At 36.2% G+C, this 57,671-nt stretch carries 49 protein-coding genes and 1 pseudogene (1 of these 50 cut by a window edge); 21 read left to right on the top strand and 29 right to left on the bottom strand.

Annotation, left to right across the window (positions count from 1 at the left end; translation table 11 throughout):
* A protein-coding gene (lepB, locus tag H3U49_RS03395) for a signal peptidase I (protein ID WP_046332697.1) crosses the window boundary here: on the top strand, positions 1–476 show its 3' portion. 181 nt of this gene lie to the left of the window's left edge; 476 of the gene's 657 nt are visible here — the last part of the coding sequence; its start codon lies beyond the left edge, outside the window; it ends in the stop codon at positions 474–476.
* A 48-nt stretch (positions 477–524) separates the two neighbouring features.
* Here lepB and H3U49_RS03390 read toward each other — a convergent pair whose 3' ends face one another.
* The 5 genes from H3U49_RS03390 to H3U49_RS03370 form a co-directional block, all read right to left on the bottom strand.
* Positions 525–1,313, bottom strand: a complete 789-nt coding sequence (locus tag H3U49_RS03390; protein ID WP_198179686.1) for a hypothetical protein — start codon at positions 1,311–1,313, stop codon at positions 525–527.
* Positions 1,314–1,323: 10 nt separating this feature from the next.
* Positions 1,324–1,848 carry a hypothetical protein gene (locus H3U49_RS03385; RefSeq protein WP_034981121.1) on the bottom strand — a complete coding sequence of 175 codons (525 nt, stop codon included), beginning with the start codon at positions 1,846–1,848 and terminating at the stop codon, positions 1,324–1,326.
* On the bottom strand, positions 1,838–2,473 hold the full coding sequence (locus tag H3U49_RS03380) for an ATP-binding cassette domain-containing protein (protein WP_034981118.1): 636 nt from the start codon (positions 2,471–2,473) through the stop codon (positions 1,838–1,840). Before H3U49_RS03380 ends, H3U49_RS03385 begins: the two co-directional genes overlap by 11 nt.
* Before the next feature lie 10 nt (positions 2,474–2,483).
* Positions 2,484–3,188, bottom strand: a complete 705-nt coding sequence (locus H3U49_RS03375) for a rhodopsin (RefSeq protein WP_198179684.1) — start codon at positions 3,186–3,188, stop codon at positions 2,484–2,486.
* A 161-nt stretch (positions 3,189–3,349) separates the two neighbouring features.
* Positions 3,350–3,952: a rhodopsin gene (locus H3U49_RS03370; protein ID WP_198179682.1), complete on the bottom strand. Its 603-nt coding sequence runs from the start codon at positions 3,950–3,952 to the stop codon at positions 3,350–3,352.
* Positions 3,953–4,315: 363 nt separating this feature from the next.
* Between H3U49_RS03370 and H3U49_RS03365 the strand changes: the two genes are divergently transcribed.
* The 3 genes from H3U49_RS03365 (at position 4,316) to H3U49_RS10015 (ending at position 5,356) form a co-directional block, all read left to right on the top strand.
* Positions 4,316–4,753, top strand: coding sequence for a GNAT family N-acetyltransferase (locus H3U49_RS03365; protein ID WP_198179681.1), 438 nt, complete (start codon positions 4,316–4,318; stop codon positions 4,751–4,753).
* 144 nt (positions 4,754–4,897) lie between these two features.
* Positions 4,898–5,188 carry a type II toxin-antitoxin system RelB/DinJ family antitoxin gene (locus H3U49_RS03360; protein WP_198180072.1) on the top strand — a complete coding sequence of 97 codons (291 nt, stop codon included), beginning with the start codon at positions 4,898–4,900 and terminating at the stop codon, positions 5,186–5,188.
* A gap of 69 nt (positions 5,189–5,257) precedes the next feature.
* Positions 5,258–5,356 (top strand): type II toxin-antitoxin system YoeB family toxin, encoded by a 99-nt coding sequence (locus H3U49_RS10015; protein WP_370567341.1) that lies wholly within the window; start codon positions 5,258–5,260, stop codon positions 5,354–5,356.
* A gap of 105 nt (positions 5,357–5,461) precedes the next feature.
* Here H3U49_RS10015 and H3U49_RS09930 read toward each other — a convergent pair whose 3' ends face one another.
* From H3U49_RS09930 to nagA, 4 genes are all read right to left on the bottom strand, one after another.
* The gene (locus H3U49_RS09930) at positions 5,462–5,587 is read right to left on the bottom strand and encodes a hypothetical protein (RefSeq protein ID WP_255524987.1); all 126 of its coding nucleotides are present in this window, start codon (positions 5,585–5,587) and stop codon (positions 5,462–5,464) included.
* Positions 5,588–5,872: 285 nt separating this feature from the next.
* Positions 5,873–6,838 carry an AEC family transporter gene (locus tag H3U49_RS03350; RefSeq protein WP_198179680.1) on the bottom strand — a complete coding sequence of 322 codons (966 nt, stop codon included), beginning with the start codon at positions 6,836–6,838 and terminating at the stop codon, positions 5,873–5,875.
* Between the two features lie 6 nt (positions 6,839–6,844).
* A complete protein-coding gene (locus tag H3U49_RS03345; RefSeq protein WP_198179679.1) occupies positions 6,845–8,488 on the bottom strand; it encodes a malolactic enzyme in 1,644 nt (547 codons plus the stop codon).
* A 214-nt stretch (positions 8,489–8,702) separates the two neighbouring features.
* Entirely contained in the window at positions 8,703–9,857 is a 1,155-nt protein-coding gene (nagA, locus tag H3U49_RS03340; protein WP_198179678.1) for an N-acetylglucosamine-6-phosphate deacetylase, read from the bottom strand.
* 156 nt (positions 9,858–10,013) lie between these two features.
* Here nagA and H3U49_RS03335 point away from each other — a divergent pair, with 156 nt between their 5' ends.
* The 3 genes from H3U49_RS03335 (at position 10,014) to H3U49_RS03325 (ending at position 13,914) form a co-directional block, all read left to right on the top strand.
* Positions 10,014–13,001 (top strand): TIM-barrel domain-containing protein, encoded by a 2,988-nt coding sequence (locus tag H3U49_RS03335; protein ID WP_198179677.1) that lies wholly within the window; start codon positions 10,014–10,016, stop codon positions 12,999–13,001.
* Positions 13,002–13,291: 290 nt separating this feature from the next.
* On the top strand, positions 13,292–13,552 hold the full coding sequence (locus tag H3U49_RS03330; RefSeq protein WP_198179675.1) for a hypothetical protein: 261 nt from the start codon (positions 13,292–13,294) through the stop codon (positions 13,550–13,552).
* 26 nt (positions 13,553–13,578) lie between these two features.
* Positions 13,579–13,914, top strand: coding sequence for a type II toxin-antitoxin system PemK/MazF family toxin (locus H3U49_RS03325; RefSeq protein ID WP_198180071.1), 336 nt, complete (start codon positions 13,579–13,581; stop codon positions 13,912–13,914).
* A gap of 707 nt (positions 13,915–14,621) precedes the next feature.
* Here H3U49_RS03325 and H3U49_RS03320 read toward each other — a convergent pair.
* From H3U49_RS03320 to H3U49_RS09875, 4 genes are read right to left on the bottom strand one after another with little or no spacing between them, the layout of a single operon-like run.
* Positions 14,622–15,449, bottom strand: a complete 828-nt coding sequence (locus tag H3U49_RS03320) for a Fic family protein (RefSeq protein ID WP_370567297.1) — start codon at positions 15,447–15,449, stop codon at positions 14,622–14,624.
* Between the two features lie 39 nt (positions 15,450–15,488).
* Positions 15,489–16,310, bottom strand: a complete 822-nt coding sequence (locus tag H3U49_RS03315) for a Fic family protein (protein WP_198179673.1) — start codon at positions 16,308–16,310, stop codon at positions 15,489–15,491.
* 41 nt (positions 16,311–16,351) lie between these two features.
* Positions 16,352–16,966: a Fic family protein gene (locus tag H3U49_RS03310; protein ID WP_198179671.1), complete on the bottom strand. Its 615-nt coding sequence runs from the start codon at positions 16,964–16,966 to the stop codon at positions 16,352–16,354.
* Positions 16,959–17,381, bottom strand: a complete 423-nt coding sequence (locus H3U49_RS09875) for a helix-turn-helix transcriptional regulator (RefSeq protein ID WP_232347618.1) — start codon at positions 17,379–17,381, stop codon at positions 16,959–16,961. Before H3U49_RS09875 ends, H3U49_RS03310 begins: the two co-directional genes overlap by 8 nt.
* A 361-nt stretch (positions 17,382–17,742) precedes the next feature.
* On the opposite strand from H3U49_RS09875, the gene H3U49_RS03300 reads away from it, so the two are divergent.
* Both H3U49_RS03300 and H3U49_RS03295 read left to right on the top strand, forming a co-directional pair.
* Positions 17,743–18,996 carry a Fic family protein gene (locus H3U49_RS03300; protein ID WP_198179669.1) on the top strand — a complete coding sequence of 418 codons (1,254 nt, stop codon included), beginning with the start codon at positions 17,743–17,745 and terminating at the stop codon, positions 18,994–18,996.
* A 258-nt stretch (positions 18,997–19,254) separates the two neighbouring features.
* Positions 19,255–19,644 (top strand): type II toxin-antitoxin system HicB family antitoxin, encoded by a 390-nt coding sequence (locus H3U49_RS03295; RefSeq protein ID WP_198179667.1) that lies wholly within the window; start codon positions 19,255–19,257, stop codon positions 19,642–19,644.
* Positions 19,645–19,850: 206 nt separating this feature from the next.
* Here H3U49_RS03295 and H3U49_RS03290 read toward each other — a convergent pair whose 3' ends face one another.
* The 7 genes from H3U49_RS03290 to H3U49_RS03260 all read right to left on the bottom strand — a co-directional run bounded on the left by H3U49_RS03290 (position 19,851) and on the right by H3U49_RS03260 (position 26,374).
* On the bottom strand, positions 19,851–20,174 hold the full coding sequence (locus H3U49_RS03290; protein ID WP_198179665.1) for a hypothetical protein: 324 nt from the start codon (positions 20,172–20,174) through the stop codon (positions 19,851–19,853).
* 195 nt (positions 20,175–20,369) lie between these two features.
* A complete protein-coding gene (locus H3U49_RS03285) occupies positions 20,370–20,852 on the bottom strand; it encodes a PTS glucose transporter subunit IIA (protein WP_198179663.1) in 483 nt (160 codons plus the stop codon).
* Between the two features lie 9 nt (positions 20,853–20,861).
* Positions 20,862–21,353 carry a hypothetical protein gene (locus tag H3U49_RS03280; protein WP_198179661.1) on the bottom strand — a complete coding sequence of 164 codons (492 nt, stop codon included), beginning with the start codon at positions 21,351–21,353 and terminating at the stop codon, positions 20,862–20,864.
* Positions 21,343–22,134: a MurR/RpiR family transcriptional regulator gene (locus H3U49_RS03275; RefSeq protein WP_198179659.1), complete on the bottom strand. Its 792-nt coding sequence runs from the start codon at positions 22,132–22,134 to the stop codon at positions 21,343–21,345. Before H3U49_RS03275 ends, H3U49_RS03280 begins: the two co-directional genes overlap by 11 nt.
* A gap of 79 nt (positions 22,135–22,213) precedes the next feature.
* Positions 22,214–23,848: an alpha-glucoside-specific PTS transporter subunit IIBC gene (locus H3U49_RS03270; RefSeq protein ID WP_198179657.1), complete on the bottom strand. Its 1,635-nt coding sequence runs from the start codon at positions 23,846–23,848 to the stop codon at positions 22,214–22,216.
* A 19-nt stretch (positions 23,849–23,867) separates the two neighbouring features.
* Positions 23,868–25,211, bottom strand: a complete 1,344-nt coding sequence (locus tag H3U49_RS03265) for a 6-phospho-alpha-glucosidase (protein ID WP_198179655.1) — start codon at positions 25,209–25,211, stop codon at positions 23,868–23,870.
* Between the two features lie 233 nt (positions 25,212–25,444).
* Positions 25,445–26,374, bottom strand: a complete 930-nt coding sequence (locus H3U49_RS03260) for a cytochrome C5 (protein WP_198179653.1) — start codon at positions 26,372–26,374, stop codon at positions 25,445–25,447.
* A 149-nt stretch (positions 26,375–26,523) separates the two neighbouring features.
* On the opposite strand from H3U49_RS03260, the gene H3U49_RS03255 reads away from it, so the two are divergent.
* The 3 genes from H3U49_RS03255 (at position 26,524) to H3U49_RS03250 (ending at position 28,471) form a co-directional block, all read left to right on the top strand.
* The gene (locus H3U49_RS03255; protein WP_198179651.1) at positions 26,524–27,762 is read left to right on the top strand and encodes an MFS transporter; all 1,239 of its coding nucleotides are present in this window, start codon (positions 26,524–26,526) and stop codon (positions 27,760–27,762) included.
* Positions 27,763–28,032: 270 nt separating this feature from the next.
* Positions 28,033–28,155, top strand: a complete 123-nt coding sequence (locus H3U49_RS09925; protein ID WP_255528829.1) for a hypothetical protein — start codon at positions 28,033–28,035, stop codon at positions 28,153–28,155.
* 10 nt (positions 28,156–28,165) lie between these two features.
* Positions 28,166–28,471: a type II toxin-antitoxin system PemK/MazF family toxin gene (locus H3U49_RS03250; RefSeq protein ID WP_198180068.1), complete on the top strand. Its 306-nt coding sequence runs from the start codon at positions 28,166–28,168 to the stop codon at positions 28,469–28,471.
* Between the two features lie 82 nt (positions 28,472–28,553).
* Here H3U49_RS03250 and H3U49_RS03245 read toward each other — a convergent pair whose 3' ends face one another.
* The gene (locus H3U49_RS03245; protein WP_198179649.1) at positions 28,554–29,798 is read right to left on the bottom strand and encodes an MFS transporter; all 1,245 of its coding nucleotides are present in this window, start codon (positions 29,796–29,798) and stop codon (positions 28,554–28,556) included.
* A 106-nt stretch (positions 29,799–29,904) separates the two neighbouring features.
* Between H3U49_RS03245 and H3U49_RS03240 the strand changes: the two genes are divergently transcribed.
* The gene (locus H3U49_RS03240; protein WP_198179647.1) at positions 29,905–30,759 is read left to right on the top strand and encodes a helix-turn-helix domain-containing protein; all 855 of its coding nucleotides are present in this window, start codon (positions 29,905–29,907) and stop codon (positions 30,757–30,759) included.
* A gap of 127 nt (positions 30,760–30,886) precedes the next feature.
* On the opposite strand, the gene H3U49_RS03235 is transcribed toward H3U49_RS03240, so the two are convergent.
* Positions 30,887–33,034: a PTS transporter subunit IIABC gene (locus H3U49_RS03235; RefSeq protein WP_198179645.1), complete on the bottom strand. Its 2,148-nt coding sequence runs from the start codon at positions 33,032–33,034 to the stop codon at positions 30,887–30,889.
* Positions 33,035–33,647: 613 nt separating this feature from the next.
* A complete protein-coding gene (locus tag H3U49_RS03230) occupies positions 33,648–34,550 on the bottom strand; it encodes a LysR family transcriptional regulator (RefSeq protein ID WP_198179643.1) in 903 nt (300 codons plus the stop codon).
* 105 nt (positions 34,551–34,655) lie between these two features.
* Between H3U49_RS03230 and H3U49_RS03225 the strand changes: the two genes are divergently transcribed.
* From H3U49_RS03225 to H3U49_RS03215, 3 genes are all read left to right on the top strand, one after another.
* The gene (locus H3U49_RS03225) at positions 34,656–35,897 is read left to right on the top strand and encodes an MFS transporter (protein ID WP_198179641.1); all 1,242 of its coding nucleotides are present in this window, start codon (positions 34,656–34,658) and stop codon (positions 35,895–35,897) included.
* A gap of 4 nt (positions 35,898–35,901) precedes the next feature.
* On the top strand, positions 35,902–37,341 hold the full coding sequence (locus H3U49_RS03220; protein ID WP_198179639.1) for an FAD-dependent oxidoreductase: 1,440 nt from the start codon (positions 35,902–35,904) through the stop codon (positions 37,339–37,341).
* A 311-nt stretch (positions 37,342–37,652) separates the two neighbouring features.
* The gene (locus H3U49_RS03215; RefSeq protein ID WP_198179637.1) at positions 37,653–38,261 is read left to right on the top strand and encodes a hypothetical protein; all 609 of its coding nucleotides are present in this window, start codon (positions 37,653–37,655) and stop codon (positions 38,259–38,261) included.
* A gap of 184 nt (positions 38,262–38,445) precedes the next feature.
* Here H3U49_RS03215 and H3U49_RS03210 read toward each other — a convergent pair whose 3' ends face one another.
* From H3U49_RS03210 to H3U49_RS03200, 4 genes are all read right to left on the bottom strand, one after another.
* Complete coding sequence (locus H3U49_RS03210) at positions 38,446–39,891, bottom strand: glycoside hydrolase family 1 protein (protein WP_198179635.1); 1,446 nt, start codon at positions 39,889–39,891, stop codon at positions 38,446–38,448.
* Positions 39,892–39,906: 15 nt separating this feature from the next.
* Entirely contained in the window at positions 39,907–41,880 is a 1,974-nt protein-coding gene (locus H3U49_RS03205) for a beta-glucoside-specific PTS transporter subunit IIABC (RefSeq protein ID WP_198179633.1), read from the bottom strand.
* A 145-nt stretch (positions 41,881–42,025) separates the two neighbouring features.
* On the bottom strand, positions 42,026–42,250 hold the full coding sequence (locus H3U49_RS09870; protein WP_232347619.1) for a PRD domain-containing protein: 225 nt from the start codon (positions 42,248–42,250) through the stop codon (positions 42,026–42,028).
* The gene (locus H3U49_RS03200; protein ID WP_370567298.1) at positions 42,199–42,897 is read right to left on the bottom strand and encodes a PRD domain-containing protein; all 699 of its coding nucleotides are present in this window, start codon (positions 42,895–42,897) and stop codon (positions 42,199–42,201) included. Before H3U49_RS03200 ends, H3U49_RS09870 begins: the two co-directional genes overlap by 52 nt.
* Positions 42,898–43,148: 251 nt before the next feature.
* Here H3U49_RS03200 and H3U49_RS03195 point away from each other — a divergent pair, with 251 nt between their 5' ends.
* From H3U49_RS03195 to H3U49_RS03185, 3 genes are all read left to right on the top strand, one after another.
* Positions 43,149–44,102, top strand: a complete 954-nt coding sequence (locus tag H3U49_RS03195) for a class A sortase (protein ID WP_198179631.1) — start codon at positions 43,149–43,151, stop codon at positions 44,100–44,102.
* A 265-nt stretch (positions 44,103–44,367) separates the two neighbouring features.
* Complete coding sequence (locus tag H3U49_RS03190) at positions 44,368–46,230, top strand: MucBP domain-containing protein (protein WP_198179629.1); 1,863 nt, start codon at positions 44,368–44,370, stop codon at positions 46,228–46,230.
* 523 nt (positions 46,231–46,753) lie between these two features.
* Entirely contained in the window at positions 46,754–50,482 is a 3,729-nt protein-coding gene (locus tag H3U49_RS03185) for a BspA family leucine-rich repeat surface protein (RefSeq protein WP_198179627.1), read from the top strand.
* A gap of 51 nt (positions 50,483–50,533) precedes the next feature.
* On the opposite strand, the pseudogene H3U49_RS09865 reads toward H3U49_RS03185, so the two are convergent.
* Positions 50,534–50,717 (bottom strand): annotated as a pseudogene (locus tag H3U49_RS09865) (IS3 family transposase); the annotation flags it as partial.
* Positions 50,666–50,797, bottom strand: a complete 132-nt coding sequence (locus tag H3U49_RS10010) for a hypothetical protein (protein ID WP_370567299.1) — start codon at positions 50,795–50,797, stop codon at positions 50,666–50,668. The pseudogene H3U49_RS09865 and the gene H3U49_RS10010, both read right to left, overlap by 52 nt.
* 150 nt (positions 50,798–50,947) lie before the next feature.
* Between H3U49_RS10010 and H3U49_RS03175 the strand changes: the two genes are divergently transcribed.
* Together H3U49_RS03175 and H3U49_RS03170 are read left to right on the top strand one after the other, a co-directional pair.
* On the top strand, positions 50,948–55,219 hold the full coding sequence (locus H3U49_RS03175; RefSeq protein WP_198179623.1) for a MucBP domain-containing protein: 4,272 nt from the start codon (positions 50,948–50,950) through the stop codon (positions 55,217–55,219).
* Between the two features lie 146 nt (positions 55,220–55,365).
* A partial coding sequence (locus H3U49_RS03170) for a BspA family leucine-rich repeat surface protein (RefSeq protein WP_198179621.1) occupies positions 55,366–57,671 on the top strand: 2,306 nt, incomplete at its 3' end.

Raw genomic sequence — 57,671 nt, 5'->3', positions numbered from 1 at the left:
GAGTTATAGCTAATCGCAATAGCAAATTGAAACGAAATGAAATTGTCATTTTAAAGGCTCCGGATGAACGTAATTCCTTTTATATAAAAAGAATTATAGGATTACCCGGTGAAACTGTTACTGGAAAAAATAATAAGATTTATGTTAATGGCAAAAAAATAAATCAAGACTATTTAAAACCTGGATTTAAGCTGACGGATAATGAAGACGGTTTTTATGGTACTAAATATTCTTATACTGCTGACTTTTCAATTCGTTCTTTAGCAAGAACAAAAGAATATAAAAGTATTTATTCCCCTTCTCAATTAAAAGAAATGAAAAATACTAACAAAGTTCCCAAAGGCTCGTATTTTGTAATGGGAGATCATAGGAGTGTTTCAAAAGATAGTCGTTATATAGGAGCAATCCCTAGAAGTAAAATTGAAGGTGTTGTTAAATATCGCTATTGGCCACTTAACAGAATCAAAGTATATTAAAAAGGATTAAGTCCAAATTTAGGACTTAATCCTTTTTACTTTCACCTTTTATAACTCTACTAATCGTTTTTCATCCAAATGAAACATAATCATACAGTAAAGTAATAATATTGCAGTCATAAATACCACCACATAGATGTTAGTCATAATTCCAGGGAGTTCACGTAAGAAATCAGCAGGTGAATAACTTATGAGATATGGCAAATGGATAGTTGCGTTCATTAATAATAAAACTATTTGCAAAACTAAACCTGTACACATGGCAGCAAACTTATTTTTAATCCACAAAGAAGTAACCATTGCGAATACAGCGAACAATCCACCCCAAAGAGAAGAAAATATAATTGACAAAATAGCGTGGACAAACGGATGGGAATAATAAAGGGAGACAAACAGCATAGTAAAATTCATAGAACCAATATTAATATTAAGTAAGTTATCGGGCTTAATATTAGGTAATATCATAAACCAAGATAAGAAGTTAAACAGTAAAGGAACAGCGATCACAATAAAACCTGTCATAAATGCGATTTCTAGGTATCCTAACAAGATTTGTTTAATGGACTTCTCCATCTTTAATTTATAAAAATAGCCGTTGGTAAAATCTTCTTTTAATAATGTACTGGCAGGTAAACTTGCTATTAAAGGTAACAAGATAAAAAATATAGTAGGTACAAAAGTAAATCCATCTATTGACATCCACATAGTATAAGGTGAGTTTGTCGCAAAAATATATTTAGACACAGAAACAGCACATTGTACAACGCTAATACTTAACCCTATTGCCAATGCTAAAAATAACCATAATTTATTCAAACGTGACCACAAAAATTTCATTTTATTCTCCCTATTCTAGCAGAAGCGAATATTTGACATAGTGCTTCTTAGTTGGTACCAAGAAACTGAAACGTAATTTTTGATTGCGCATGTCATATGAATAACGCGGAATGGTAAAAAATATTGTAAAAGGCTGCTTGCCGTGCGCTAATGCTTTATCAGGATTAATTCTGTGGTGACTTTTGTCATACAATTTTATTGAGGGATTGCTTATACCATAAGGATTATTTAGATACATATTTTCTATAAAATTAGGATTGTTTTTTTTCTCGCCATAGAATGGCTGGCCAGTTTGACGTATATTAAATTTGACTTTGGCTTGTACAAAATCCTTACTTTTCTTAACTGCAGCTTCATGAACAATAAAGTTAACATGATAGGCTTTTACCAATTCATTTTTGTGAAAAAGCTGTTCTTTAGTCACACCATACTGCTGAGGATGGGCGTTTACCTGGCGGTAGCGATAAAAGCCCACGCAGCCAACTACAATTATTATCACAATGAAGAAGCTCCATAATAATTTTTTATTTTTCATAATTTATTGTTCCTTCTTGTACATATAGCTTTTGCGTGGCGACTTTGTTTACAAATTCATGATCATGCGAAGCAATAATAAAGGTTGAACCTTTATGGTTATACCCATCAATCAATCTGATTAATTTACCAATACTTTCATGATCCAGCGCATTGGTGGGTTCATCCAAAACAATTAACGGATAGGCTCCAAGAAAAGCCTGCGCAATTCCTAATTTCTGCTTCATCCCCAGTGAAAATTTCTTAACTTTTTGTTTAGGAAACCTGGTTAAATCAAAGTATGCCAATAAATCATTAATCTGCTTTTCTTGAATATCCGGATCTAATTTTGCCAGCAAATCTAAGTTTTTATAAGCAGTAAATTCTTCTATTAAACTGGGATTTTCAATTAAAATTCCCGCTTTAATTGGATAAGGCTCTTGGACCTTCATCTTCTTACCATTAACTATGACTTCCCCACTGGTATTTATTAAACCTAAAATTGCTTTTAAGATTAACGTTTTACCAGAACCATTTATTCCTTCTAAAACAGTGATACTGCCTTCTGGAATATCTGCACTAACATCATGCAATAGTGGCCGTCTTTTCACTATTTTTCCTACTTCATTTAATTCAATAAAACTCATTTTTTGCTCCTTACTCTACACTAAAGAAATGGTCAATAATCCCATAAACAATCACCATAATCAAAGTTGCCAGCAATAATAATAAAAAGCCAGGGAAATTAAATCTCAAAATTATCAAGAAATTCAAAGGATTTAATTGCCACTTTAAAAGAGATGTCATTATCAAAAGTGAAGCTGGAATAATCAGACCCAATGCCGAATTAAACTTTCCAATTGTACCTTGCAAAAGAAGCGTCAGATATATTCCCAAAAAATTGTTTATGAAAAGTAGTGGGATCGCCTGCCAGTCAGTTAAATCAAAAAAAGACAAAGAGGGCAATTTAAATAGAGCCGTAACAAGCAACATAACTAAAAGTGTAACAAACACATAGGCAAAAGCTATTACTCCCATTAACAACATAGTGACAACAGTAAAATTTCTCGGTGGAATTTGTAATCCTCTTAGGTGCATAATGGTAGTTTGCCAAAGCAGTTTAAAGCTATTTAATACAATGAGCAGCGGTATCAAGAAATAGACCAGCCACAAAATAAAATTAAAAGATGCGCCTTGACTGGTATCGGCAAAGAAAAGATTAAATATAGAAGTATGTGAACTATTAATTAGCTGCGTACTGAGAAAAATAATTGAAAAGCAGATCAAACTTAGCCAGCAAATAAAACGGAAGCGGATTATTTGCCATAAATATAGTAATTGATTCCAAAACAAACGTTTCATAAAGACCTTCTTTTTAAGAGTGAGGACAGCCGTAGCAATATTAATGATTTAATTTGACTATTACAAATAGCCAGTTTTTGTTTCTTATTTTTTAATTATCGTTTAATTCTATACATTCATAGTACCATTTTAGAATTATTAAAAATAGTAGAATTAGACTTTTAATAATCCGGTTCACTGTAACGGTCAGTAATTAAATAGATAATTAGCATTAATAGCGTTGTAGCTAATAACAGCAGAATATTGTTCTTATTGACACGCAGAAGCATTAAACTATTGAGCGGATTATATTTCCAAGTGGTATAAATAGCCATTATAAGCCAACTAAATGGAATAATTATGCCCAGTGGAGCATTGAAGCGACCGATAGTGGTCTGAATTATCAACAACAGAAATATTCCTAAAAAATTGATAATGACCAGTACTAATAAAGCTGATAATCCGTGAAATTGTAATAGTTTAAAATTTTTTAGCCAGGAAAAATCAGTCACTAAAGTTATGATTCCTCCTGTTAGTGCCACATAAATGAGGGTGATCAATCCCATTAACCCAACATTAACTACAGTGAAACTTAATGGTGAGTATCTCAGACCTCGCAATTGCATTCCTCTTACTTGCCACAATTGTTTAATACCGCTTAAGACTATCAATAGCGGCACTACAAAATAAACAAACCAAAAAACAGGCAAAATAACTTGGTTTGATTTAACAGCTCTAAAATCAACACCCATGAAAAAAATAGGAACTATAGCAGAATTCGGCATTAATTTCAACATCAGTATTACAAAGCTTATTAAGCCTAACCAAAAAAGAAAGCGTGATTTTATTAGTTGCCACAAAAATAAAAATTGGTCCCAAAATAAATTTACAAGAGATGCCTTTGAGTCTACCGCTTTAGAATGCAATTGTTCTCTCCTTATTTGTTTACACTTGCACTAGTCAAAAATGAAATAGCTTACGCCAATATTACCACTTGTATAGAATTAAAAAAACACTATTAAATTTGGCAGTACAACTTTAATAGTGTCTTTATTATATTTAGACATACAAAAGAACTTCCTATCTATTATTGAGAGCGCTAAAATAACTTTAACTCATAAAGCAATAAATATAAGAAAGGAATTTTCATGATTAGAAAATGTGAAGTTGCTGACAGTCCAGCTATTCAAAAAATCAATCAAATTGAACTAGGTTATGATTATCCTGTAGAAAAAACGGCTGCCAACATTAAAAGGCTGCTAAATGATCCTGCGCATCATTATCTCTGGGTCTTTGAAGATGATAATACCAAAAAAGTTGAAGGTTATTTGCATGCAGAAGTTTTTGAAGAAACCTATTTTGACCCCATGTTCAACGTTTTAGCTTTAGCAGTAGATTCTTCTGTGCAAAAGAAAGGCATAGGCAGTCAACTTATGCACACTTTGGAAAAACAGGCTAAAAATTTAGGCATGAAAGAAATTAGGTTAAATTCAGGAGAATCACGTTTAGGTGCTCATAAATTTTACGAAAAGCTGGGCTATACCAGCAATAAAATGCAAAAAAGATTTGGTAAAACCATAAAATAATTTTATTTAAACTGTAATTGATTTTCATTTTTTATAAATGTTTACTAGCAATAATTTAGGCAATACATTATATGTAAATTTAAGGCATTTAACTATACTTTATACATCTAAGTACATCTAAAGTGCTACTATGCATATGAGGTAATCAATAATGCTAAGTCCAGAAAAAACAAAATTTCGATTTCAGTTAAAGTTAATTCAGAAGATAAAAACCGAGTTACAGAAATATTTAACGGCCTAGACCTTAATCTTTCGACTGCCATTAATATATTTATAAAGAAAAGTATTGCTGAAGATGGTTTACCGTTCGAAGTTAGAGATCCATTTTATAGTGAGGAAAATCAAGCTGAACTAAATCAGCGTTTCAAAAAGATTAACAATAATCAGGATATCCATTCACATCATCTTTTAAGTAGTGAGCAGAAGAAAGAATGACAGTAGAGTTTTTAGATGAAGCTTGGAATGAATATGTTAATTGGCAAGCCGGAAAAATTATAATATCAAATTGGTTGGTCAAGAAGAATAAATAATGTAGATAGATTAGTTTACACAGTTAAAAATGAACGATTAACTATTATAGCTTGCAAAACTCACTATAATTAAAGCTAAAAATCCTCTTAGTTAGATTTCAATTTAACTAAGAGGATTTTTATATGTATAAATCTCTACATTCACAAAACTAGTAATTTCTTTAAATATACTATTCATCTAAAAGTCTGATAAATCTATTGGTGCGGACACCTTTCCTTTTTTTAAATTGGCAACAGATTCATCCATTGCTTTTAATCCCTTATCAGAAATATCTTTTGATTTGACTAATTCTCTATGTTCCAATATTAAGCACCCGTTATTATATTCTTTTGCATAGCATAATTATATTTTAATTTAAGCAGTATAACTAGTTTTTGCTATCCGTATGAGCAAAGTAATTGTTAACAACCTGCATAATAAATTTCTCCCTTTTCTGTGGGATCTACTACGAAAAGCATATCATATTGAAATTAATAAAAGAAGAAATAACACCATAAAAATAAAAATTGCAAATAGTATTTTCCCGACAAAAACCCGCCTTATTTATATGATCAAAGGCGGGTTTTTATATTACAAAATTTTTATTAATTATATTAGCATTTGCGTAATTTCCAAAACCAATGGAACAACTATTACGAATAAAACTGTTGAAGTAGTCACAACGTTGGTAGCGTATTGCACATCCCCGTGCGATTCACCCACTAATATTGGCAAAACTGCCAAAGCAGGAGTAGCTGATTGCACAACCAAGGTTTGTTTAGCTAGACCTGTCAAGGATGGCAGCCAATTTGCACCAACAACAATTAAAATCATCATTAAAGCTGGTACTAAGATAAAGCGGCCAAGCAATGCCCAAATGGTATCGCGGTCAAGGTGGATTGACTTCAAACCAGCATCTGCCAATATAATACCAATATAGATCAGTGACATCGGTGTGACGATGCCGCCAACCATGCTTAACACAGCCGTAATCCAGCTAGGAATAGGTACTTCAACTAATAAGCAAATTAAAGCAATGAGAAAACCAACTAATGGTGCTGGCAACAATTTTTTCCAGTTGAATTTTTGTTGTTTTCCTTTTTGTTCAGTTGGGTCATCGCTAGAAATGAAGAAGACACCAATTGCCCAAGTAGAAACCGTATTTAACACATAATAAATTAAAAAGTACGGCATACTTTTTTGTCCAAATAAGGCAATATTTAAAGGCAGCCCAATAAAAATGGTATTGGCATTCGTAATGGCATTAATAAAAGTACCGCGACGACCCTTGCGGATCCGCAGAACCTTACATAATATCCATGCGAACAAATAACTTAGGGCAAAACAGATAATGGCATAGATCAGACCACCTGTTAAGCCAAATAATTTTTGCCTGTTTAAATATTTTAAGACGGAAACAAAAATTGAAGCTGGTAAAGCAATATTCATAATTAAATAGGAAATATTGCCTTTAAACTGATCGCCCAGTTTGCCACTGGTGCGCAGCCAATACCCTAAAGCAATTACAAGCAACAGTTCAACAACGCTAGTTAATGAAGTAATAAAGGCTTGCATTTATTCTCACTCCTGCTCATCTTTATATTCAGGCACCCAGCGAAGCGCAGCCACTGCCTTGTCACCATCTTGAAAATCATTTTGGTTGAGGTGATCGGCAATTGCCTTGTTAGCCACAGCTTTTGCTACAGTTTGAGAAAAGACATTTAGTTTTTCAACTGGTGGCAAAACCGCTGCGCCTGGTTTACTTGAATCAACAATGCCGCCAAGTGAGTGGGCCGCTACACTAATCATTTCATCACTTAAAATCTTAGCATTAACTGCCAGAGCGCCAAGACCAAGTCCCGGGTAGACCAAAGCATTGTTGGCTTGTCCGATTTCATACTTAGTGCCTTCATAATCAACTGGATCAGCGGGAATACCAGTTGCTACTAAAGCCTTGCCTTTAGTCCAATGAATTAAATCTTCAGCTTTTGCCTCCGCTAATTGAGTTGGGTTTGACAATGGGAAAATAATTGGCCGCTCGGTATGGGTTGCCATTTCCGATACAATATCCTGAGTGAAAGCACCTGAACGGGTTGAAGTTCCCACTAAAATATCAGGATGAACTGCTTGCACAACGCTCTTTAAGTCCTTAAGTTGATCAGCATTACTGAACTCTGAACGTTTTCTAACAAATGGTTTCTGCGCTGGCGTTAGTTCAGGAGTATCTTCAAAAAGCAGACCTTGTTTATCTACCAAGTAAAAATGCTTACGTGCTTCTTCAGGTTGTAAGCCTGCTTGCAGCATCTCGGCATAGACTTGCTCAACGATTCCTGTGCCAGCTGTTCCGGCACCAAAACAGACATACTTTTGATCTGTTAATTTCTGACCACTAATCTTCAATGCTCCGAGAATTCCGGCCAAAACAATGACACCGGTGCCTTGAATATCATCATTAAAGGTTAAAATATGATCACGATAATGTTTTAAAATATTATCAGCATTATCCCGACCAAAATCTTCAAAATGTAAATATAGTCCCGGAAATAATTTTTCTACAGCTTGCACAAAGCGATCAACAAATTGATAATATGGTTCACCATTTACGCGACGCTGATGGTTGCCTAGGTAGAGCGAATCATTAAGTAATTTGTCATTATTAGTGCCAACATCTAGCACTACTGGCAATACACACGCTGGATCAACACCAGCTGCAGCAGTATAAACCATCAACTTGCCAACAGAAATGTCAACTCCCTGTGTACCCCAGTCACCAATTCCTAAAATTTCTTCACCGTCAGTAACCACTATTAGTTTTATATCACGGCCATCAGCCGCATTTTTCAAACTATCTTCGATTTGATCAGGTTCATTAATTGACAAAAATGCGGCATATTGCGGATTCACAAACAAATGACTGTAATTTTCAATAGTTTCAGCTATCGTCGGGTCATACACAATCGGCATAAATTCGGTAACATGCTCACTGAAGACCTTAAAAAACAGCACCCGATTAGTATTAAAAACGGTCATCAAAAAAATGCGCTTTTCCAAATTAGTTGATTTTTCCTGATACTGCAGGTAAACTTCCCGCGCCTGCTCTTCTAATGACTGCACCTTAGGAGGTAACATCCCTGCCAGTCGATACTTTTTTCGCTGCTCTTCTGTAAAAGCAGTACCTTTGTTTAAAAATGGGTCATTCAACCTGTCTTGTCCTGTTTTAGCCATTTTTTCACTCTCCGTCTATTTAATTATTATTAGCACGTACTATATGATTAGACTATAACCAGCATCTAAAAAGTGCAATAAATTAAGCTTATATTAACAGTATATAGTATATAATAAGTGCTTAAATATACTTTTATTAAAAACTGTGCAAATAAAAAACCAATTCAACTTAATGAATTGGTTTTTTATTCTATATAATAATTAATAAGCTGCTTTATGCCTGGTAGCGTGACTCACCATTTAAATAAGTTTCACTTAAAGTCATGTCAGGGTTTAATACTAAGAAATCGGCATCTTTATCAGGTGCAATTGAACCACATTTATCTAGTACGTGCGCACTCTTAGCAGGAACATAAGAAGCCATCATAACAGCATCTTCAGGGGTAGCAACATTCCAGTCAACAACATTCTTGACCGCAGTCTTTAATTGCAAAATACTGCCGGCTAAATTATTGCCACCTTTCAAACGAGCCATGCCCTCTTTAACATAAACAGGCAATTCACCTAACATATAGTCACCGTCAGGCATCATGCCAGCTTCCATACAATCTGTGATTAAACAAATGTGTTCAGCACCTTTAAGCTGAACCAATGCCCGTACCATTTCTTTTTGAACATGGTGACCGTCACAGATCAACTCATCGGTTACATTATGCAGAGCCATCGCAGCGTTAGAAATTGATGTATCGTGGTGTGACGGATCAGGCATTCCGTTAAAAGTATGAGTAAACATTGTTGCACCAGCTTCAACACCGGCTTTAGCTTCTTCAAAGTCAGCACTCGAGTGTCCCAAAGAAACAACCACACCCTCTTTAACAGCAGCACGGATAAATTCCCGGGCACCTTTTCTCTCAGGCGCAAGAGATATTTTATTCAGCAGCCCTTTAGATTCTTCACGCCACTCATTAAATTGATTAATATCAGGATCAATCAAATATTTAGGGTTTTCTGCACCAGCATGTTCTGCAGTAAAGTATGGTCCTTCAAAATGCAGCCCTTGAATTTTAGCACCAGTTTCTTCACCTTTATGAGCACCAAACATTCGGCAGATTTTAGTTAGTGTATCTGCACCGGCAGTATAAGTCGTTGGCAGCCAGCTGGTAACGCCAGACCGTAAAAAGCCTTCTGACAGGCGATTAATTCCCTCCCAGTCACTTTTCATCACGTCTTCTTTTAGTGAACCATGTACATGCGTGTCAACCAGTCCTGGTGCAATCCATTTGCCTTTATAGTCTACTATTTTGCCTGCAGGTTTTTGATCTTCAGTATAGTAAAAGCCAAATTTGCCGTCATCTTGAACTTCTAGGTAACCACCTTGTTCTGTCACATTTTCAAGAAAGAATTTATCTGCATGAATATAATAAGTCATAATATTTTTGCCTTTCTTTTTAAAATAAAACTCGTATTTATAGCTTAATTTTAGCTTAATCAACTGGTATTTACCAGTTCAATTTCAAATAGTACAGAAACTTTTTATTTTTTAGTTATAATAGTGGTATAGGTAACTAATTAGGAAACAAGAAATATGATTCAAAATACGCAAACAAATCAACATCAACTAGGAGCACTTACTGGTGCCAGCAAGTGTGACCATTATTACGAATTACATTTTGCTACAGGCGAAATTGCTCGTTTTTACGTCTTATCTGACGGCATTTTTCGTCTTTTAATTGATCCCGAGCAAAATTTTACTGAAAATCGAACGGAAACTATTCACATAGCCCAGTTTGATAATTCTGCCTTTGCAAAGTCGCAGGTCAGAGCCACCAATGATTCCTTAATTATCCATACTGGCAATTACCAAATTATTTTTGGACAAAATCCAGCTGTCATAAGTATTTTTGATGAATCATTGCACCATAACAGGATGCACCAAACTCAGCCGCTTGAACTTAGTTCTACCAGAACCCGTGAGTTTTTAACAGAAAATAAAAATGAATTTTTTTATGGTGGTGGCTTGCAAAACGGTTACTTTAGTCACAGAGGACACAAAATCGCAATTAAGCATGACCAAATAACCGGTAAGGGTGGCGTCATTATGCCTGTCCCCTTTTTCTGGTCGAATGCTGGTTATGGCGAATTAAGAAACACTACTGCAGCAGGAACTTATGATTTTGGCAAAACTAAAAGAGGAGTTACTATTCTCACCCACCAAGATGCAGTTTTTGATGCATTTTACCTTCTTGGTACTAATCCTCAGGAAATTTTGCAGCACTATTATACTTTAACGGGTAAACCAATGTTACTGCCCAAATACGCCTTAGGCTTGGGTCATATTGGCAATTTCTGCACAACCTTATGGCAGCCAAGTCAGGCTAAAGAGCGCAATGCCAGTAAAATTGGCAATAATTATTATACTCGTACAAAAGATGAAAAAGCCGCATCGGGCAAAGCTTCACTTAACGGCGAAGAAAACTACCAGTTTTCCGCGCGGGCACTAATTGATCGCTATCACGCCATGCATTTTCCTTTGAGCTGGTTTGTGCCCAATTATGGTGTTCAAGCCAACAATCAACAAGCTCTCAGTTTCTTTAATGAATATGCGTTAAACCAAGACGTTCATCCCGGATTTTGGCACCAAAGTGAAGTTGAATTACCGGAAAAAACTGCTTTTACTTTTACTACTAATGAAATAGCGACTAAAGATAAAGCACAGCTTCAAAGCGATTCACAAACAAAGCATTCACTAGTGCTGGCTGACAGCGGCAGTACCGGCATGCAAAAAAACGCCGCACTGATCTTCGGTGATGTTGGCGGCAACTGGGGCAATGTTGCTACACAAGTAGCTGGTATGCTCGGAGCAAATCTTTCAGGTCAGCCTTTAGTTGGTGCAGCAGTTGATGGACTAGAAGGCGGTGGCAATGCACAAATCAATGTCCGTGATTTTGAATGGAAATGTTTTACCCCACTGCTCTTTAACTTCGATGATCAGGGCAACTTCAGTAAAAACCCGTTTGCTTATAATAGGAAAATAACCGACATTAATTTGGCTTACCTCAAATTACGCCAGCATTTGACTAACTACCTATATACACTAAATGAACAGGCAAAAAATGGCGCATTAATCATGCGTCCCCTTTTTAGCGACTTTCCAGACGAGCTGGCTAATTACACAGCACAGTTTGGCAATGAATTCATGTTAGGCTCCGATTTGTTAATTGCACCAATTACTAATGGTCGTGAAGATGAAAACGGAGATTCACGCAAAGATAATCTGTATTTACCCGGAAAGAAGACAATGTGGATTGATCTTTTTACAGGTAAAAAATATGCCGGTGGCAAGGTCTACAATAATTTATCTTTTCCATTATGGCACCTGCCAGTCTTTGTTCGCGGCGGCAGTATTTTTGACTGGGGCAATCGTGATTTTCTGCTTTACCCACAAGATCAAAGCGAGACAGTTATATACAACGATAACTCTCAAGCCGCTGAATCCTATAATTCCACTACAAAAATTTTTAGTAAAACTGAAAATGAAACGTTGCTGGTAACTATTCCACCAGTTGAAGGCAACTGGGAAAACCAAGATGTTGAACAGCCTACTAAGCTGACTATTATGTGTGATTCCTACCCTGATCGCATCACTATTAAAATTAACGATCAAGTTGTCCCAGTGGAAGAATACGGCTCGCTGGACGCTTTCAACCATGCTCGTGAAGGTATTTTTTACAATACTAATTATGGCTTAGATGAATTTAAGCAATATCACAAGAGCACACAAACTGCCCTGCAAATAAAATTAGCAAGTCGAGACATTACCACAACTAAAATCGAAATTACAGTGCACAATTTTAATTATGGCAAGAAAGTTTTAGTACATGAAATTACCAGTGGCGTATTGCCTTCACCTAAATTGCCGGCAGTTGATTCAAGTAAAATTTCAGCTCATTCGTTCGAACTTGCCTGGCCTCATGAAAGTGCAGTTCAGATAGAAGTTAATAATCTCCTTTATGTGGGCATTACCGGCAAAAATTTCACTTTTCACGAATTAACTCCCAATACTCGCTATATCATTAGAATGCGGTATGTAATAGGAAATAAAGTTTCTGAATGGTCTGATCTTTTCGGCGTTATTACCAAGCACGCTGCTAAAGATTATGCTATTGAAAACATTGATGTGACTTGCAACTATACCAGCAAAGAAAATCATCCCCTGTCTTATTTAACTGATCTTAAACTGGCAAGCGAATGGCAAACAGATCAATCAATTTCACCTGAACAACCACTGGAACTAACCTTTACTTTTGAAAAGGTTGAGAAATTAAGCAGAATGGTCTATGTGCCACGAAATATTGATCATAATGGTGATCCTCTTGCAATATCAATTGCTGTTTCAACGGATGGCGAGCAATATACTACCTATGCAGACCACTTGCAGTGGAAAGCTGACACGAAAAACAAGGTGGTTGGTCTGCGAGATGTCCGTGCAAAAAAAGTGCATTTGACTATCTATCAATCATCCGGTTTGATCATTGCTGCAAGAGAAATTATCTTTTTCAGGGCAAAAAGATAATAAATATAAACACAATATGTACTGAGCCTCCAAAAGTTGTTCTAAATTTGGGGCTCTTTTATTTAAAAATTATATTAGACATTTAATTAAGCTTTTGGCTCATGATTTATCTATATATTTTTGTTTTAGGGCATTATCACATTGAAAATATTATATTAAATGTGCTAAGTCGCTATTAAGACTATATTGCTACTTAAAATCAAGATCACCTAAATTTTCCAGAGACATAATCGAAATCTCATCGGGTGCGGTGTATACTTGTACTAACATAAATTAGGGAGTTGATAGTAATGGAAAAGAAACTAGGTAGCTTTTCTGTTAGAAAAGTTGGTAATTCCATAGCCCTCACGGTTCCAAGTAAGGCGGGGGTTAAACTTGGTGAACGATTTGAATTGTTTCAAAAAGATAACGATACTTTAATCTATAAGAAAGCTATTGACTCTAATCCGTGGTTTAATGGAAAATACGACGATATTGATTTTAAAAAAGAAATTGAACAAGTAGGTAACCCTGATACTATGCAGGCTGGTAAGGAGAATATTCCGTGGTAGCACCCAAACAAGGAGATATTATTTAAATAGATGCTGAATCACATGCAGGACGAGAAGAAGGCGGTCATAATTCCCAATCTGGCAATATTCAAAGACCAGCGATAGTTATATCAAATAATGCATATAATCAAAAAACAGGACTCGTTATCTGCATGCCTCTTACTCATGATCTTAAAAAAGATAATCGTGGTCTATACTATCGTCTTGCTGATATCAGCAGTGGGATATCTGGTAGTGTAGTTACTTTTCAAATGCCTAATTATGATTTTTCCGGTCGAAATGGTAAAATTGTTGGACATGTTAGTGATAAAGACTTGGATAACTTGCTATCTAAAGCATATCAAATTTTAGATAAGCGTTAATTTTTATCAAAATGTTGCTTAACCTAAAACAAAACCCCGAAATTGAAGTAGAACTAAAAAGTGAAGTGCTCCGTAATAGTTAGACATTAATCCGATTATTAGGAGCACTTTTTTCATGACTAAATATTCGATTGCTTTGAAGATTAATTTGAGGTTCACATCATTATTTAGGAATAAGGCAATATTTTCTATAATTAAATTTGAATTGATAGTAAGGGGTTGAATTATGGAATTTTCAGTTGATGGTACAACTCTAACTAATTTTCCAGAATTATTAATTTCAAATTCTAGAGTTGCATTTTTTGTGCTTTTATTTATTAAAAAATGATCCACTAATAAGTTGATTGATGGACTATTACTTCTTGAGCGGAGAAATATTCAGTCTGAATAATAACCTTTTTAACATCGTCATTAAGAACATATTTATTATTTTTAACTTCTGTATACGGGTCAATTTTATTTACAACGTCTTGACTTAAGACATTAGATAGTTGAGCGTAAGCAGAGTTACCAGCAGAAGCTGCTGATACAGTATTTGTGTCAGCAAAGGCATTATTATATGCTTCTCTTAATCATATATGATTAATTACAATTGCTGGATCCTATAATAAAGTTTTTGGAGGAGCTAATTAAAGCTCAGATCCATCGTCACGATCAAACTCCTGCTGTTTTTTCTTAGGGGCCTCATATTCTTTCTGTAACTTGTCTCAATCAAGTTGACTGTTTTTGAAATCTTTTTGAGCTTCCTCTTCATTTTTCTTAGCATATTGCAGACTCAAAATCCGATTTTTTAGTTCTGTTTCTACATAATCAGCGATTAAATTTCTAAATGGTTGAGGATCATTATTGGGCTGCTGGGAAACGGCTAAGGCTTTCATGTATTGCTCTCGTGCGGGTTTAGCTGGATTAACATTAACCACTGGATAACCATTTTCAGTTAAGACTAAGTTCATTAAAAGCCGTGCTGTACGTCCGTTGCCATCTTTAAACGGGTGAATAGTAACGAATTTTTGGTGCAAGTCGGTCGCATACTGTACCGGGTGCAACTTGTCTTGTACTTCATTACTCCAAGCTTGTAATTGCTGCATTTTCTCGGGTATTTCATAAAAGTAGGCATAAGGACGTGATTCTGAGCCATAAGGATATACATCAATATTGCGATATTTACCGGCTTCTTCTTGAGGTTGGATTGTTGTCAAAGTTGCAATTCGGTTCAAGTTTCTAATATCCTCATTGCGAATCGGCTGTTTTTTGGTTGCTAAATCTTGCATATAGCTATAAGCTTCATTTAAGTTAATAATCTCCAGTGTTTCCTTGATGGTTTTACCGTGAATAGTTGCGTCTAGCCCATCATTAAGAATCTCGGCAGTTTCAGCTTCGGTCATCGTATTGCCCTCAATTGCAGCAGAAGACCATACGTGCTTAATTCTGATATTTTGCTCAAGCTGCTTTACTTCTAGCGGGGATAATGGTCTATAGGTATCCATCTTATTTTTTAGGTTTGCAAGCGCAGCTAACTTTTGTCCGTATTCCACTGTAATACCTTCTTAATTTAAGCTAATATTTTTAGCTAACTAAAGCTCAAGTCCATCGTCACGATTAAGCCTCTGCTGCTTTTTATTCTGTTTGCTCTTCTTAGCTGATTTGAGCATCTTTTTAAATTCGGCAATAGTTTCTTTTTCATCAGTAGCCGATTGTTCCTGGCTCTTGTGCTGTGCCCGCGCCTGCAAATTTGGCTCCATACCGAAAATACCATTTTGATAGGTCCAGTCCTTGAGGTCAGTCATGTCATTGGAAAAGTAATAATCTGCCAGCTTTTGCTGCCACGTTGGCCACTTATCAAGCGGTACGTTAATCAGACCGGCTCCGTTATCAATCATTATCTTGTTAGCTGCAATTGTGGCGGTTCGCTTGTTGCCATCGTAGAACATTTGCTGGCGCATATTGTGATACATCAGAGTTAGTGCCTTATCGGTGGCAGTACGATCACTGACTAACAACTGCTTTAAATATTTCTGTTCCTTGTTCTCTTCGATCAAAGGTGGTTCAAACTCGCCCCAGTAAGTTGCTACACCGCCTGAACCATTACGCAAATATCCTGGAAAGGCAGCCGTATCGCGTGCAACAATCGCATTAAGCTTCTTTTCCATATTTAAGTCCAGGGGCTTCTTTTCATTGATAGCGAACTGCCAGCCTCGCTTCAATTGAACAATAATATTAATATCATCGATTGGAACGCCGTCAACGCCCAGACCATCAATGATTGTCTGGGTCTGTGGCATAGTGGTAGTCAGGCCTTCAAAGCGTGAGTTCGTGAAGACTAATTTGGTTAAATTAGTTTTGGCAAAGCGTCTATTTTCTTCAGGCGTTAGTCTGAACTTGTCTTCATACTTCAATTGATTTATCCTGCTTTCTAATCTAATCCAAAAACTTCATCTTAATCTGACACATGTTGTTCTTTGCGATACCTATTAACTAATATAGTAAAAGCATTCTCTCGGCTAGGCATATTTTGAACCTTAATTAATTGTGAAATTCTTGCCAAATCAGCGTCCATTTGCGCTGGGATCAACTCTTCATTTTTTCGTGGGTAGTCAATCACTTGGCCATGGTTTGCAGCATATGCTGAAAGAAAAACTTTACAGCTTCGGCCGTTGCCCTCTCTAAACGGGTGCATAAAGTTGATTTCATCTAACAGCTTCGCATAGTCTTGGGCTTTTAAGGCCTTCTTTTGCGGCAGATTTTCCATAATATTATTAATATTGTCTTCCGCATATCCAAATCTTGAATAATCACAAAAGTCATAACCGTTTTTTGGAAAATTACCCGGCCGATATTTTCCGACCCAATCATATAAACGACCAAACATGATTTTATGAATCTTTTTTATATCCTGAATCTTTTTAATTTGGGGCTTAGAGTGGAGAAAAATTGCTGCTCTCCGTGTTGCTTCCAAATACTCTACCTGTTCAAGCTTTTGCTGATCTCGAATATGATATTTGTTTTTCAAAGTGCCGTTAGGATACAGCGTATCTTTTATCCAGTCACTCATTGTTACTATCCCAAATTGCAGCAATTTCCTTAACTTCTTCTGGATCAGGGTTTACAACCCCGTCCAAGACGGCTTGAATATCTTCCTTAGTGGGGTTCCAGCCCTCTAAATGACTGGCTTCCACTACTCCCCGAATTTCGAAGTACATTTCTTTATCTGGTATAAAGACACCCTGAATGGTCTGTGTTTCGTCATCAATTTCTAAATTATATGATTGCGGTTTTAACATATTTAATAAATCACCAGCTCTTTTATCTAAACCGACCGCGAAAGCGTCAAGAATTCTGATTGACCAAGCTTCAATAGGCCTGGCAATTGCTTTTCTCAGTGTACTTTCTGAAACGTGACTCTTTTCGGCAACTTCCCTTACCGAAACGTGTTTACTATTTAGTAATTTTGTAATTGTTGCGCTCATTTTAAAATACTCATTTCTCAAATTATTTTCCAAATATATTATACCATATTTGGAAATATTTATTCCATTTATGGAAGTTTTAAGCATGCTGAATTTGTAATTCTTTTAATGGTCGAGATTTAGAGTCAGATAAGCCCTATAATTGCGCCTACTCTACTTCGAGAAGAGCAATCAAGTAAATTATCTAAAAAGTTCAACAGCTTTATAATTTTTTGGTTCGATAAAATATATTTCGTATTTTGATGTGCCTTTTTTATTTTTTTGCTAAAATCGCAATAATTTGAATTGATATAGTATATACTCAAAATTAAATTCAAAAAAAGTCGTTTTTATGATTTATTTATAGAAAAGCAACAAAATTATGACTAAATATCACTTATTAAGAATTTATTCTTACCAACATCCTGGTCAACCAATTGATAATGAATTAAATAAAAGATTTAAAGGCTATGGCACAATTAAGTTTCCGTTAGCAATAAACCCCATAGATGTGCACGAACAAATTAGAATACCTACACAATTGCCACTTTTTTTGGTACAAATTGAAGATTATAATTCACTGCTAACTGTCATTAGAGAGAACTCTGCTCAAATCAAAGCATTCATTGGCAAGCTTCCAGATGTTGCCAGAGAGCAATTTTTCATTGATTTGTTAATTAAAGAAATTAAAGGTACAAATGATATTGAAAATGTTGCTGCTACTATACAGGAAATTAACAGAGCCGTAGAAAATATTAATAATCATAATAAAACTGTGCGTTTCCAATCTTTTGCTAAAATGTATTTTGATATTGAAAACGGTAAAACATATCAACTTAATGAGCTAAAAGATATCAGAATATTATATGACTCTTTATTAAAAGGTGAAATAGCAAAAAGTAACTTACCCGACGGCAAACTATTTAGGGATGGTTTTGTCAGACTTGGCAACTCAGTTCAAACTGTTCATCTTCCCAAAAACAGCGAAGATGAGATAAATCAGCAATTAAAAAATTGGCTAAAATTTATTAATTTGGATAAATATGATCCTATTTTAAAGGCCTGTGTTGTTCACTATTATTTTGAATATATTCATCCTTTTTATGACGGCAATGGCAGGTTAGGAAGGTATCTCTTTTGCAGTTATATTGGAAAAAAAGTTGACCCTTATACTGCTGTCAGCTTTTCTTATCAGATCAATCAAAAAAAGGCAAGATATTATAAAGAATTTCAAGAAGTTGAAAATGAAAAAAATTACGGTGAAATCACACTATTCGTTATCAGTTTGCTAAAATACTTAGTTTCTGGACAAAAATATGTCCTAGGTAATTTAAAAGATGACCATAACATTTTAAATTTTGTCAAAAAGAAATTAGAAGATTTGGATTATCTTAACTTTGAATTCAATATCTTATATGTATATGCACAGTCATTTTTATTCAATAGTTTTGATGGCAGCGTTCAAGACACAAGTTTAATTAGTTTTATCAAAAGCACAGAAAAAATATCAACTAAAAAGGTAAAAACTGCTATAGAAGATTTAGAAAAAGAGGGTTTAATTAAAACCGTTAAAGGAAGGCCAAAAAAAAGAAAATTGACTGCCAAATTTTTAGATAAAATTGGTTTGAATATCTAAAGCTTAAACAATTTCATAGTCAAAAGCTTTTTAGATTAAAGCCCAGTTATTTGTATATTTTTCTATAAAATTTCCAGAAGCCAATTATTAATTGTGTAATATCTATTAAGCAGTCAAAAATATACATTGCTCTTGGAATTCGAACGTGTTATACACATTAATGGTGTATAATATTTGAAAACTAAGAAGGAAGGTTATGAGTATGCCATGGGAACTGGTTAAAAATTAATGTTTCTTACTTGGCATATTTAAATTAACATGAAACAAGAAATTGCAGCTTATCCTGTTATTATAGAAAAGTGTAACGACGAATCAGGACATTATTATGCAATTACGTCACCTAACATCCAAGGTTTAGTCACTGATGGTCAAACAATAGGTGAAGCTCTTTATCATGCAGAAGATGCAATGGCAACAATGCTTGACCTTCAAGGCTATCCTAGAGTTCAGGATCCAACAAAGTGGAAGTTGGAAAAAAATCAGCAAATATCTTGGGTTAAAGTTAATATGACAAAGTGGCGTAATAAATATAGTAAAACTGTCCGGCGAAATATTTCATTGCCAGAGGATCTAAATAATTGGGCTAAGAAAAATAAAATTAATGTATCAAAAGTTACAACGGAAGCTTTGCGTCAAATGCAAGCTTAATAATATTATTTTAATTCAAACAACTCAAATAATAAAAATAGTTTCACTTTAAAGAGTCTGGGAAAAAACTCTAACCTAACTAAAAAAGGCCGACAAATCACGTCAATAAAACGTTGATTTGTCGGTTTTTTTAAATTGTGAAATTTTTTAATTTAACTTCAAAGAACACTTTTTTCCCAGACTCTATGTTTTTTTACTTATCCGTATTATTTTTTGAAAAACCAGTGATACATTTTCCCATCGAGAAAGTCACCAATCACAAATATCAACGTCCACAAAACAATTCCAATAATGCGCACAAACAAGGATGTTACATAATTATTCCAGCTATTATCATATGGCAGAAGAAATAAAACAATAGGAATTACAAGGAAGAAGTACTTAACTTTAGCCCACCGTAAATGCTCCTTCTGATAAAATTGGATAAGTTTAGAATTCTGCGGTGTTTTGTGTGTTAATCTGATACAAACTAGATATATTAAGTAAATAGCATCAACTATTAGCAAAATCAGAACGATATCATTAAGCATAAATAATCCCTTCCTATTTACAATTTAAGTCAAAAAAAATTTTAAACAGATGATATTTTTTATTTAACTTGATTCTAAACTCAAACCTATACTTTTACAATATTAAGTAAAAAACGCTCCGAGGTAGTTAAAATTGCAATTAAAACACAGGGTTTTAATTTATTTAACTAGTCGAAGCATCTTATTTAAAAATAATTAAGCATTAAACTGAAGAGTCTGAACTGTGTCACCGTGAGTCGTATCACCGGCGGACACATCAGAAACAGATTTTATGACATCCATATTAGTATAAACAACTATTACTGTATCATCATAATTTTCAGTCGTAATCAGTTCTGTATTCATACTTGCCAAATAATCATCCTGCTTAACAGTGTCACCCTGCTTAACAGCCACTTTGAAGGGCTCACCTTTTAATTCAACAGTATCAATTCCTAAATGAACCAATATTTCTAAATTATTATCAGTAGTAATGCCGATTGCATGCTTAGTGGGAAAGACTGTGGTGACTGTTCCTGCAACAGGAGAATAAATTTTGCCAGCTGTAGGCTTAATAGCGTATCCATCTCCTAGCATTTTCTGAGAAAAAACTTCATCTTTCACATCTGTAATTGGCATTAGTCTTCCATCACAAGCTGCAACCACTGTAAAACCGCGTTTTTTAAATATTTTAAACATTAATTCTACCTATTTTCTAATAAATATACTAATCGTTAAAACTAAACAAAAACCAAAAATAGTCAAAAAGATAAAAGCAGGTAATTTGATAAAATTGTTTTGACATTTTAATTTGTCAGATTGCTCATTAATACGTATGATCCCAAAAAGCGCCAAAATCAAGCAAAAAATGTTACCGACCATTAACTGACTAATCGCCTGACTGAACATCAAAAAGCGATAATTGCCCTCATGTTTAAGAATCAAATCTTTCTTGAGCCAAATATAATAACCCATAATAAAATCCGTAAGAGCTACTATCATATCTATTGCAATCAAAGGTGTATTATTCAAGACTACATTGATGTTTTGATTAGCAATAGATAATGCAAAAGTTATAAAGCTGCCGAAAAACAAGGGAATTAAAATTAAAGCATAGATATAGGTTGTCAAAATTTTTTTGGTGTCTAAATGAGCTCTATCCAAAAAACCAATCAAAAAGTTATTTATCTTACTTACCATTTTTATCACTTTTTTCTTTTTGCCAAATGCCAAACTTATTTATGATGAAATCAACTAAGGTATAAGCCAGTATAAATGAAACGTCATTTCTAGACGAAAATTTTATGGTGGGATAGTAGAAATTATAATCAGAAAGCGAAGCAAGCTTATTTTGCTTTAAGTCTGTAAAGGATACATAACGCAATTTGTTGTTAACCATCTCAAATTTACCCAGTTCATCGTTAATTTCTTTATTATTGCCCGTGTAAGAAATAATAAAGAGCATGTCGCCTTTTTCTGCTATTTTTCCTACCATTTCCAATTCACTGACAGCGGCTGGCAAAACTATTGATGAAATTCCAAATAGTAATAACTCATGAGAAAGATAATTGGACAACATCTGTTGGATCCAGCCGGTAGAGTATATATAAATATGCTTAGCGTTATTTAACTCAATGTAAAATTCATCTAACTTAAGAATTTTAAAATTTTTATGTAAGTTTTCGATTTCTTTTATTACGTTTGCGCCAAAGTTGTCAGGCACTGCTTCATTTCTAGAATTTTGCTCTTTTTCCTGGATAACTTCAATTAAGTAAAATTTCAATTCATTATATCCGCTCAAACCCAAGTGCTTACACATACGAAAAATAGCAGATCGAGAAACATATAATTTTTGGGATAATTCCGAAAGGCTTAATTTTTGACATAGTTTTGCATTATTGATAACAAACTGAATGATTCTAATCTCAGAATCATTCAATTTACTACTATTTTGATAGACTAAATATTCTAATTTTGACATAGATCAACGCTCCATATAAAGTAATTTTACATATGACAAATTTCTTTTACCTATACAAGCGTTCTAGTCATAATTAATTTTACTTGTTATCCTGCTTTCTTAATTCTTGCATTGCCTCTAGTACTTGGGCGACATCTAAGCCAACTATTATCTGTACTGCTTTGCCGTGATGGACAACATTAACGGCCTTAGCTGCCTTAAACTGAGCATCAGAGCCCATCTTATCAGGATCTGCCACAGTGACACGCAATCTCGTAGCACATGAGCTTATTTCTTTAATATTGGAACTTCCACCTAGTAAATCTAAGAAGGCAGTTGCTCTTTCAATGTATGGATCAGTTTCTTTCTCTTTTTTGACTGGCTGTGCAGTAATTGTTGCTGCAGCAGCTGATTCTTTTTTAGCTTGATATTCCTTTTTATTTAGTAGATGTACATCTTCGTCATCTTTTTCCCTTCCTGGAGTAGCATAGTCAAACTTAACAATCATAAATTTAAAAATGAAGAAGGTTAAAATTGCAAAAATAATACCAACTGTAAATTGGACTAGAAATGTTTGCCAGTGATTGGCCCAAAGTGGTATCCAATTTTCTGCTGCCATATCAATACTGCCAAATATAAAGTTACCCACAACACCAAGACTGAACATAATAGTGTTCATAGTTGCTGAAAGTAAGGAATAAATTACCCATAAAACAGGAGCCGCAAACAAGTAGGTAAAGTCAATTGGCTCAGTAATGCCAGCAAAAAAGGAAGTTAAAGCTGCTGGAATTAACAAAGCTGAAGTTTGCTTCTTTTTACTTTTTTTGGCAGTTGCATAAAACGCCAAGCAAATTACTGGTGCGAGGAATACTTTTTCATTGCCCCATAATTGGAAGCCCATTTCAGGAGCTAATTGCTTTAATGGACGTGTACTTAATGCAAATTTGGTTAGGTGTTTCAACCAGTATGGTTGTAAGCCCCCTGCAACAACGGCTGGACCATATTGGAAGGGGATATATACCAAATGATGGAGACCAGTTGGAATTAAGATACGATTAAGAAAATTATAGATCCATACTCCAATAACGCCACTATTAGTGATAAAATGCTGCATTCCGGTTATTCCTAACTGCACTTTAGGCCAGCCCCAGCAAGTAATAAGTGCTAAAGGTATCATGGTAAAAAAGCCCAAAATATAAACATATGTGGATCCTTGAAAGGTTCCCAGCCAGTCAGGCAATTTTTTATCAAAATAATGGTTATGCAGCCAAATTACTATACCAGCAACTACTAGAGCACCAATAATACTAGTGTCCAGAGTTTTGATACCTGCTATTTCTGTTAGTCCGTGGTTAGTGGAGTTTTCCACAATCTGGATCTTATCAAAGTTAGGAATACCAAAACTGGCACCCCAGTGAGATAAAATCGCACCTACAAAATAGTTGTAAGTCATGTAGGTAATTACTGCTTCCATGGCAGCTCTACCTCTGGATTTATTTGCTAAACCAATTGGCAGACCTACAACGAAAAGCAAAGCTTCTTGCTTAAAAACTGTCCAACCACCTGCGCTAATCGTATCCCAAATCGAATACCAAGTCGTTCCTGGATTTGCCAGAGAGCCGAAAACTGCCTGATTGTTAAATAAGCTACCTAAAGCGACCACAATACCAGCAAATGAAAACAAAAGCACTGGTACAAACATTGCTGCACCAAACTTTTGAAACTTTTGCATCATAAGACTTCATCCCCAATCACTAATTAAGTTCTGGCCAGTATGGCTTGTTTTCCGGAATCATATCATCAAGAATCTTCTTAGCAACTAAGGCATCTGGTACCGTCTTATTAAGAGCAAATGCTTGCCACATCTTGATATATGAATGTTGTTCATAAGCATCAACTACCAATTTTTCACAAGCTTGTTGTTCTTCTATTAATCCCTTTTGGAATCTGCCGGCCATCCCAGTTGCCATTGGTTGAACTCCATCTGCACCAAACCAGCAAGGTACTTCAACAATAGAATCAGGATCGATGTTAGCAATAGCACCGTTATTAGGAATGTTAGCAAAGAATTTTTCGTGAGTGTTATAAGCAATCGCATGACAAATGTCAACAATATAGTTAGAATGCTCGACATTGGCTTCCCAAATATTGCCTTTAGCAGTACCTGTTTTTACAATTCTGGCACATTCATCAAAGACAATCTTTTGGCGATATTCACGAATTTCATCTGTTCTAGTGTGACTAGGATCCGCGTTTTGAACTTCATATTGTGGATAATAGTAGTATTGCATATAAGTGTTAGGTAAGGTTTCTGGATCAAGAGCATAGCAGTCCTTAGCTTTTTTAAAAGTTTCAGCCCAACTTTTTTCTGTCTCTTTATCAAACTCACCACCGATCCAATAGCCATTTTGAGCAACGTATTTTTTGAGTAATGGCATCAGGTCTTTGCCAGTCTTTTTATTACGAACTTCTTTCCACCAGCCAAAGTGGTTCAGACCATAGTAGTTAACATCAAGATCATGGTAGTCATTTAAACCACAAATTTTGGCCATTCTAGTCATAATTTCCACTGGCATATCACAAATATTAATTACTTTAGCATTTGGTCTTAATCTGCGGCAAGCTTCTGCAACAATAGCTATCGTATTAGTATAGTTAATCATCCAAGCGTTCGGCGAATACTTTTCCATCCAGTCGATTATCTCAATAATAGCTGGAATAGAACGCATCCCATATGCCATTCCTCCGGGTCCGGTTGTTTCCTGACCATTAACGCCATATCTTAAGGGAATTTTTTCATCAAGTTCGCGCATGTGATATTTACCAACCCGAATTGATCCCATAACGAAGTCAACATCTGTGAATGCTTCTTTGGGATCGGTCGTATACGAAAATTCAATTTGCGGTACACGTTCTTTCATAATGATTGCGCATGCATCACCAATTTTCTTTTGTCTTTCGGCATCGTTATCATAAAATTTCAGCTTTCTTAGTGGAAATCTGTCCTGGTTTGCAATTAAGCTCAAAACAAATCCTGGGGTATAAGTACTACCGCCACCTGCAATGACTACGGAATAACGTTTATCTTTTTCGGACATATTCTTCTCCTTTATTCACTCTGCCCAACTTGAGCTGTTATTTTCTAAGCTAGCTTACTTTTATATTTATAACATCTTTCTTATTTTTTGTATCCGCTTTCTATGAAAGTGAATACGTATTTCACAACTTGGAATATTTGTTTCATTTTCAGAAATTAATTTCACAAAAAAACTAGCACCACTAAGGTGCCAGTATTAATGGTAATTAAGTTAAATATTATGAGAAGACTATTTTAAACAAATCTGTCCTTTTTAATTACCCGGTAAACTGAAATAACTAAAACTAAAATTGCGCAAAGCATTGCCACATAGGCCATGGGTCCGACACTAATGGCAGCCTGAGCTTGACTACTTGCCATACGATTTTCGACGGCGTATTCTACAATCCACTTACTCAATAAACGAGGAGTTAATACGAAGCTGACAGTAGCAATGATTGAAGCTACCAAAGCCGTATTGCGCGAATATGGTTCCCGAAAAAATTGTGCTAAAACGCAAAATGCTGGTGCAATCATTAAAAGCAAAACCCACATAATAATTAAACGACCTGCACCACTGCTCATCATTTGGGCACTGTTAGCCGCATAACGATATTTACCCCACAGCTGTCCACCAGTTAGGGTATTTAATAAACTCAAGAAGTATGATCCCTGTTGACCATAGACGCCACCACGATTAGACAAGATGCCCTGAACGACTTGCAAGCCATCAGTCGAACCAGCTGTGGAAAAATTAACTGTTACCACTTTTTTCATATAAGTTGCCAGAAACATGATAATCGAGCCACCAAATTGCAAAGCTCGTAACATGCTTAATTTCCGGGATGACTTCATTTTAAATTCGAGGCTAAGTACACGGTTAGGATGATGACTGCGGCCAATCACAAAGATGCCAATTGCGACCACAATTGCCAGCGCAGCAAGAAGCCACCAGAGTTTAGCCATAACTAAGAAAATGGCCAAAACAACTATTGCCACCGCGATGTATGGCCGATCTGCAAAAATATCCCAGAAATTTAACTTTAAATGGCGGTAGTCAGCACGAGTTTGAGAAGTATTATTTTCTCTAATCGTTGCCTTTGGCGCTTTGTTTGTGTGCGACTGGGATTTTTGGCGGCATTTTTGACGGTATTCCTGCCTAGTTAAGTGCGAATCTCTTCCCATACCAACATCCCTTCCTTTCAGAAATAATATCCTAACATGTTTAATATGAAAATATCATCTATTTAGCAAATTCTTAGCAAATTTATTGTGCTAAAATATAAAAGATATCATATTTTTTAGAAAAATATTAAAAAGAAAGCGAGGACGTTTTGACAATTTCCGAAAAATTTCCGGCTGGCTGGCATAAAGCTTTTGTCACTTTATGGCTAGGTTGCTTTATCACAGGTATGGGCTATTCCATGACAATGCCCTTTATCTCACTATTTATCGCTGATCTGGGCCACTACAGCAAGCTGCAGATTAGCATGTATTCCGGTCTTGCATTTGCCATGACCTTTATTGCTCAGGCAATCGTTTCACCTTATTGGGGCAACTTGGCCGACAGAAAAGGCCGTAAGTTAATGTGCATGCGAGCTTCTGGGGTCATGGCTTTAACTATTACTGCTACCGGTTTTGCCCCTAATGCTATTTACATAATTGTAATGCGTTTTATTCAGGGCGCTTTTTCCGGATATATTAACAACGCCACCGCTTTAATCGCAGGGGAAACTCCCCACAGAAAAAGTGGCTGGGTAATGAGTCAAATGATGACTGCCGGTACTGCTGGAAACTTAGTCGGACCACTTTTAGGTGGTGTTTTGTCAAATTTCTTCGGTAATTGGCTTGGCGGCGTCTGGGGCTACCGGATTCCATTCTTCATCACCGGCTTTTTGATGGTGCTCGTCTTCTTAGGGTCGACATTCTTAGTTCATGAAAACTTTACCCCAATTTCCCGCGAAGAAATGAAGCCTATGAAAGAGATCATGCACTCTCTACCCAATGTTAAATTGATTGTGGTCATGTTCGTAACTACCCTGTTAGTGCAGGCCGCTAACATGTCAATTGATCCAATTGTTTCTTTGTATGTCAAATCGATGATGCCTAATAGCAAAAACATCGCATTTGTGGCGGGCGTCGTAGCTGCAACCCCAGGTCTCGGAACATTGCTGGCTGCTTCCAAAATCGGACATAAAATGGATGAAATTGGACCACTAAAAATATTACGCTTAGGTTTAATAGTAGGTGCAATTCTTTTCGTACCTATGGCTTTAACACACTCACCTTGGGTGCTGGCAGGATTGCGTTTCCTGCTGGGAATTGCCAGTGCTGCAATGTTACCGGCAGCACAGACTGTTTTGACATTGAACACTCCTGCCGAAAGTTTTGGTCGCATCTTTAGTTACAATCAGTCTTTTCAAGCAGTTGGTTCTGTGTTTGGTTCACTAATGGGTTCCACCATCTCCGGTTTGTCCAACTACGCTACAGTTTTCTGGACTACAGGTTTCACGCTACTGATTAACTTTATTCTCATTATCTTTTTCAGTTTGAGAAAAAGTCCTAATAAATAAGAGCTAACTTACAATTAATAAAGTGTTCTAATTTTGATGGTCACATCATATTCCGTTCAGGATACTTTTTTGTCTGATCTTTGTAGATAAACATTGTATAATTTTTGGGATATACATTGTTTATTTTTTTCAGGGGGAAAATATGATTAGAGCTGCCTTATCTAATAGCGTAAATCTAAAGACATGCTATTAAGTCAAGCAGTCTTGCAAGCATTAAACGCTACTTTAGGAGATTATTTAAACATTAAAATTGAGGACATCAAAGTAATAATGGCAAAACAAGAAGATACACATGTTTTAACTTTTGAAGAACTTTTTAAAGATTATTCAGGGAAAGAATTTTATACCAAAATTAAGTTACCGAATGAGAGAAAAGGAAATGAAAAATGGTAATTAAGCAAGGATCTATTCTATTAATGATTTACGCCTTAAGCAGGGGCATGAACAATCTAGCAAACGACCTTATTTATATTTAAGCTATAAAGAGGTTGAAAAATACGCTTATATTGCTGTGTTTGCTCCTATATCAACTACTAAAAGACGCTACCCATTATATCCTGCTGCATCTCAAACAAAAGGCGTAGTCATGCTAGACCAACTAATTACAATCGATTATCATAATCGACCATTTCAGTATTTAGAGCAACTACCTGATGACTATATGGGAAAGATACTCAAAATTGTAAAAGTAGTTTTTCAGAAAGATTAGCCAAACAAAATAGAATTGAAATCAATTATATTTGGGATGATTATCAAATCAAATACTGCAAATTTACCAGCTAAACAGCTGTTTAATTTCCTTTTTGTGCGGATTTTCTCATTACCAATAAGGTAATTACAAAGAGCAGAACACTGACGATAAACAGGCCCCAAAGAGAATAGATGACGCTTGTCACAGCCGATAAGGTAGTAAAGGCGGTTGTCATTAAGGGACTGGCAATTAATAAAATTGTATTGATCAGACCAATGGAAGACGCAAGAATTTTATGATCAACTGCACCTACCATCCACTGGGTTAATTTTGGAGTAGCAGTTCCCGCAAAGAAGCCTAAGATACAATAAGTTATTAAACAGAACCAAATTTGTTTACTTAAAATAGCAATTATGACACTTGCTCCAGCAATATTGGCAAACATAATAATGATATAAAGGCTAACATTTTTAAATAAATTAGTACCAAAAATACTGCCTAAGGCAGCGCCGATTCCTGCCATAGCACCGATTAACGCGATTGTAAAACTATAGGTACCAATGACCATCACCTGACGATTGCCCGCAATGACAATAGAAATCAAGGGCTCGATCGTGCTGAGAACTCCGTTTAAAACGGCGATTACCAGTACGGTAGTAATTAAGCCACTAGCCTTTTTAACTTGCTTTAATGCTAAGGCCAGGGTGGACCAAAAGCCGCGATCATCTACTTCTTGTGTGACAGTTGGGATACCCTTTTTACGCTGACTTCCAGCTATATTGCAATATATCAATCCCGCCACAACGAAAGTCAGGCCGTTAATCACAGCCAGAGCAGAATATGACATAAACAATAAAAGTCCTGATCCAACAAACTGACTAATCAAAGTGATTACTTGTGAGACACCGCTAGTAAAGCCCTCGGCTTCAGCGATCTCATCTTTTTTAACCAGACTAATAATTAGTGGCGTGGTCAGTCCGCCAGAATAAGTTCCGGCCGTATCAGAAATAAAGTTGATGATAATCACCATAATTACCAGATTCCAGCCAGCGATGTTCTGGCTAAAAAGAAAACCAACCAGTAGATAAAGCGCACCTCTGATCATAGCCATCCAGACTATTTTTTGAAATTTATTCTGTGTTCTGTCAGCTAGATAGCCACCAACACTGGAAAACAGCCGGGGAACTGACTCCGAAATAGCAATTAATGATAAGGCCAGCGAATAATTTTTGAGCCGACTGGCATAAGTCATCAGCGCTAAATAGAATAAAATATCTCCCGCACTGGATAAAATACTGGCAATTGAAAACTTGCGATATTCTTTGTTTTTAAAAAAGATAGTCATAATTTTTTCTCCCGTTTAACTCTCTTCTTTTTTAATTGTACTTGAGCTAAAATTAAGAATAAGAAAATTTCATATATGACACAAAAATTGGCAAGTGAGGTAAATTATGACTATTGGTGCGTTACTTAAGCAATACCGTCTAGAAGCTGGCAAAACTCAACGCGCATGGATTGGTGACGTTATCAGCCCCTCTTTTTACTCCAAAGTAGAAAAAGATCTGACGCGCATTTCAGCGGCAGACCTAATTGAATTATTACGGCAAAATCACGTTGAAATTGCTGGCTTTTTTAAACAACTTGATTACCAAGCTGAAAATGAGACTAATTTAAAAAATAAGATTGATACGCAAATTATAGATGCTTACTATAATTTTGATATTAAGCGCCTAGAAGAAATCAAACAGGCAATTGCCAATAGCAGGCTTGCTAGTAAAAATGAGTTAATGCTAAGTGTGAATGCAATCTTAGCTATTATAGATGGTACCAAAGAAAAATTAAGTACTGCAGAAATCCAACAATTAAAAAATAAATTTTTTAACGAGGAGAACTTTACTCGCAAAACACTCACAATTTTCCTGAATTGTATGTATTTCTATGATTTTGACAGCAACTTGATTATTACTAACAAAATTTTTCACCAATTTAAAGACAGCGATAATAATAAGGTACAGTTTACGGTACTGGGAGTTCTAATCAATATGATTAGTATGTGCCTAGATAAAAATAAATACCAAGAAGCCAAGCATCTAATAGCAAAGTCCCACGAAATTCATACTCAGCCAATAACTTGCTTTAGTAAAATGTCACTTTTAATTTTAGAAAATATTATTGACTATCATTTTGACCCTAAACAGGTTTATTTGGATAATTGCGCAAGACAAATAGAAGAATTTTACTTAATTGGCATGACTGAACTTAGTAAGCAATGGCAAAAAGTGGTAGATGAGCAAATTGGCAACTAAACCCTATTTCACATTTGCCATCAATTTAATTTTTGAGTAAAACAAAAACCAGGCCTTCTAAACAAAAAGCTTGGTTTTTCTACATGCAGCAATATTTTCTAACGTAGAAATGTGACGTAATAATCAATTATTTTTTAACAAACAACTGCGCTACTTGATCTTTAGCAGCAACTTTACCATTTTCTAAAACTTTGACATCTAACAATCTGTCAGACAGAGTAGCTACGAAAATAACGTCAGTTGCTTTTCCAGCAGATTTAATTTCTGTTAAATTCATCTCTGCCAGTTTGTCGCCCTGATGGACTTGTTCTTTTTCAGAGCAAAGAATTTTGAAGCCTTTGCCCTTAAGCTCAACAGTATCTAATCCCATATGCAAAAGATACTCAATGCCATTTTCTTCTTTCATGCCAATTGCATGTTTGGTAGGAAAAATAGATGTTATTGTGCCATCAACTGGAGCGTAGATATTGCCATTTTCTGGTAAGATCGCAAAGCCTTTACCTACCATCTCTTTGGAAAAAACACCATCATTTAAGGTTTGCAATGATTCCAGCTGTCCATCAGCAGGTGCAAAAAGTGCGATTTCTTGACTTGAACTCTTGTCAACCACTTTTGGAGCAGTTTTTTCATCAGCCATCGGCTCGGGATTTTCTACCGGCTTAACTGCATTTGCAACAGTTTTTGGCGCTTTGCCACTATTAATCAAATCCATTACATTTGTTTTAATGTTGCCGACAGTAGTGCCATAAATTACCTGGACAGAGGCACCGTTAACTACTGTTCCGGCTGCTCCCGTTGAGGTTAAGGTTTCTTTATCTACTAAATTGCCGTCTTTAACTGTCACCCGCAGCCTTGTGGCACAGTTGTCAACATTCACTAAATTATCAGTTCCGCCTAGAGCTGCTACTATTTCATAAGCTACTTGCTCATCTTTAGTTAGAGCAGTAAATTTCTTATTATCAACATAATCTTTCTTGGTTTTTAAAGTAGTATCATCTTTACGACCAGGCGTATTGAGATCGAACTTAGTAATTACAAATCTAAACAAGAAATAGTAAACAACGAAATAAGCAATACCTAAGAAGATGATTGGAACCCAATTAGTTCTGGCATTTCCGGGTAACACACCATAAAGAATAAAGTCTATTAAGCCACCGGAAAAGGTAAAGCCTACTCCTACTTTTAGCAAGGTTACAAAGACTGCAGAAAAAGCAAAAAGTACACAGTGAACGCCAAAATACAAAAATGGTGAAGCAAATAAAATAGTAAATTCAAGTGGTTCGGTAATTCCAGTTAAAATGGAAGTTACCGCAGAGGATACTAAAAGTCCTTTAATTTCACTCCTTTTATCTTTACGAGCTACAGAGTACATTGCCAGGGCAGCAGCTGGCAAGCCAAAAATCATTTCTGGGAACTGAAATGAAAAGAATCTGGCAGCTTCATACGAAATTTTCCCGCCGGCAGCTAATTGTGCAAAGACAATATTTTGGGCACCTTGCACGGTATGACCAGCAACAACAGCCGTTCCACCTACCGCTGTTTGCCAAAATGGCAAATAGAAAATGTGGTGTAAACCAAAGGGTATCAACATTCTGTAGATTAATCCGTATAGAAAGGAACCAACTACCCCAGATTTAGCAATGAAGAAGCCTAAAGCAGAAATTCCCGCAGCAAAATAAGGCCAAATATATGAAAGCAAAATTCCTATTATTACACCAGAAACCGCAGCGGCAATTGGCGGAAAGTGAGTACCGCCAAAAAATGAAATTACATCAGGCAGTTTAATATTGTAGTACTTATTGTGTAGCCATACGACTATTAAACCAATGATAATGCCCCCGAATACTCCCAAGTTCATTGTGTTGTTAAAACCCAACACATTTGTAATTAAGCCATTAACTTGTTTGAGCTGATTTAAATTTCTGAGATTTTTGATTGAACTGGTTAAGGAGGCGTACATTAAAAAGTAGCCTACAACCGCAGAAAGCGCAGCGACCCCTTTTTCACTTTTTGCCATTCCCAACGCTATAGAGACAGCAAATAGCAAACCTAGGTTGTCAAAGACTACAGAGCCACAGTCATTTAAAATGCTTAAAAACCTGTTTAACGGCATCCCTGGCGATAAAATGCTCTCCAAGTGATACAACTTTATAAAAGTCGGACCGGTAAAAGAAGCACCCAATCCTAGAAATAATCCCGCTATCGGAAGCAACGAAATTGGCAACATGAATGTCTTGCCAACCTGTTGCGCCTTAGCATAAATTTTTCCCTTCATTATTTTCCTCCTGTATCTGTTTAAATACTCCAGATCAGATGTTCTCATTAAGACAAAATATAAACAATCCTTTGTGAATCGTAAAAACTATTTTTTTCTGTATTTATAATGAAATGCTTTTTCCTATGCTTAATATCCTTCAAATTAATACTAACTTGACCTGCCTATTTTTAAAAAATCTTTCTATAATTTTTCACGCAGAACTATCAAAATAACTATTATTTTATAATTTTAAAAAATATAGCTATATTTTAAAATAGTTCTTTCGCTTATAAAATATTTAGCATATAGCGAGAAGACATAGAAGAATTTAAAATAATTAACTACTTTTACTTATGTTTTTTAGAATAGAAAGGATGTTTATATTAATAGAAAAGTGTAAAAAAGGTACAACAACATTGTTAAAGTGATTGATGATCACTTTTGATTTTAGAAAATATTATTGACTATTATTTTGACCCTAAACAAGTTCATTTGGATAATTGCACAAGGCAAATAGAAGTGTTTTCCTAATCGGCATGACTGAATTTAGTAGGCAATTGCAGGAAAAGACCGGTGACAATTTAGTATAAACAACAGTTAGTTTCACCATTTAATTTGGAACTAGCTTTTTTTAATTAATAATATTTTTTCTAATTACCTGTTCCAGCACATCACTAATCCAGCCAGCGTTACCTGGTTCATCGTCTCTAAGATAAGTCAGCCCATAATAATAAATACTTTTATATTTTAAGGGGCGATAGGAGACAAAGTTAACATTTTTGTTAATGCAAAAATTGGGAATTATTCCAACGCCTTGTCTTGCCTTAATAAAGTCATACATTAAAAAGTACTCATCCACCCATTTAATCTGATCAGGTCCTAATTTAGACAAAACTGTTTGATTAAGCTGATAAATATCTGGCAAAGAACGGTCAGTATACGGTAAAAGAATTTTTTGACGACAAAGTTGGTTAAGGGAAATAGTTTCATACTTTTCTAGAGGATGGCCAAATGGTAATGCAACCCAATATTTGACAGGTACATACGGCTTAAAAACGACATCATCTGAGTCCTTAATTACATCACTGGTTAAAAGTGCCAAGTCTATCTTGCGCTCTTGCAACTGGGATAAATAATCAACCAAAAAATTAATGATGAAAGTAAAGTCGTAATCCTTACACTGTAAATTAAATTTTTGCAAAAACAAAGGGATAATGTAGTGTTCTAAGGGATTAGCCGCCATCCCTATCCTTATCTGAGTGAGATCAGCAGATGCCGACCTATGTTGTAAATAATCTACAGCACTATCTCTTTTTTTTAAGATATCTAAAGCTATTTGATAAAAATATTTGCCGGCATCTGTAACCATTAATTTATGGGGAGAGCGATCCAGCAACTTTACATTAACTTCTTTTTCCAATTCCTTGATGTTTTTGGAAATAGCTGACTGTGAAAAGTCTAATTTACGAGCTGCCACGGTAAAACTTAAATTGTCGACAACATAGATAAAACAGCGCAATTGTGAAAAATTCATATTTTATTATTCCTTTTTGTACTTTCTTATTCCATTATGCGTTAAGAAAGTGCCTTTAGCAATGATACTATGTGATTAAATTCATTAAGGAGGTAATTTTAATAAATGAAACAGAAAGTTTATCCGTGGCTAATTGTCCTGTTTTCCGGATTGATGTGTGCGGTGATTGCCAATACTTATACTGTCATGATGAGTCTCTTTTTAGACCCATTAGTACATGCATTGCATGCACCTTTATCAGCAGTATCATACTTCATGACTATCACCATTATTTCAATGTCATTTGGATTCGTTCTGGTAGGTCGCTTTATCACAAAAGTCCATTTTAATTGGGCATTAGCATTAGCCGTCATCATGACAGCCGCAGCGGTAGCAGTTTTATCACAAGCCCGCAATCTAATCGTATTATATTTAACTGCTGTAATCATAGGATTAGGATGTGCCTTCACGGGTTATATTGTTCAAGGCATTTTGGTTAATAATTGGTTTGTTGCTAAGAAAAACTTTGCATTTTCATTGTGTGCCGTTGTTGTTTCTGTTTATCTAATGTTTTCTAGTTCTTTTACTACTATCTTAATCACCAAACTGGGTTGGCGTTCTGCACTTCTGACACTAGGATGTATTAGCCTAGTTATTGGCTTACTTGGCGCTTTCATCATGAAACTTCGGCCTGAAGATATCGGGTTAAAAGCATATGGAGCTGAGCAAGTTCAAGGTAATACAGAAACAGCGTCTATTCATGCAGCACCGCAAATTAAAACCAAGTCTGTTATTTTTTCAGCAGCTTTTGTTTTGGTGTTACTATTCTATGCCTTGGTCGAATTTGGGGGCAATATTCAAAGTTTAATCCCGGTTTTTACAACTCGTAGTGGTTTTGGCCCTACTGCAGGAGGATTAATTATTACTCTAATCAGTGCAGCTGAAATTTTTGTTACTCCCCTTTTTGGGATTACTACAGATAAATGGGGTAGCAAAGCCGTAGCTGCTTGGCTGATATGTCCAATAGCAGCAATGTTGCTCTTCATTTTAGCTGCTAACACAAAATCTTTTGTTTTACTGTACTCTGCTGCCTTACTAACAACTGCTTGTGCGACAGTCATGGGAACTGGTGAGCAAGTATTTGGTGCTGAAATGTTTGGGCCAGCGTTTGATATTGGCTACTCTAATGTTAGTGCCATCACAGGTGTTATAGGAGCATTTGCCACTCCTGTCTTTAGTTACATTTATGAAGGCAGCAATTCATTCACAGTAGTTTTCATTGTAGTAGCAATAATTTATTTCATTGCTTTAATCATCCCTCTAATTGGACCAAAATTCCGCTTAAGATTTGAAGATAAAGGAGAATAATATTATGACTAAAAAATATGACGTGATTATTATCGGTGGTGGTCTTGCAGGTTTCGCTGCAGCCACAGATGCAGCAGACAGAAATTTAAATGCCCTAGTGCTAGAAAAAGGCAGAACAACTGGTGGAACTGGTAATTATGTTGAAGGTGTTTTTGCTGCAGAATCAAAATTGCAAAAAGAGGCAGGAATTGATATTAAGCGTGAGCAAATTCTCCAGTTGGAAATGGATTATTCACACTACAAGGCTGATCATGAAATGTGGCGCCATTATATTGACCACTCTGCAGAAAATGTTGATTGGCTTCAAAAGCACGGTGTTCAGTTTGACAAAGTTACAGAAATGGGCACTGATTTGCCAACTTGGCACTTATTCACAGGTCATGGAAACAAGGCAATCCATGAAGCATTAGAGCCGTATGTTGAAAAAAATAATATTGCGATTAAAACTTCTACTCAAGCAGTTGACTTAAAGCATGACGCTGACGGCAGTTGGACTGTCATCGCTAAAGACTTAGCTGCAGATAAAGAAGTGGCTTTACAAGCCAAAAATGTTATTTTAGCTACTGGTGGCTATTTAAATAATCCTGAAATAATGAAGAATGCCAATAAATTCAACCCTGAACGGATTGTACCAGTTAACTCTGGCAAATCTACAGGTGATGGTCTAAAAATGGCATGGAAGCAAGGAGCAAAACACTTTTTTACCGGCATGACAATGAATTTTGGTGGTCAAATCCATGACTCACAAACTCCGACATATGAATTTGCATCATGGGATCTGGGCAGCGCTGTCTGTGATGAACCTATTTTATGGGTAAATGAAGCTGGTAATCGTTTTACCAATGAGTTTGATTGCGTAAGTAATTGGGCTAATGAAGGAAATGCTATGATTCGCCAAGATCGCGTTTTTGCTATTCTAGATCAAAAGACTATTGATGATTTTACTGACAAAGAATTTCCACTAGATTTACACCCATTTTATGAATTACCCAATTATCCGCACTTGCGCGACAATGTTAAAGAAGCCATCACTAAAAACTACGACTTTATGAATTCTGCTCCAACGCTAGCGGAACTGGCAGAGAAGATCGACGCTTCTAATCTTGAAGAAACGATTAATCATTATAATGATCTTGCTGAAAAAGGCGTTGACACTGATTTTGGTAAGGATAAGAAATACTTACTGCCAGTTGCACAAGGTCCGTTTTACGCAATAGAATTGGCTGTGGGTGCCTTTACCACCGGAGACGGTTTAAAAGTTAACTTGAATAATGAAGTATTGAACGACAAAGGTCAGCCAATTGAGCATTTATATGCAATCGGCAGTGACGGCTCAGGCGTAATTTATGGCGATACCTATGGCGTTAAAGTTCCTGGTAGTCATGCCGGTTACTGTGTTTACTCAGCCAGAAATGCGGTTAAAAATTTAACGGCTAATTTGTAAAATAAGCACTGATTAAGATAATCAGAAAACAAAACCAAACTTTCTTATTGAAAAGTTTGGTTTTTATTTTCGCTGGAATTAGACAGACAAGTTTTAAACTTCGTTAATTAATGCAAAAATGCTAAAGCATTTTACTATATCTAATCAAAATTGTAGTTACCATACCATTAAAATAAATATAAATATTGCAATATTTTAGTAAGCTGACAAAACTTTTCTTTTTAAAATATAAGCTTCATTAATCAATACTTAAAATTGATAATAGTTGTATAATATATTCATATAAGGAGTTTAAGATTAAGGAGTTAAAAATGAAAAAAGTAAAAATAAAAAAACTGTTTTCTCTTGTGATTATCTTTTTCGGGCTCGGTACTTTAGGTTTAACAACTGCGGTTATGCGTGCAAGTGCAAACGGTGAAAATAAAGTAGAAACTGGTAATAAATACGGGTATTTAAAAAAGCCCGTCTTTCCTAAGAGCTGGAAGGGCTATTGGGGAGGAAAGAGTAATTACCGCTATATTATCCATGAAAAATATGGTGATATTCTTGGTAATTGTGGTATTTCAGAATACGGTTATGTAAAAGGGACTCATAAATATCCTTGGCAGATGTCTGCAGAATGGAAAAGAAAATGTACTGAAAAAAGACTATTTCTTCACGCTTATCGGAGAACATGGACTCATCATAATGGAATCAAATGGGCTATTTTAGGTGATCCTTTATCTAAACCTATTCAAAAATATGATTTTGCTATTACCTGTCGCACTGAAACGATTAAAGGCAAAAAATACCGTGTGTTATTTGAAGCTAGCCCAATAAGCTTCAAGACAACTAGTCAATATTTCAGAACAAAAAAATTAACAAAAAAATATGGTCATCATCAGTTTAAGGATATGAAATATTCAGCTAAATTTAAATAATTATAAAGCAAAAAAGGCGGCAAAGGCCGCCTTTTTAGTTGTAATTATAACTTTTTACTTTTGCTTTATTTCACTAAATTTAAAAAGCAATTGAACCTTCTGAATTTATCTTCAAGACCATGACAAATAAAAAGCCCCGAAATTGAGATGTCTTAGTTTCGGAGCTCTTATTAATCTGTCAAATTTACCCTAAATCAGCACCGTTAGTAGAAATAACCTTCTTGTACCAGTCAAAAGACTTTTTCTTGTAACGCTTAAAGCTTCCGTGGCCTTCATCATCTTCATCAACATAGATAAAACCGTAACGCTTGGACATTTCACCAGTTGAAGCACTGACCAAATCAATACAGCCCCAAGGAGTATAACCCATAACATCAACGCCATCGTCTATTGCCTGGGAAATAGCTTCGATGTGTTCACGCAGGTAGTCAATCCGGTAATCATCAGCCACATAATGATTTGCATCAGGCTTGTCTACTGCACCCAGACCATTTTCAACAACGAAAACTGGCTTTTGGTAACGATCGGACAATTGGTTTAAGGCAATTCTTAATCCTGTGGGATCAATTTGCCAGCCCCAGTCGCTGCTCTTTAAGAATGGGTTCTTAACGCCGCCCATTAAGTTGCCGTTAGCAGTTTCTTGGTTTTCATGAGTAACATCAACTACAGATGACATGTAGTAGCTAAAACCAATATAGTCAACTGGGTATTGAGCTAGCAATGCCAATTCACCATCTGTGTAATCAATGTCAGATAATTGCACGCCTTGACGAGCCAACAAGCTCTTAGTATAGGCAGGATAATGTCCTCTTACTTGAACATCGGCACAGAAGAAGTTATTAGCCTGATTATCTTGCAGGGTAGCCAATTGGTTCTTAGGATTTGAATCATAGCTGTAAGTAGTAGCGTATAAAATCATGCAGCCAATTTTCATATCAGGATTGAGTTCATGGCCAATTTTAACAGCTTTTGCACTAGCAACAAATTGGTTATGCCAAGCCTGGTAAATATTTTTCTTATCGTCAGCGCCGTTACTTGTAGTTAAGCCCTGACTCATTATTGGAAAGTGAGCGGCACTGTTAATCTCGTTGAAAGTCATCCAGTATTTGACCTTATCTTGGTAGCGGGTTAAAACGGTGCGGGCAAAGCGTTCATAGAAGTCAATTAACTTCTTATTCTTCCAGCTCCCATATTCAGTAATTAAATGAAGAGGTAATTCATAGTGAGAAATAGTAATTACAGGCTCAATATTATGCTTTAAGCATTCATCAATTAGTGAGTCATAAAACTTAAGCCCCTCTTCATTAGGAGTTTCTTCATCCCCATTAGGGAAAATTCTGGACCAGGCAATTGAAAAGCGGTAGCACTTAAAGCCCATTTCGGCAAAAAGTGCAATGTCTTCTTTATAATGGTGATAGTGATCAATACCAATGTGGTTAGGATAAACGTAATTTGAATTAATCTTAAAATCAAAATCAGGTGAAGCAATGATTTTCATTCGATCCTTACCGCCAGGCATAACATCTGGTAAAGATAAACCTTTACCTCCCTCTTGGTAAGCACCCTCTAATTGATTGGCAGCAGTAGCACCGCCCCATAAAAATCCTTTAGGAAAATTATTTGTAGTCATTGTTATCTCCTTTCATTATTTCAGGTCTAATAATGGATCCCCGATAGTTATTGTACCATTCGCAACTACATTAACTTCATGGTAATTATTAGAATTAGTAACAATTACTGGTGTTGTAATTTCAAAGCCAGCTTTTTTAATAGCTTCAAGGTCAAAATTAATAAGAGGCTCACCTTTTTTGATACTCTGACCTTTTTTAACTAAAGTAGTAAAGCCTTTGCCATCAAGTTCAACAGTATCCATACCAATATGAATCATTACTTCTGCGCCACTAGTCGATTTAAGACCAATTGCGTGACCGGTAGGGAAAACCATCACTACTTCTCCATCAAGTGGTGAACATACTTTACCTTCTTGTGGTTCAATCGCAACGCCTTTACCCATTGATCCACTGGAGAAGACTTCATCTTTAACCTCGCTTAATGGCACAACCTGTCCATTTAACGGAGCTACCAATTTTTCTTCCTTATTATATGAAACTTCTGGTTTAACATTTGCGGAACTTGCAGAATTGTTTGTTGCAGCATTATCTGTACCTGCATTTGTAGCTGTCGCTAAAGCAGTTTGTTCAGTTATTGGTGCGTCAACGCTGTTTTTACCAAATAGCATTTGAAAAGCAAAGCCTAAAATTGTTGCTATAACCATTGCTAAAATCAAACCGTAAACACCAGTATCAAAGCCATTTTTGCCAATTGCATCTGGAACTGAGAAAATTCCCATTCCGGCCATCTGGAATACTTTTACTTGGAAGAAACCAATGATGCCGGCACCAATTGCAGAGGCAATACAACTTAAAATAAACGGCTTCTTTCTTTCAAGGGTGACACCATAAATAGCCGGTTCAGTAACCCCAAAAATACCAGAAACAAAGGCTGGAATTGCAATACTGCGGGTTTTTTCATTTTTAGTTTGGAAAATAATTGCCAAAACAACACCTGTTTGGGCAAATGAAGCTGCTAAAGATAAGCCTAAGATTGGATCATAGCCTAGAGCAGCAATATTGGTCATCATAACTGCCACAAAGCCCCAGTGAACGCCAAAGATAACAAATACTTGCCAGAATGCTCCCATTAAAATGCCGGCTATAACAGGACTAAAGTTGTAAACTCCACTAACAGCTGCTGCGATAGCGTTACCAAGCCAAGTAGCAACAGGGCCAATGACAATAAAGGTAACAGGAATAGTAATTAGTAAAACCATAAATGGCACTAAGAAAGTTTTGACAACATCAGGGATAATCTTTTTAGCCAATTTTTGCACTTTAGAAGCAAACCAAATTGACAGGATGATCGGAATGACTGATGAAGTGTAGTTCATCGAAATTACCGGAATTCCCAAAAAAGTCATGTGAATTGGTGCTTGGAGAATAGTACCTTTAAATACAGTAAACAGAGTGGTTTTACTGCTGGCCATTGCGACAATTGAAGGATAGCAAAGCGCAGCACCAATTGTTGCACCTAGATAGCCGTTCATGCCGAACTTTTTAGCTGCAGAAATTCCTAAAATAACTGGCAGGAAGTAGAATAAACTGTCACCAATGGCATTCAAAATAATGTAAGTACCAGAAGTTTGTGCTTCCCAGCCAAAAGCTAAGAACATAGCATTAAAGCCCTTGATCATACCGGCAGCACACATTGGCCCTAAAATCGGGTTGAAAATGCCAGAGATTAAATCAATAAACTTATCTGCTAAACTCATGTTGCTGGTATCTTCATAATCATCGGGTACGCTGCCGCCACCAGAAAAGCCGCCTACTTTAACCAGCGTGTCATAAACATCAGCGACATTATTGCCAATCACAACTTGGTATTGACCACCAGATTTCACAATAGAAATTACGCCATCGGTGGCCTTTAATTTGTCATCATCAGCCTTTTTCATATCTTTTAATTTAAAACGTAAGCGCGTAGTACAGTGCACAACACTGATCACGTTATCTTTACCGCCAACATCAGCGATAATTTCACGACTTAGATCCTCGTAAGCCATTTTTTCCTCCTAAATATCAAAACCCGAGGACCTCAAGAAAGCACCTCACTAATTTATTGTGAGATTTTCACCTGAAGTTCTCGGGTTAATGCCTGTAAACAGTAACACACCGTTTAAACTTATAAATTATTAAAATATAGTAAATTTAATTCTTCTGCGATTGAGCATCTTTTTGTCTATGCGTTACCCGCCAGACATGAAGAGTTAAATATACCTGATCGTCAGGCTGCAATTGCCAGCCTGCCTGCTTGTATAAGTACGTGCCGATTTTTTGGACAGTATCATACGCCTTTTTGTACTTGACTTTCATTAATTCAATTAAGGAATGATCAAGCTCACTGCCTGAATCCTGGTCGCTTTCACCACACATATGCCCCTTACCATAAAAGCACGTAAATGGGTCATGAACCTGTTGAAGTTAAACGATTCAGTATCTAGCTGCATCCCGTATTGGTATTGAATAATATCAATTACTCCCTTAATCAGTTTAGTAATTTTAATCGTGTCCTGCAGCTTTGTTTGACCAGAACCTGCATTAATGAAGTGATACGTCAGATAAGCTGCTTCGCTTTGAGGAAAATCTAGCTTGGTTTCTTCCTTCATTAACTTTAAGGCTTCCTGAGCCGTGCCATATTCCTTAGGAAATATTTTTTTCATTTCCCAGCCAAGCGTATCTTGGCCTAATTCAATATTTCCTGTAGCACGGGTTAACATAAAATCAATGTGATCAGCTAATACCAAAAATTCATAATCAGAAAAAGTGATCTGTAATTTTTGACTGGCCATGCTAATCACTTCAGTCGTTAACTTCAAGGTTCGCTGATCAATATCTTTCACACTGTCAATCATCTTAATGTTCTTTTCAACAGCTACGAAACGGCGTGAAATTTTGTCCTCATCAATGGGATCGCCGACTTTTTTGCCAAAGCCAATCCCGTTGCCAATCACCACCCAATCTACTCCGGCTTTATCAGACACCAAGGCAGCGTTGTTGTTAAAATTTTTAACAAATTTCACTTCAACTACTTCCTTTCCAATAAAAAAACCTACAAACAGTACCAAAAAAGTATTGTTCATAGGTAATGCCTGATCAAATCAGTAACACGTCTACTTACAGCTGATATTATAAATCAGTATTAAAGCGATTTCAATACTTATTTGATTATTTTTTTTAAGTGTTTCAATTCGAGATAAATAATTGTACTTTACGCAAATTTATACTTAAATAGTAGCAGAAGACTAATAGTAGTTTAAAGAAAAGGGATCAAATGGCAAGTAAAAAGCAAGCAAAATCTTCAAAACAGCAAATATGGTCTACTATTCGAGTGTTACTTTTAGGTGCCCTTTTTTATCTGGGCGTAACTTTAATCTTTTTCGGCTCCGGTTTTGGCAACTCATATGTAGTTCAGCAAAATGCGGAAAAAGCAAATACCACTTTAACACAAAAGAAAGCAGATAGAAATAAAAAACGCAAAACAAGTTATGATGCCAGCAAAACCAAATCAGTTAGCGCAGCCAGCGTCCTTAGAGCCAAGCAAATCAAGGCATACGCTATTGGCCGCATTGCTATTCCTGCTGTTAATATTCATAATCCCCTTTTTGCCGGTTATGGCGATCAAAACCAGAACTTGGAATACGGTGTCGTTACCTGTCTGCCGGATCGCGTCATGGGCGGCGCTAATAATTATGTGCTTGCAGGACACTATATGGGGTCTTATGGTCCTGCAGTTTTGGATAATTTGCATCTGGCTCACCCTGGTGACCTCATCTATGTCACAGACTTGCATCATATTTATGTATATAAAATAAAAAGGATGTCTTTTGCCATCAAACCAACTCAAGTTGAAGTTGAAAACAATGTGCAGGATAAGAGTATGATTACCCTAATTACATGTTCAGACTTTAACACTTCCAAATACGGTTACGGTCAACACCGTACAGTTGCACAGGGCGACTTGATCAGCAAAATGAAAGCAAGTCAGCATAATTTAGCTCTTAGCGAATTGACTGCTAAGCCAAAGCATAGTAAAAAAGAACATCAAGTATCTTTGAAAAACAATAAACAGCACAAGAAAATTAACAAGGCTGTTCAAGTCCGCGCAAATGCTAAACCAAAATTTTATCAAAATATGACTTTCATCAGAGCAGTAATTATTATCTTTAACATTGTTTTTGTCCTGGCCATAGGCTGGCGATTTGTTCACATCTGGTTTTTAAGATAAAGATTAAAAGGTTAACTATATAATAGTAGTAAAATTATCTATTTCGAAATAGTCATCTTTGTTAATCCATGCTATACTGAGGTTAACACAGTATTATGAGGATAGTATTTGGTTGCGGTTACTTTGGTGTAAATAATTATGTTTATTTTTACAAACTTCTTTAATTTAATCATTATAATAATCATGTTATTTCAAAGTAAGCGTTCTATTAAAAGAAAAAGCCAAATTTACTGCTATTTGGATTAGTAAAGAAGATGATGACTAAATGACGACTAAAACCCGAGAATCAAGCGACTTGAATGATACAATTGAGCCTGCATTTAAACTGCAAAATTCTGTCTCAAATTCCAACACACTTGACAGCTGGATGCCAGATAAAGTTTTACAGAAAATCGTGGCCGCTAATTTAGGTCAACCAATTAAGCAAATTACCAAAGAAAGTCTTGCCAATCTGACAGAACTCAGCTTAATCGCACCAAGCGAAATGCCTATCGTTCATGGCAAACGGAAATATGCTATTTCCCCTGCTGAATATCGCTTGCGTTTGCGGCTTAAATCACTGGCCGGATTAGAATATGCAACTAATTTGGTTAAAATAAATCTGGCTCCTGACCGTCAGCTAAACAGTGATTGGTGTCACCGAGCTGTTATTAATTCAACTTTAGCGGATATTTCTGCTTTAAAAAATTTGTATAAATTAACCAATATTAATTTAGAAATGTGCAACTTGCATGATATTTCTGCCTTAGCAAATAAGCCACAATTGGTTCAACTAAATCTCTCATATAATGCAATTACTGATTTTTCACCATTAAAATCGAATAAGCAATTAATTGAAAGTGGTAGTCTAAAGCTAAGAAAACAAATAATATTGGCAGAGCCAGTTCACCTAACTGCAGGAACTACTTCTTACACGTCGGGCCCTTACCAGCTGCTTGATTTTAATGGCAAAAACATGACACTTAAGGTTGAGACTGGTAAGCACCTTAGTTCTAAATATCCAGTCAAGCAATATTCCAGCAATTGGAGTGATCATGTCGGTCAAGTCAATGGTAAACAAACCGTAACATGGGATCTTTCAGGATTACAGTCAGATGATAGTGCAGCAATGACCGTTAAGTTCTGTAGTAGTAATTCAGCGCAAGAGCCAATAATTTCAGGCTGGTACATTATCCCGTTTAGAATTGTCAGCGGGCAACCTATTACTATTCACTTTAAAGATGACGCGGATAATACCATTGCATGTCAGCAGAAACTATATGGTGATGTTAATACCAGCAGTACTATTACTATTCCGACATTTACTGGTTATTCAATTAGTGCCAAAGCAGTTGATGGGACTACGACACCAATTAGTCAGGGCTCTGTCACTGCTACTATTACCGCCCAACCACAAGAAATCACTCTAATTTATACTCGTAACAAGGCAGCAGATATCACCGTCCATTATCAAGATGAAACTGGTAAGCCAATCGCTCCTGAAAGCACAATTAGCGGCGTCTTTAGTGAACAAAAAATAATTCAACCGCAGGATATTTCTGGCTATACACCGAGTCATTATCAAATTGACCACAATGGTATTTCACACCATCCGGGAAGCGTAGCCATTGTACTTAACAATCAACCGCAAGAAATTACCTTCTATTATAATAGGGAAAAAGTTTCAAATGTGATTGTTCATTATCAAGATACTGCTGGCAAAAAAGTTGCTCCAGATGAAATTTTAAGTGGCTTTGTTAATGATCAGCAAACTGCTTCGGCATTAAAACTGCCAGGATATACTGTTAAACTTAAAGACTTTAACGGTTCACATATTGATACTGATTTAAATACAACTGCAATTACGCTTAAGCAAAAGCCACAGGAGCTAACCTATATTTATACTAAAAATATCTTAAGGAGTAAAAACACCGTTAAAGAAGAGAAATCGCAAAAATATAAACATAGGCAAAAGACTCATATTAATAGTAAGATACAATCAATAGTTAATAAGAAAAAAGACGTTCGCCAACCTAGTGCTAAAGCAATAAAAGGCTGGCAATTAGGACTGTTAGCACTGGGTTTAATATCATTATTCAGTGTTTTAGGATTAGCTATTATTTATTACAATAGAAAAAGCAAACATTAAAAATTAGCACTCTATAAATGTACTTATAGTGTGCTTTTTATATACAATTTTATCATTACTATGCAAGTACTTAGGACAATCTAGGTGTAATAAATAGTCAACAAGTAACTTGAAATGTAAACAAACTTACACCTAATATACTAGTGAAATGTTTTACATGACAGTTGAATACACAGGTTCAGCTAGTGAAGGTGGTTGGTTAATAGTTCCATTCATGGTAGTTGATTAATTTAGACTATTAAAAAATTAGTCATGCAGGTTGGCTCTTTTCATCATATTTAGTAAAGAGCACATAATTTAAGATTCATAAAATATCACTGAAACTATAGTTAATTAGACTGCTGTGTAAAAGCACTACAAAAAGTATCCGAATAAGTTATCCAAGTCACAAAAATAGTAGGAAAATACTTAAAGCAGTCAATATGAGTACTGGGTTTTTAGTCTAGCCTAGCTGAGTTTGACTTTCGCCTAAGCCAGCCATATACTAAACCTATATTAATATGCAGTTTAGAAGAGGAATTATATGAATACACATAAGAATGCTAACAAGCAAGGAGAAAAAATATTGCTCGGCGGCGTGGCCGCAGCTGCTTTAGGCTTAATTAATGCCAAACCCCAGACGGTGAAGGCAGCTAATCAGAATGGCACTCGTGCCACCAAGAAGACTGTGAGAAGAGCAGTCAAGACTAAATTAAATTACCAAACAGAATCCACTGGAACCAATTCGGAAACTGAGGGTGAAACTGCTACTGACGATAACCACACTGACCAAAAGAGCGACAATCAAGCAGCTGATAGCGAGACTAATGCGGGTACAGGTAGTATAGGTATCTCAAGCAATACCTCAGAAGCTGGACAGAATCAAGCTGGTGCTAATAGCAGCACAGCAAATGAAAATAATCAAGACACAACTGCAGACAATACAAGCTCTTTAGGCACAAAAGACAGTATAAAAACTGAAAAAATCGAAAAAGATGTCAAAAGAGATAGCGGAAATCCTACCATATTAACTGGTGTTTGGCTTGGTGTCGATGTAACTTTTCAGCCAGGACGTGGAATATACACCATTAAAGGTAATAATCAAACTATTGAGGGCATTCCCGGCAATTCTATTAATATTTTTTCACTAGCAAAAGATGGTCATGATCTTTTTGCTGAGCCTCTCTTTTCAGATAAAAATCAAATTAAAGAAGTCGACTTTACAGGTCCTCTTAACTTTAGAGGTACGATGCAAAGTATGTTCTATGATTTGTCAAGTTTAACCAAAATTACTGGATTAGAAAATCTGAATACATCTAATGTAATTAGTATGAATGGTATGTTTGCCAATTGTTCAAGCCTTAGTTCAATTGAGGGAATAAATAAATTAGATGCTTCCAAAGTAACTGATATGTCCTATATGTTTGAAAACTGTGGCAGTTTATCTAGCTTAGATTTAAGTGGTTTAAATATCGGTTTAAATATTAACAAGAATGGTAATAAAGATGATCCTATTACCATGAAAGAGATGTTTAGGGGTTGTTCTAACCTTAAAAACCTAATTTTACCAGATAAAATCGATACTTCTCAATTTACCGATATGACTGGTATGTTTTATGACTGCTCAGACTTAGTTTCTGTAAGTTATCCAAGTTCCGAAAATTCAGCAGATCCAGAAAATCCAAAAGTAGACCTAACCAAGTTTAATACTAATAGCCTACAATATATGGCTTACATGTTTAGTAAATGTTCTAACATAAAGGACTTAGACTTATCTAGTTTCGACACTGGGAATGTCACTTTAATGGACGACGCATTTAGTGAATGTAGTAGTTTAACTGTGTTGAATATTGCAAATTTTAATATGGCGAGGGTCGAACATTATGTATCACTTAGTAATCTTCTAAATAATTTGACTAAGTTGAAAAAACTAGTGTTAGGTAAAAATTGTAAGTTTACAAGTGAGGATAAAACTGCTGGTCTTAATACTCCGGGAACGTGGGTTAATGTTGGTAACGGTACTGAAGGGGACCCAGAAATGAGTAAAAAATGGTCTTCCACCGATTTAATGAATAATTATAATGGTGAAACTGATCACGATACTTATATCAGATTCTATGATGGCTACCCTGTAAAAATTCATTACGTGTACCTTGATAAAGAAGGAAAACAACACCCAATTTTAGATAAAGATGGAAAATCCTATGACTATGTAGTTGCTGGTGATAACGGTAAAACCAGCGACCCTATTAATACTAGAAATATATATGGTTATACTATCAATTCCATTTTTGTCAATAATGATAAACAATCTAGTACTGACAAAGTCACAGTCACATTTACTGATCAGGAACAAGATGTTTACTTCGTTTATGACAGGGCAAAAGGTAACTCTATTACGGTTAATTATTTATACTATGTGGATGATAAAGGCCATACAAAGCCTCTTCTTGATAAAGACAATAAGCCGATGAAGGAAGAAGTTGACGGTGTACTTTATGGTGATCAGAAAGATATTATTCCAAAACCAGTACCTGGTTACACCATCAAGCAAATTAACATTAATGGCGCTAAACAGCCTGGAACTGATAAAGCAACTGTTGGCTACTCCGAGAAAGAGCAAAATGTCGACTTTATTTATGAAAGAAAACAAGGTAAATCTATTACAGTCAATTATTTATACTTGGATAATAAAGGCCACACAAAGCCTATTCTTGATAAAGACAATAAGCCGATGATGGAAGAAGTTGACGGTGTACTTTATGGTGATCAGAAAGATATTATTCCTAAACCAATACCTGGTTACATCATTAAGCAAATTAACATTGATAATGTTAAACAACCTGCGACTGATAAAGCTACTGTAGGCTACTCTGATAAAGATCAAAATGTTTATTTCATTTATGACAGGGACACAGGTAAACCTATTACGGTTAATTATTTATACTATGTGGATGATAAAGGCCATACAAAGCCTATTCTTGATAAAGATAATAAGCCGATGACAGAAAAAGTTGATGGTGTACTTTATGGTGATCAGAAAGATATTATTCCCAAACCAATACCTGGTTACACCATTAAGCAAATTAACATTGATGGCGTTAAACAGTCTGGAACTGATAAAGCAACTGTTGGCTATTCCGATAAAAAGCAAAATGTCGACTTTGTTTATGAAAGAAAACAAGGTAAATCTATTACAGTCAATTATTTATACTTGGATGATAAAGGCCACACAAAGCCTATTCTTGATAAAGACAATAAGCCGATGAAGGAAAATATTGCCGGTGTACTTTATGGTGATCAGAAAGATATTATTCCAAAGCAATTATTTGGTTACACGACCAAGCAAATTAACATTGATGGCGTTAAACAGCCTGGAACTGATAAAGCAACTGTTGGCTACTCCGAGAAAGAGCAAAATGTCGACTTTGTTTATGAAAGAAAACAAGGTAAATCTATTACAGTCAATTATTTATACTTGGATGATAAAGGCCATACAAAGCCTCTTCTTGATAAAGACAATAAGCCGATGAAGGAAGAAATTGACGGTGTACTTTATGGTGATCAGAAAGATATTATCCCAAAACCAGTACCTGGTTACACGATTAAGCAAATTAACATCAATGGTGTTACACAGCCTGGAACTGATAAAGCAACTGTTGGCTACTCCGAGAAAGAGCAAAATGTCGACTTTATTTATACTAAAAAGCCAGACACTAACAACCCTAATACTAATAAAGTTAGAGCAGCAGATGTAACTGTTCACTATAAAGACGAATTTGGTAATACTATTGCTCCCGATGAGATACTGAGTGGTTATGTTGGTGATAGCTATACTACTGGAGCTAAAAATATTTCTGGCTATACATTAAAGACGAGACCAGATAATGCCACGGGGCTCTTTAACACTTTCCCGCAAGATGTAACTTATATTTATACTACGATAGGTACAAACAAGACACCAAATATTAATGAGCCTACTACTCCTACTACCCCTAATACCCCTTCTAAAACGCCTAAAGAAAATAATCGGAAGGTAAAAAATGAGAAGGAAAAAAAGAAAGGAAAAAAGAAAAAAGCTTTCAAACCAACAGTAAACAAAAATTTGTCTCAAAAGCAAGGCAGTTCAAGCGTTACTAAAAGTCAACAAATTGTTGCTTTACCACAGACAGGTACTAATAAGCATTCCAGTCTGGCTATGCTCGCATTAGGAAGCTTAACTTTAGTTGGTGCACTAAGTGCAGCCTGGTTTAGTCGTAAGAAAATTAAATAAAACTCATCAGTAAAAATATGAAGTGAAACTAAAAAGTTAGACATTTTAATATTACGCAAGATTCAATGCACGATTCCGATATTTGATCGGAGTCGTGTATTTTAGTTTGTTTGATCTTCTAATATGATTGAACCAGTAAACATAATCATGCAGTACTCCCACTTTTCTTCTAGTGAATTGATCTTAGTTTTCCCGGTGCATTATCATGATAATTGCCCTTGCATAATATGCTTTGCTTACGTCAGTCAAAGATTTTTGGTGCGTTAAATACATACAATCAACTTCAACTTTCAAAACAATTGTATATTTAGTCATTAAAAAAGTACGCCCAATAGTTAGATTTATGTTTAACTATTATGAAGCGCTTCAATTTTAACAGGTGCTTTTCTTTTATGCAGTTTGACATTGATTTAGCCCAGCCATATACTAAACCTATATTAATATGCAGTTTAGAAGAGGAATTATATGAATACACATAAGAATGCTAACAAGCAAGGAGAAAAAATATTGCTCGGTGGTGTGGCCGCAGCTGCTTTAGGCTTAATTAATGCCAAGCCCCAGACGGTCAAGGCAGCTAATCAGAATGGCACTCGTGCCACTAAAAAGACTGCGAGAAGAGCAGTCAAGACTAAATTGAATTACCAAACTGAAGCTGAGGGTGAAGCAACTTCTGATGATGAGCCCACTGACCAAAATAGTAGCATCCCAGAAACTGGACAAGTCCAGGCTGGTACCAATAGCAGCACAGCAAGTGAAAATAATGCAGATGCACGCAATACCAGCGATCCAAGCACTACAGACAATGCAAAAGCTGATTCTGCTGACTCTGCACAATTTAATTCTGTTAACGCAATTCGTGACAGCAATACTATCTTCTCAAGTACTTGGGAAGATATACCTCTCACGCTTAATAATGGTGTTTTATCACTGGGTGAAAAAGGCAAAACCTATACGATAAATAATTCAGACAATAAGGATATTAGTATTAGCCAAAATGTTAGTGGGGTAACTGCAGACGATATTACTGAAATCGATATTAATGCTCCCATTGCAATTAAGGGCAGTGCAAATGGGGTTTTTAATAATTTAAAAAACATAACTTCAATAACTGGCTTAGATAAATTAGATACTTCTCAGGTTACAAACATGCAACAAATGTTTGCTAGTTGCCCTAAATTGACTGAATTAGATTTATCTAGTTTTAAGACAGACAAAGTGACTAACTATACTGGCCTTTTTCTCAATGACACAAATTTAACTAGTATTAATTTGTCCAATTTTACAATTGCAGATGACGCTAAAATGCTAATTATGTTTCGCTTCTGTTCAAATTTAAAAAAATTAGTCTTGGGTAGTGGCTTTAAAATTCCAGAAATTAAAGGAAAACCAGGTTCCTTTTTGCCTGATTTGGGAACTTGGGTAAACATGGGGGTTGATCAGGGCTCTCCAGCCAAAGGCACTAATAGGTGGTCTTCAGCCGATTTAATGTCCAAATATCAGGGCTCTACTGATCACGACACTTATGTTTGTTTTGCTAATCTAGGCGGTACCGTTACTGTCCATTACCAAGATGAAGATGGCAAGCAGCTAGTTGATCAAGATGGCAAGGAAATTCCTGATGAAAAGCTCTTTGGCAATATTTCAGACTCGGTAACTGTTGACACCAGCAAAGAATTTAATGGCTACAAGTTCAAAGAAAATCAAAATCCTACTGTTACAGCATTTATCTCTGACCCGCAAGATATTACCTTGGTCTACTCTAAGAGTAAAACTGATAATACTACCATCTCAAGTACTTGGGAAGATATACCTGTCACGCTTAATAATGGCGTACTATCAATTGGTGAAAAAGGCAAAACCTATACAATAAATAATTCAGACGATAAGGATATTAGCATTGACATGAACATCGACAATGTTTCTGGAAATGACATTACAGAGATCGATATTAATGCTCCCATTGCCATCATTGGATCTGCTGAGATGCTTTTTTCTCGACTCACGAATCTTAACACAATCAATGGCTTAGATAAACTAGATACTTCTAAAATAACGAGTATGCCATGGATGTTTTTTGACTGTAAAAAAATAGTTTCTTTAGATTTGTCCAGTTTCGATACTACTAATGTAACCAGCTTTAATGTAATGTTTGCCGCAGACCCCAGCCTAACTAGCGTGGATCTATCCAGTTTTACTGTTGCAAATGATGCCACAACGATGGGGATGTTTGCATTAAGCAAAGATTACACTCCCAGTTTGACCAAATTAATTTTAGGTAAAGGTTTTAAATTCACTACAAGCAATGGTAGACCCAACAATTCACTTCAACAGCCAGGAACTTGGGTAAACATGGGTGAAGGAAATGGCTCTCTGGCTAAGGGTACTAATCAGTGGTCTTCAGCTGATTTAATGACCAATTATCAAGGTGATAGAGACCATGACACTTATGTTAGATATACTGGTGGCACAGTAACTGTTCATCGCCAAGATGAAGATGGCAAGCAGCTAGTTGATCAAGATGGTAAGGAGATTCCTGATGAAAAGCTTTTCGGCAACAGTTCAGACTTGGTAACTGTTGACACCAGCAAAGAATTTGCTGGCTACAAGTTCAAAGAAAACAAAAATTCTGATGTAACAGCATTTATCTCTGATCCGCAAGATATTACCTTGGTCTATTCCAAGAGTAAAACTGATAATACTTGGGAAGGTGTTCCTTTTACCTTCAATAATGGCGTCTTATCTCTAGGTGAAAAAGGTAAAACCTATTCAATTGACAACTCCGCCGAAAATGAAATTGGCATTAATAATAATATAAGTACTGTAAATACTGACAATATTACTGAAATAGATATTCTGGGAAAAATAACAATTAATGGGCCGGCTGATTCATTATTTGATACTCTTCCTAAATTAACTCAAATTAACGGTTTAGATAACCTCATTACTTCAAATGTCACTGACATGAGCTACATGTTTGCCAATTGTCCAAAATTAGTTTCATTAGATCTCTCAAGTTTTGATACTAGCAAAGTTACATTCTTTTCTTCTATGTTTTATGCAGACACCAACTTATCTAGCATAAACTTATCTAGCTTTATAATTACTGATGATGCTATATTAGATGGCTTGTTTGATTCATGTACAAATTTAACTAAATTAACTTTAGGCAAAGGGGTTAAGTTTCCTCTAGACGGAGAACAGCCTGAAGATTTACTTAAACAGCCAGGTACCTGGGTAAACATGAGTGAAGAGAATGGTTCTTTGACCAAGGGTACTAATCAGTGGTCTTCAGCTGATTTGATAACTAAATACCAAGGAGATAGAGACCATGATACTTACGTTAGATATACTGGTGGCACAGTTACTATCCATCGCCAAGATGAAGATGGCAATCAGCTAGTTGATCAAAAAGGTGAAAAGATTCCTGATGAAAAATTCTTTGGCAACATTTCAGACTCAGTAACTGTTGACACCAGCAAAGAATTTGCCGGCTACAAGTTCAAAGAAAACAAGAATTCTGATGTAACAGCATTTATTTCTGATCCGCAAGATATTACTCTAGTCTATTCTAAGAGTAAAACCGATAACACTTCTGACACTTCGGATGGTTCTAACAGCTCCGATGGTTCTGATAGTTCCAACAGTTCTGATAGCTCTAATAGCTCTGACAACTCCGATGGTTCTGATAGTTCTAACGGTTCAAATAGCTCTAATGGTTCCGATAGCTCCAACACTTCAAACGGTTCCGACAGCTCTGATAGCTCTAATGGTTCTAACAGTTCCAATAGCTCCAATAGCTCCAACAGCTCTGATAGCTCTAATGGTTCTGACAGTTCTAACAGCTCTGATAGCTCTAATGGTTCTGACGGTTCCAACAGTTCCAATAGCTCTAATAGTTCTAACAGCTCTAACAGCTCTAACGGTTCAAATAGCTCCAACACTTCAAACAGCTCTGATAGTTCTAATGGTTCTAACAGCTCCAATGGTTCTGATAGTTCTAACGGTTCAAATAGCTCCAATAGCTCTAATGGTTCCAATGCTTCTAACAGCTCTGATAATTCCAATGGCTCTAATTCTTCCAATACTGCTGGTTCAATTGTCAACAGCCCTGCAGCCATAGCACCTGCAGTCACAGTTCATTATCAAGATGAATATGGCAACACTGTTGCTCCTGACCTCGTAATCCAAGGTCGCATTGGTGATGGCTATACTACTGGTGCCGAGACTGTTTCTGGCTATACTTTAAAGACCCGGCCTGATAATGCGACTGGTTTCTTCATCAACAGTCCGCAAAGCGTGACCTACGTTTACAGCAAGAGTGATGGCCAAACTAATAATTCCACTACTACTCCAGCTGGAAACCAGACACCGACTGACAATGAGCCGACTCCAATTCCGACCAGCAAAAAGACCAAGAAAAAGAAGGCACCTAAGAAGGCAATTAAAGGCCTTCATGCAAATAAGCAGAGCAAGAAAGCACCAGCCAAATCAATCAAAGGTCTCACGGCTAACAAACATCAGGCTAACCGCCCTGCTAAACTGGCGGCTGCAGGTCGCAAATTAAACAAGACTGCTAGCGCTGACCCACAAAAAGGCAAGCTGAATCAGGACAGCAGCACTGATGCATTGCCGCAAACTGGTGCCGAGAAGCACAATAGTTTAGCCATGCTGGCACTAGGTGGTTTGGCCTTGGCCACTGCTCTGGGTGCTGCTTGGCTTGAGCGTAAGAAAGACTAATTAAATTCTGACAAATAAAAAACGTCCTATATTATCAATTATTATCAATATAGGGCGATTTTAGTCTAGCCTAGCTGAGTTTGACTTTCGCCTAAGCCAGCCATATACTAAACCTATATTAATATGCAGTTTAGAAGAGGAATTATATGAATACACATAAGAATGCTAACAAGCAAGGAGAAAAAATATTGCTCGGCGGCGTGGCCGCAGCTGCTTTAGGCTTAATTAATGCCAAGCCCCAGACGGTCAAGGCAGCTAATCAGAATGGCACTCGTGCCACTAAAAAGACTGCGAAAAGAGCAGTCAAGACCAAGTTGAACTATCAAAGTGAAACTGGTTCGGAAACTGAAGGCGAAACAGCTGATGATGGCCATACTGGCCAAGACAGCAGCAGTCAAACTGCTGGCAGCGAAGCTAACACAAGTGCTGCAAGCAGCACCCAAGAAGTTGGACAGGGTCAAGCTGGAGCCAATAGCAGCACGGCAAGTGAAAATAGTGCAGATGCAGGCAATACCAGCGATCCAAGCACCACAGACAAAGCAAAAGCTGACAAGCAAGAAGCAAGCTCTTCACAATTTGTTCCTGCTAAAGCTACTCGTGATGGCGCAATTTCAAGCAGATGGAACGATATCCCCGTTACAGCTGATAATGGTATATTAAAAATTGGTTTACCTGACAAGCAATATACTATTAAAAGTGATAGTTTACTTAAAAAAATTGGCATTAATAACAACATACCTTGGGTAGACACATCAAAAATTACAGAGATAGATATATTAGGAACATTAGAAATTGAAGGATATGCTAATAATTTATTCTCTGGACTTTCTAGTTTACAAACTTTTAAGGACTTGGAAAACTTAAAAACAGATAAAGTAACACGGATGGACGATATGTTCGATAGCTGTTCATCACTAACTTTCCTGTCCCTTCCTGAAAGTTTTAATACAAGTAAAGTAACTAATATGGAAAGTATGTTCGGTCAGTGTACTGCTCTAGAAACTTTAGATTTATCATATTTTGATACTTCTAATGTAGATGAAATGATGGATATGTTCAACGGGTGTACTAATCTAAAAAGCTTAAACCTGCAAAATTTCAATACCGACGAGATAGATGATTTTAATGGCTTAAGTTCTATGTTTGAAAATTGTACCAATCTTGAAGAACTAAATATAGAAAACTTTAATATTCCGTCTGCTAAGTCTAGTGATTCAATGTTTGATAATGACCCTAATTTACGAAAATTAGTTTTAGGATCTAAGTGCGATATTTCAAATTCTAATCTTAATGTTCAAGGCACTTGGGTAAACATGGGTCTAGGAAAAGATTCCCCTAAAAAGGGTACATGCAAATGGTACTATCCACAGGCATTCTTAGACGAATTTAATCCTTCGACTCAACATGATACCTATGTATGTTTTGCTGATCTTGGAGGACCAATTACAGTTCATTATCAAAGTGATAACAAAGATATTGCTGATGCAGATGAGCAATTCGGGGACATAGATACTAAACTTGTCAACGACAACTCATTCACTGCTTTTAAGCCCCAAGAAATTAAGGGTTATAAGTTTGACCACGCGGACTTCAATGGATCGACAACGGATATAGATAGCTTTCTGTTCACAAGCAAGCCTCAAACCGTTAATCTCATATACACCAAAAATGGATCATCTACTCCTAATGGCTCTGAAGGTTCTACTGGCTCTGACGGCTCGAATGGTTCCAACAATTCTGACAGCTCTAACGGTTCCAACAGTTCCAATAGCTCAAATAGCTCTAATGGTTCCAACAGCTCTGATAGCTCTAATGGTTCTAACAGTTCTGATAGCTCTAATGGTTCTAACAGTTCTGATAGCTCTAATGGCTCCAACAGCTCTGATAGCTCTAATGGCTCCAACAGCTCTGATAGCTCTAATGGCTCCAACAGCTCTGATAGCTCTAATGGTTCTAACAGTTCTGATAGCTCTAATGGCTCCAACAGCTCTGATAGTTCAAATGGCTCCGATAGCTCTAACGGTTCTAACAGCTCTGATAGTTCTAATGGTTCCAACAGCTCTGATAGCTCTAATGGTTCCAACAGCTCTGATAGCTCTAATGGTTCTAACAGCTCTGATAGTTCAAATGGTTCCAACAACTCTGATAGTTCTAATGGCTCCAACAGCTCTGATAGCTCTAATGGTTCTAACAGTTCTGATAGCTCTAATGGTTCTAACAGTTCTGATAGCTCTAATGGTTCTAACAACTCTGATAGCTCTAATGGCTCCAACAGCTCTGATAGTTCAAATGGCTCCGATAGCTCTAACGGTTCTAACAGCTCTGATAGCTCTAATGGTTCTAACAGTTCCAATAGCTCTAACAGCTCTGATAGCTCTAATGGTTCTAACAACTCTGATAGCTCTAATGGCTCCAACAGCTCTGATAGTTCAAATGGCTCCGATAGCTCTAA

The sequence above is a fragment of the Lactobacillus sp. W8174 genome, from assembly GCF_016100975.1.
Lineage (GTDB): Bacteria > Bacillota > Bacilli > Lactobacillales > Lactobacillaceae > Lactobacillus > Lactobacillus juensis.
The sequence above is the reverse complement of the archived record's forward strand: the minus strand, read 5'-3'. Positions and strand labels throughout refer to the sequence as shown.

What these genes read in the sequence shown, in the direction of transcription:
- H3U49_RS03390 (WP_198179686.1), bottom strand. Translation starts at nt 1,313, where the DNA reads ATGAAATTTTTGTGGTCACGTTTGAATAAATTATGGTTATTTTTAGCA.
- H3U49_RS03385 (WP_034981121.1), bottom strand. Translation starts at nt 1,848, where the DNA reads ATGAAAAATAAAAAATTATTATGGAGCTTCTTCATTGTGATAATAATT.
- H3U49_RS03380 (WP_034981118.1), bottom strand. Translation starts at nt 2,473, where the DNA reads ATGAGTTTTATTGAATTAAATGAAGTAGGAAAAATAGTGAAAAGACGG.
- H3U49_RS03375 (WP_198179684.1), bottom strand. Translation starts at nt 3,188, where the DNA reads ATGAAACGTTTGTTTTGGAATCAATTACTATATTTATGGCAAATAATC.
- H3U49_RS03370 (WP_198179682.1), bottom strand. Translation starts at nt 3,952, where the DNA reads ATGCCGAATTCTGCTATAGTTCCTATTTTTTTCATGGGTGTTGATTTT.
- H3U49_RS03365 (WP_198179681.1), top strand. Translation starts at nt 4,316, where the DNA reads ATGATTAGAAAATGTGAAGTTGCTGACAGTCCAGCTATTCAAAAAATC.
- H3U49_RS03350 (WP_198179680.1), bottom strand. Translation starts at nt 6,838, where the DNA reads ATGCAAGCCTTTATTACTTCATTAACTAGCGTTGTTGAACTGTTGCTT.
- H3U49_RS03345 (WP_198179679.1), bottom strand. Translation starts at nt 8,488, where the DNA reads ATGGCTAAAACAGGACAAGACAGGTTGAATGACCCATTTTTAAACAAA.
- nagA (WP_198179678.1), bottom strand. Translation starts at nt 9,857, where the DNA reads ATGACTTATTATATTCATGCAGATAAATTCTTTCTTGAAAATGTGACA.
- H3U49_RS03335 (WP_198179677.1), top strand. Translation starts at nt 10,014, where the DNA reads ATGATTCAAAATACGCAAACAAATCAACATCAACTAGGAGCACTTACT.
- H3U49_RS03330 (WP_198179675.1), top strand. Translation starts at nt 13,292, where the DNA reads ATGGAAAAGAAACTAGGTAGCTTTTCTGTTAGAAAAGTTGGTAATTCC.
- H3U49_RS03310 (WP_198179671.1), bottom strand. Translation starts at nt 16,966, where the DNA reads ATGAGTGACTGGATAAAAGATACGCTGTATCCTAACGGCACTTTGAAA.
- H3U49_RS09875 (WP_232347618.1), bottom strand. Translation starts at nt 17,381, where the DNA reads ATGAGCGCAACAATTACAAAATTACTAAATAGTAAACACGTTTCGGTA.
- H3U49_RS03300 (WP_198179669.1), top strand. Translation starts at nt 17,743, where the DNA reads ATGACTAAATATCACTTATTAAGAATTTATTCTTACCAACATCCTGGT.
- H3U49_RS03295 (WP_198179667.1), top strand. Translation starts at nt 19,255, where the DNA reads ATGAAACAAGAAATTGCAGCTTATCCTGTTATTATAGAAAAGTGTAAC.
- H3U49_RS03290 (WP_198179665.1), bottom strand. Translation starts at nt 20,174, where the DNA reads ATGCTTAATGATATCGTTCTGATTTTGCTAATAGTTGATGCTATTTAC.
- H3U49_RS03285 (WP_198179663.1), bottom strand. Translation starts at nt 20,852, where the DNA reads ATGTTTAAAATATTTAAAAAACGCGGTTTTACAGTGGTTGCAGCTTGT.
- H3U49_RS03280 (WP_198179661.1), bottom strand. Translation starts at nt 21,353, where the DNA reads ATGGTAAGTAAGATAAATAACTTTTTGATTGGTTTTTTGGATAGAGCT.
- H3U49_RS03275 (WP_198179659.1), bottom strand. Translation starts at nt 22,134, where the DNA reads ATGTCAAAATTAGAATATTTAGTCTATCAAAATAGTAGTAAATTGAAT.
- H3U49_RS03270 (WP_198179657.1), bottom strand. Translation starts at nt 23,848, where the DNA reads ATGATGCAAAAGTTTCAAAAGTTTGGTGCAGCAATGTTTGTACCAGTG.
- H3U49_RS03265 (WP_198179655.1), bottom strand. Translation starts at nt 25,211, where the DNA reads ATGTCCGAAAAAGATAAACGTTATTCCGTAGTCATTGCAGGTGGCGGT.
- H3U49_RS03260 (WP_198179653.1), bottom strand. Translation starts at nt 26,374, where the DNA reads ATGGGAAGAGATTCGCACTTAACTAGGCAGGAATACCGTCAAAAATGC.
- H3U49_RS09925 (WP_255528829.1), top strand. Translation starts at nt 28,033, where the DNA reads ATGGCAAAACAAGAAGATACACATGTTTTAACTTTTGAAGAACTTTTT.
- H3U49_RS03245 (WP_198179649.1), bottom strand. Translation starts at nt 29,798, where the DNA reads ATGACTATCTTTTTTAAAAACAAAGAATATCGCAAGTTTTCAATTGCC.
- H3U49_RS03240 (WP_198179647.1), top strand. Translation starts at nt 29,905, where the DNA reads ATGACTATTGGTGCGTTACTTAAGCAATACCGTCTAGAAGCTGGCAAA.
- H3U49_RS03235 (WP_198179645.1), bottom strand. Translation starts at nt 33,034, where the DNA reads ATGAAGGGAAAAATTTATGCTAAGGCGCAACAGGTTGGCAAGACATTC.
- H3U49_RS03230 (WP_198179643.1), bottom strand. Translation starts at nt 34,550, where the DNA reads ATGAATTTTTCACAATTGCGCTGTTTTATCTATGTTGTCGACAATTTA.
- H3U49_RS03225 (WP_198179641.1), top strand. Translation starts at nt 34,656, where the DNA reads ATGAAACAGAAAGTTTATCCGTGGCTAATTGTCCTGTTTTCCGGATTG.
- H3U49_RS03220 (WP_198179639.1), top strand. Translation starts at nt 35,902, where the DNA reads ATGACTAAAAAATATGACGTGATTATTATCGGTGGTGGTCTTGCAGGT.
- H3U49_RS03215 (WP_198179637.1), top strand. Translation starts at nt 37,653, where the DNA reads ATGAAAAAAGTAAAAATAAAAAAACTGTTTTCTCTTGTGATTATCTTT.
- H3U49_RS03210 (WP_198179635.1), bottom strand. Translation starts at nt 39,891, where the DNA reads ATGACTACAAATAATTTTCCTAAAGGATTTTTATGGGGCGGTGCTACT.
- H3U49_RS03205 (WP_198179633.1), bottom strand. Translation starts at nt 41,880, where the DNA reads ATGGCTTACGAGGATCTAAGTCGTGAAATTATCGCTGATGTTGGCGGT.
- H3U49_RS09870 (WP_232347619.1), bottom strand. Translation starts at nt 42,250, where the DNA reads ATGTGTGGTGAAAGCGACCAGGATTCAGGCAGTGAGCTTGATCATTCC.
- H3U49_RS03195 (WP_198179631.1), top strand. Translation starts at nt 43,149, where the DNA reads ATGGCAAGTAAAAAGCAAGCAAAATCTTCAAAACAGCAAATATGGTCT.
- H3U49_RS03190 (WP_198179629.1), top strand. Translation starts at nt 44,368, where the DNA reads ATGACGACTAAAACCCGAGAATCAAGCGACTTGAATGATACAATTGAG.
- H3U49_RS03185 (WP_198179627.1), top strand. Translation starts at nt 46,754, where the DNA reads ATGAATACACATAAGAATGCTAACAAGCAAGGAGAAAAAATATTGCTC.
- H3U49_RS10010 (WP_370567299.1), bottom strand. Translation starts at nt 50,797, where the DNA reads ATGACTAAATATACAATTGTTTTGAAAGTTGAAGTTGATTGTATGTAT.
- H3U49_RS03175 (WP_198179623.1), top strand. Translation starts at nt 50,948, where the DNA reads ATGAATACACATAAGAATGCTAACAAGCAAGGAGAAAAAATATTGCTC.